Source organism: Rhodococcus sp. NPDC055024, from assembly GCF_053608585.1.
The window spans coordinates 669,310-726,980 of the sequence record NZ_JBSGVT010000001.1; the positions used below are offsets into that span (position 1 = coordinate 669,310).

50 protein-coding genes (2 of these 50 only partly in view) are annotated in these 57,671 nt (G+C 62.9%); 24 read left to right on the top strand and 26 right to left on the bottom strand.

Annotated features, from left to right (window positions below; genetic code table 11):
- The 4 genes from ACWF6P_RS03070 to upp form a co-directional block, all read right to left on the bottom strand.
- Window positions 1-1,473, bottom strand: partial view of a carboxyl transferase domain-containing protein gene (locus tag ACWF6P_RS03070; RefSeq protein WP_452619929.1) — the 5' portion only. Its footprint begins 39 nt before the window's first position; only the first 1,473 of its 1,512 coding nucleotides appear in the window; the start codon lies at window positions 1,471-1,473; the stop codon falls past the left edge of the window.
- On the bottom strand, window positions 1,470-2,696 hold the full coding sequence (locus tag ACWF6P_RS03075; protein ID WP_452619930.1) for a CaiB/BaiF CoA transferase family protein: 1,227 nt from the start codon (window positions 2,694-2,696) through the stop codon (window positions 1,470-1,472). Before ACWF6P_RS03075 ends, ACWF6P_RS03070 begins: the two co-directional genes overlap by 4 nt.
- Before the next feature lie 289 nt (window positions 2,697-2,985).
- Entirely contained in the window at window positions 2,986-4,683 is a 1,698-nt protein-coding gene (locus ACWF6P_RS03080; RefSeq protein WP_452619931.1) for a PucR family transcriptional regulator, read from the bottom strand.
- Window positions 4,684-4,774: 91 nt separating this feature from the next.
- Entirely contained in the window at window positions 4,775-5,398 is a 624-nt protein-coding gene (gene upp, locus ACWF6P_RS03085) for a uracil phosphoribosyltransferase (protein ID WP_452619932.1), read from the bottom strand.
- Between the two features lie 223 nt (window positions 5,399-5,621).
- On the opposite strand from upp, the gene ACWF6P_RS03090 reads away from it, so the two are divergent.
- The 11 genes from ACWF6P_RS03090 (at window position 5,622) to ACWF6P_RS03140 (ending at window position 21,336) form a co-directional block, all read left to right on the top strand.
- The gene (locus ACWF6P_RS03090; protein WP_007735206.1) at window positions 5,622-6,731 is read left to right on the top strand and encodes a barbiturase; all 1,110 of its coding nucleotides are present in this window, start codon (window positions 5,622-5,624) and stop codon (window positions 6,729-6,731) included.
- A 136-nt stretch (window positions 6,732-6,867) separates the two neighbouring features.
- Complete coding sequence (locus ACWF6P_RS03095; RefSeq protein WP_452619933.1) at window positions 6,868-8,346, top strand: amidase; 1,479 nt, start codon at window positions 6,868-6,870, stop codon at window positions 8,344-8,346.
- Window positions 8,347-8,386: 40 nt separating this feature from the next.
- Window positions 8,387-9,610: an aminotransferase family protein gene (locus tag ACWF6P_RS03100; RefSeq protein ID WP_452620435.1), complete on the top strand. Its 1,224-nt coding sequence runs from the start codon at window positions 8,387-8,389 to the stop codon at window positions 9,608-9,610.
- 292 nt (window positions 9,611-9,902) lie between these two features.
- The gene (locus ACWF6P_RS03105; protein ID WP_452619934.1) at window positions 9,903-11,330 is read left to right on the top strand and encodes a uracil-xanthine permease family protein; all 1,428 of its coding nucleotides are present in this window, start codon (window positions 9,903-9,905) and stop codon (window positions 11,328-11,330) included.
- An 89-nt stretch (window positions 11,331-11,419) separates the two neighbouring features.
- Window positions 11,420-12,322, top strand: a complete 903-nt coding sequence (locus ACWF6P_RS03110) for an FAD binding domain-containing protein (protein WP_452619935.1) — start codon at window positions 11,420-11,422, stop codon at window positions 12,320-12,322.
- 2 nt (window positions 12,323-12,324) lie between these two features.
- Entirely contained in the window at window positions 12,325-12,969 is a 645-nt protein-coding gene (locus ACWF6P_RS03115; RefSeq protein WP_029256750.1) for a (2Fe-2S)-binding protein, read from the top strand.
- Window positions 12,966-15,488 carry an aerobic carbon-monoxide dehydrogenase large subunit gene (cutA, locus tag ACWF6P_RS03120; protein ID WP_452619936.1) on the top strand — a complete coding sequence of 841 codons (2,523 nt, stop codon included), beginning with the start codon at window positions 12,966-12,968 and terminating at the stop codon, window positions 15,486-15,488. Before ACWF6P_RS03115 ends, cutA begins: the two co-directional genes overlap by 4 nt.
- On the top strand, window positions 15,485-16,156 hold the full coding sequence (locus ACWF6P_RS03125) for an SRPBCC family protein (protein ID WP_452619937.1): 672 nt from the start codon (window positions 15,485-15,487) through the stop codon (window positions 16,154-16,156). The genes cutA and ACWF6P_RS03125 overlap by 4 nt, the downstream gene beginning before the upstream one ends.
- A gap of 292 nt (window positions 16,157-16,448) precedes the next feature.
- The gene (locus ACWF6P_RS03130) at window positions 16,449-18,548 is read left to right on the top strand and encodes a hydantoinase/oxoprolinase family protein (protein ID WP_452619938.1); all 2,100 of its coding nucleotides are present in this window, start codon (window positions 16,449-16,451) and stop codon (window positions 18,546-18,548) included.
- Window positions 18,548-20,488: a hydantoinase B/oxoprolinase family protein gene (locus ACWF6P_RS03135; protein ID WP_452619939.1), complete on the top strand. Its 1,941-nt coding sequence runs from the start codon at window positions 18,548-18,550 to the stop codon at window positions 20,486-20,488. The genes ACWF6P_RS03130 and ACWF6P_RS03135 overlap by 1 nt, the downstream gene beginning before the upstream one ends.
- A 14-nt stretch (window positions 20,489-20,502) precedes the next feature.
- On the top strand, window positions 20,503-21,336 hold the full coding sequence (locus ACWF6P_RS03140) for an NmrA family NAD(P)-binding protein (RefSeq protein WP_452619940.1): 834 nt from the start codon (window positions 20,503-20,505) through the stop codon (window positions 21,334-21,336).
- A 6-nt stretch (window positions 21,337-21,342) separates the two neighbouring features.
- Here ACWF6P_RS03140 and ACWF6P_RS03145 read toward each other — a convergent pair whose 3' ends face one another.
- The 5 genes from ACWF6P_RS03145 to ACWF6P_RS03165 are packed head-to-tail and all read right to left on the bottom strand — an operon-like array spanning window position 21,343 to window position 25,767.
- Window positions 21,343-22,353, bottom strand: a complete 1,011-nt coding sequence (locus ACWF6P_RS03145; protein ID WP_452619941.1) for a YdcF family protein — start codon at window positions 22,351-22,353, stop codon at window positions 21,343-21,345.
- Between the two features lie 25 nt (window positions 22,354-22,378).
- Complete coding sequence (locus ACWF6P_RS03150) at window positions 22,379-23,185, bottom strand: ABC transporter ATP-binding protein (RefSeq protein WP_452619942.1); 807 nt, start codon at window positions 23,183-23,185, stop codon at window positions 22,379-22,381.
- A complete protein-coding gene (locus tag ACWF6P_RS03155; protein WP_452620436.1) occupies window positions 23,185-23,967 on the bottom strand; it encodes an ABC transporter permease in 783 nt (260 codons plus the stop codon). The genes ACWF6P_RS03150 and ACWF6P_RS03155 overlap by 1 nt, the downstream gene beginning before the upstream one ends.
- 2 nt (window positions 23,968-23,969) lie before the next feature.
- Complete coding sequence (locus ACWF6P_RS03160) at window positions 23,970-24,752, bottom strand: ABC transporter permease (protein ID WP_452619943.1); 783 nt, start codon at window positions 24,750-24,752, stop codon at window positions 23,970-23,972.
- Window positions 24,753-24,762: 10 nt separating this feature from the next.
- Complete coding sequence (locus ACWF6P_RS03165; protein WP_452619944.1) at window positions 24,763-25,767, bottom strand: ABC transporter substrate-binding protein; 1,005 nt, start codon at window positions 25,765-25,767, stop codon at window positions 24,763-24,765.
- A gap of 195 nt (window positions 25,768-25,962) precedes the next feature.
- Between ACWF6P_RS03165 and ACWF6P_RS03170 the strand changes: the two genes are divergently transcribed.
- The 3 genes from ACWF6P_RS03170 to ACWF6P_RS03180 are packed head-to-tail and all read left to right on the top strand — an operon-like array spanning window position 25,963 to window position 27,984.
- A complete protein-coding gene (locus ACWF6P_RS03170) occupies window positions 25,963-26,745 on the top strand; it encodes an IclR family transcriptional regulator (protein WP_019746079.1) in 783 nt (260 codons plus the stop codon).
- Entirely contained in the window at window positions 26,742-27,554 is an 813-nt protein-coding gene (locus tag ACWF6P_RS03175; protein WP_452619945.1) for an alpha/beta fold hydrolase, read from the top strand. Before ACWF6P_RS03170 ends, ACWF6P_RS03175 begins: the two co-directional genes overlap by 4 nt.
- A 43-nt stretch (window positions 27,555-27,597) precedes the next feature.
- Window positions 27,598-27,984, top strand: coding sequence for a RidA family protein (locus ACWF6P_RS03180; protein ID WP_003946047.1), 387 nt, complete (start codon window positions 27,598-27,600; stop codon window positions 27,982-27,984).
- A 13-nt stretch (window positions 27,985-27,997) separates the two neighbouring features.
- On the opposite strand, the gene ACWF6P_RS03185 is transcribed toward ACWF6P_RS03180, so the two are convergent.
- From ACWF6P_RS03185 to ACWF6P_RS03225, 9 genes are all read right to left on the bottom strand, one after another.
- On the bottom strand, window positions 27,998-29,248 hold the full coding sequence (locus tag ACWF6P_RS03185) for a reverse transcriptase family protein (protein WP_452619946.1): 1,251 nt from the start codon (window positions 29,246-29,248) through the stop codon (window positions 27,998-28,000).
- A 227-nt stretch (window positions 29,249-29,475) separates the two neighbouring features.
- A complete protein-coding gene (locus ACWF6P_RS03190) occupies window positions 29,476-30,417 on the bottom strand; it encodes an ABC transporter substrate-binding protein (RefSeq protein WP_452619947.1) in 942 nt (313 codons plus the stop codon).
- Window positions 30,418-30,457: 40 nt separating this feature from the next.
- Window positions 30,458-31,165 carry a class II aldolase/adducin family protein gene (locus ACWF6P_RS03195; protein WP_452619948.1) on the bottom strand — a complete coding sequence of 236 codons (708 nt, stop codon included), beginning with the start codon at window positions 31,163-31,165 and terminating at the stop codon, window positions 30,458-30,460.
- Window positions 31,162-32,316, bottom strand: a complete 1,155-nt coding sequence (locus ACWF6P_RS03200; protein ID WP_378541396.1) for an LLM class flavin-dependent oxidoreductase — start codon at window positions 32,314-32,316, stop codon at window positions 31,162-31,164. The genes ACWF6P_RS03195 and ACWF6P_RS03200 overlap by 4 nt, the downstream gene beginning before the upstream one ends.
- Window positions 32,313-33,404: an LLM class flavin-dependent oxidoreductase gene (locus ACWF6P_RS03205; RefSeq protein ID WP_452619949.1), complete on the bottom strand. Its 1,092-nt coding sequence runs from the start codon at window positions 33,402-33,404 to the stop codon at window positions 32,313-32,315. The genes ACWF6P_RS03200 and ACWF6P_RS03205 overlap by 4 nt, the downstream gene beginning before the upstream one ends.
- Complete coding sequence (locus ACWF6P_RS03210; protein ID WP_452619950.1) at window positions 33,401-34,441, bottom strand: ABC transporter substrate-binding protein; 1,041 nt, start codon at window positions 34,439-34,441, stop codon at window positions 33,401-33,403. Before ACWF6P_RS03210 ends, ACWF6P_RS03205 begins: the two co-directional genes overlap by 4 nt.
- Window positions 34,425-35,267, bottom strand: a complete 843-nt coding sequence (locus ACWF6P_RS03215) for an ABC transporter ATP-binding protein (protein ID WP_452619951.1) — start codon at window positions 35,265-35,267, stop codon at window positions 34,425-34,427. The genes ACWF6P_RS03210 and ACWF6P_RS03215 overlap by 17 nt, the downstream gene beginning before the upstream one ends.
- Entirely contained in the window at window positions 35,264-36,121 is an 858-nt protein-coding gene (locus tag ACWF6P_RS03220; RefSeq protein ID WP_378448484.1) for an ABC transporter permease, read from the bottom strand. Before ACWF6P_RS03220 ends, ACWF6P_RS03215 begins: the two co-directional genes overlap by 4 nt.
- Window positions 36,122-36,125: 4 nt before the next feature.
- On the bottom strand, window positions 36,126-37,178 hold the full coding sequence (locus ACWF6P_RS03225) for an NrtA/SsuA/CpmA family ABC transporter substrate-binding protein (protein ID WP_452619952.1): 1,053 nt from the start codon (window positions 37,176-37,178) through the stop codon (window positions 36,126-36,128).
- A 247-nt stretch (window positions 37,179-37,425) separates the two neighbouring features.
- Between ACWF6P_RS03225 and ACWF6P_RS03230 the strand changes: the two genes are divergently transcribed.
- The 4 genes from ACWF6P_RS03230 to ACWF6P_RS03245 all read left to right on the top strand — a co-directional run bounded on the left by ACWF6P_RS03230 (window position 37,426) and on the right by ACWF6P_RS03245 (window position 40,874).
- Window positions 37,426-38,175, top strand: a complete 750-nt coding sequence (locus ACWF6P_RS03230; protein WP_378448482.1) for an IclR family transcriptional regulator — start codon at window positions 37,426-37,428, stop codon at window positions 38,173-38,175.
- 118 nt (window positions 38,176-38,293) lie between these two features.
- The gene (locus ACWF6P_RS03235) at window positions 38,294-38,764 is read left to right on the top strand and encodes an NfeD family protein (protein ID WP_378639762.1); all 471 of its coding nucleotides are present in this window, start codon (window positions 38,294-38,296) and stop codon (window positions 38,762-38,764) included.
- The gene (locus ACWF6P_RS03240; protein ID WP_378639765.1) at window positions 38,761-39,576 is read left to right on the top strand and encodes a slipin family protein; all 816 of its coding nucleotides are present in this window, start codon (window positions 38,761-38,763) and stop codon (window positions 39,574-39,576) included. The genes ACWF6P_RS03235 and ACWF6P_RS03240 overlap by 4 nt, the downstream gene beginning before the upstream one ends.
- A gap of 59 nt (window positions 39,577-39,635) precedes the next feature.
- A complete protein-coding gene (locus tag ACWF6P_RS03245) occupies window positions 39,636-40,874 on the top strand; it encodes a DUF222 domain-containing protein (protein WP_452619953.1) in 1,239 nt (412 codons plus the stop codon).
- Window positions 40,875-40,956: 82 nt separating this feature from the next.
- Here ACWF6P_RS03245 and ACWF6P_RS03250 read toward each other — a convergent pair whose 3' ends face one another.
- Window positions 40,957-41,652, bottom strand: coding sequence for a pyridoxamine 5'-phosphate oxidase family protein (locus tag ACWF6P_RS03250; RefSeq protein WP_452619954.1), 696 nt, complete (start codon window positions 41,650-41,652; stop codon window positions 40,957-40,959).
- A gap of 82 nt (window positions 41,653-41,734) precedes the next feature.
- Between ACWF6P_RS03250 and pdxR the strand changes: the two genes are divergently transcribed.
- A complete protein-coding gene (gene pdxR / locus ACWF6P_RS03255; protein ID WP_452619955.1) occupies window positions 41,735-43,120 on the top strand; it encodes a MocR-like pyridoxine biosynthesis transcription factor PdxR in 1,386 nt (461 codons plus the stop codon).
- Between the two features lie 59 nt (window positions 43,121-43,179).
- A complete protein-coding gene (locus tag ACWF6P_RS03260) occupies window positions 43,180-45,297 on the top strand; it encodes an oxidoreductase (RefSeq protein ID WP_452619956.1) in 2,118 nt (705 codons plus the stop codon).
- Between the two features lie 7 nt (window positions 45,298-45,304).
- Here the strand turns inward: ACWF6P_RS03260 and ACWF6P_RS03265 are convergent, their stop codons facing one another.
- The 6 genes from ACWF6P_RS03265 to ACWF6P_RS03290 all read right to left on the bottom strand — a co-directional run bounded on the left by ACWF6P_RS03265 (window position 45,305) and on the right by ACWF6P_RS03290 (window position 50,733).
- Window positions 45,305-46,363 (bottom strand): isopenicillin N synthase family dioxygenase, encoded by a 1,059-nt coding sequence (locus tag ACWF6P_RS03265; protein WP_378530119.1) that lies wholly within the window; start codon window positions 46,361-46,363, stop codon window positions 45,305-45,307.
- 143 nt (window positions 46,364-46,506) lie between these two features.
- Window positions 46,507-47,610: an inositol-3-phosphate synthase gene (locus ACWF6P_RS03270; RefSeq protein ID WP_378448474.1), complete on the bottom strand. Its 1,104-nt coding sequence runs from the start codon at window positions 47,608-47,610 to the stop codon at window positions 46,507-46,509.
- Window positions 47,603-48,166, bottom strand: coding sequence for a PadR family transcriptional regulator (locus ACWF6P_RS03275; RefSeq protein WP_003946014.1), 564 nt, complete (start codon window positions 48,164-48,166; stop codon window positions 47,603-47,605). The genes ACWF6P_RS03270 and ACWF6P_RS03275 overlap by 8 nt, the downstream gene beginning before the upstream one ends.
- A 116-nt stretch (window positions 48,167-48,282) precedes the next feature.
- Window positions 48,283-49,053 (bottom strand): DUF1707 SHOCT-like domain-containing protein, encoded by a 771-nt coding sequence (locus tag ACWF6P_RS03280; protein WP_378541416.1) that lies wholly within the window; start codon window positions 49,051-49,053, stop codon window positions 48,283-48,285.
- A 9-nt stretch (window positions 49,054-49,062) separates the two neighbouring features.
- Complete coding sequence (locus ACWF6P_RS03285; protein WP_378650239.1) at window positions 49,063-49,884, bottom strand: DUF1707 SHOCT-like domain-containing protein; 822 nt, start codon at window positions 49,882-49,884, stop codon at window positions 49,063-49,065.
- Between the two features lie 9 nt (window positions 49,885-49,893).
- Entirely contained in the window at window positions 49,894-50,733 is an 840-nt protein-coding gene (locus tag ACWF6P_RS03290; protein WP_452619957.1) for a DUF1707 SHOCT-like domain-containing protein, read from the bottom strand.
- 128 nt (window positions 50,734-50,861) lie between these two features.
- Here ACWF6P_RS03290 and ACWF6P_RS03295 point away from each other — a divergent pair, with 128 nt between their 5' ends.
- The 3 genes from ACWF6P_RS03295 (at window position 50,862) to ACWF6P_RS03305 (ending at window position 55,626) form a co-directional block, all read left to right on the top strand.
- Window positions 50,862-51,281 carry a DUF5318 family protein gene (locus ACWF6P_RS03295; RefSeq protein WP_042448217.1) on the top strand — a complete coding sequence of 140 codons (420 nt, stop codon included), beginning with the start codon at window positions 50,862-50,864 and terminating at the stop codon, window positions 51,279-51,281.
- 577 nt (window positions 51,282-51,858) lie between these two features.
- Window positions 51,859-54,009: a transglycosylase domain-containing protein gene (locus ACWF6P_RS03300; RefSeq protein ID WP_452620437.1), complete on the top strand. Its 2,151-nt coding sequence runs from the start codon at window positions 51,859-51,861 to the stop codon at window positions 54,007-54,009.
- Between the two features lie 39 nt (window positions 54,010-54,048).
- The gene (locus ACWF6P_RS03305) at window positions 54,049-55,626 is read left to right on the top strand and encodes a glycosyltransferase family 87 protein (RefSeq protein WP_378530127.1); all 1,578 of its coding nucleotides are present in this window, start codon (window positions 54,049-54,051) and stop codon (window positions 55,624-55,626) included.
- Between the two features lie 2 nt (window positions 55,627-55,628).
- Here ACWF6P_RS03305 and ACWF6P_RS03310 read toward each other — a convergent pair whose 3' ends face one another.
- Window positions 55,629-55,928 (bottom strand): helix-turn-helix transcriptional regulator, encoded by a 300-nt coding sequence (locus ACWF6P_RS03310; protein WP_378448469.1) that lies wholly within the window; start codon window positions 55,926-55,928, stop codon window positions 55,629-55,631.
- Window positions 55,929-56,115: 187 nt separating this feature from the next.
- Here ACWF6P_RS03310 and ACWF6P_RS03315 point away from each other — a divergent pair, with 187 nt between their 5' ends.
- Window positions 56,116-57,671: the start of an nSTAND1 domain-containing NTPase gene (locus ACWF6P_RS03315; protein ID WP_452619958.1), read on the top strand. It continues 2,287 nt past the right edge of the window; only the first 1,556 of its 3,843 coding nucleotides appear in the window; it begins with the start codon at window positions 56,116-56,118; its stop codon lies beyond the right edge, outside the window.

A 57,671-nucleotide genomic window follows, 5' to 3' on the forward strand; every position in this document is an offset into this window, starting at 1 on the left:
GATGCGTTCGGTGCGGGTGTTGAGCCGTTCGGTCGCATCAGTAGCAGTGAGCACGCTCAGCTCGTAGTGCAGCACCGCTCCGACACGAGTACAGAATGCTGCGGGTTCGTCCGCCGCATCGGGAAATTCGGGGATGACCCGATCGACGATGCCGCCCGCGAGTAGATCGAAGGACCGTATCCCTTGACTGGCAGCCATGTCCGGCGCGTGCGTGATGTCGTGGAACATGATTGCGCTCGCACCTTCGGGAGGTAAGGGCGAGAGCCAACCGTGGCGGGCCGCCAGCACTCGATCGGCCGGAATCAGCGCCAGTGCACCGCCGCCGGTGCCCTGCCCGAGCAGGAGGGAAATGGTGGGGACCTCGAGTGAAATCATGTCGGCTATGCACCGAGCGATCTCGCCGGCCAGGCCGCCTTCTTCGGCTTCCTTCGACAGTGCCGCGCCCGCCGTGTCGATGATCGTCACCAACGGCAGGTCGAGTTCTGCGGCCAGCCGCATTCCTCGCCGAGCTTCCCGCAGAGCGCCGGGGCCGAGTGGGGAGTGAGGAGTCTGCCCGCGACGGTCCTGTCCGAGAAGGACGCAGGGCATGTCGCCGAAGCGGACGAGTGCGAGCATGATGCCGGGATCGTTCTCGCCTTGGCCGGTTCCGTTGAGCGGGAGCATGTCCGAAGCGGAATTGAGCAGCACTTCACGAATCCCAGGTCGGTCTTCGCGCCGGGATGCGACGACGGATTCCCACGCCGACGTATCGGGTGGGCAGTCGTACGAGCACGGGTCACTGGGCAGTGAGTACCCGCGACGCGTCCCGGTGATGATGCGCAATGCGCGTTCGACGATTTCGGCGAGCTGGTCTGGCGGCCTCACTGCATCGATGAGGCCGTGCTCGTGAAGGTTTTCGGCTGTCTGGACACCGGCAGGGAAAGGTGAGTTGTACAAGGCCTCGAACACTCGAGGACCGAGGAATCCGACGAGGGCCCCCGGTTCCGCGATCGTCACGTGACCGAGTGATCCCCAGGACGCGAATACGCCTCCGGTGGTGGGGTTTCGGAGATAGACGATGTAGGGCAGGTGCGCTTCTTTGTGCTTGATGAGCGCCGCGGTGATCTTGACCATCTGCAAAAACGCCGTCGTCCCCTCTTGCATGCGCGTTCCCCCGGACGTGGGAAGCGCAAGAAGGGGCAGACGCTCTTGCGTGGCTCGTCGGATGGCGACGACGAGGCGTTCGCCGGCTGCTACGCCGATCGAACCACCGAGAAAACCGAACTCGCAGACGATGATGGCCACGCGGCGGCCTCTGACGGAGGCGCTGCCCGTCAGGACGGACTCGTCGAGCCCGGTCTTCTCCTGGGCCCGCAGAAGTGCTTCCGCGTAATCGGAGTCGGTCGCGACGGGGATCGGAGGCGTATCCCACGACTCCCAGGTGCCGGCATCGATCACCAGATCGAGCAAGTCGCGAGCCGAGAGGCGGTTCATCGGGTGAATCCTTGTAGCCACGACATGACTTCGTCAGTGTCTTCACCGAGTACCGGCGGTGCCGTGTGGCGGGTCTCCGTCACTTCGGTTCCGTCCGGTTCGAAGAATCGCAGCGGCGGACCGGGCAGAGTGATGTTGCCGAGCGTGCTGTGGTCGACATCGACGAGCAATCCCTGTGATCGGGTCTGCTCCCATTCGTACACCTCGGAGATCGTCCGAACCCGTCCTGCCGGTATTCCGATGCGGTCGAGTTCGGTCAGAAGCTCGTCACGCGAGTACGGTTTGAAGGTACGTTCGATCAATTCGACTACCTGGAAATGATTTTCGACGCGTTCGGCGTTTGTTGCCATACCTTGGGCGTCAGGATCTAGGTCGAACCCTTCGCAGAATCTTCTCCACAGGCTCTCGCTGCCGACCGAGATCTGCACTGCGCCATCGCCGGTACGAAAGAGTCCGTAGGGTGCGATGGAGGGATGGTGGTTGCCTTGCGCTGTGCCTACCTCGCCGGCGACGGTCCACTTCGTTCCTTGAAACGCGTGAACACCGACCACGCTGGCCAAGAGCGACGTTCGGACAACGCGGCCTCTCCCTGTCTGCTCGCGTTCCTTCAAGGCTGCGACGACGCCGAAGGCCCCGTACATCCCGGCGAGAAGATCGGCGATCGGAACTCCGACCCTTTGGACGTCGTCCGGATTCGATCCGGTGAGCGACATGAGTCCGGCTTCCCCCTGGGCGATCTGGTCGTAGCCGGCGCGACCGCCTTCGGGACCGTCGTGGCCGAAACCGCTTATGGACAGGACGATCAGTCGAGGATTCAGCTCGGCCAGCCGCTCGGTGGAGAATCCGAGTCGATCGAGCACCCCGGTGCGGAAGTTCTCCATGAGAACGTCGGCGCGGCAGACGAGATCTTCGAGGGTTGCACGCCCACTGTCGGATTTGAGATCGAGCGTGATCGACTTCTTGTTCCGGTTCGTGGACAGAAAATACGTCGATTCCCGTTGTGTGTTCGGTGGTTCCAACGGGGGGTCGACAAAAGGCGGCCCCCACCCACGGGTGTCGTCGCCGCCATGAGGTGATTCGACCTTGATCACGTCGGCACCCAGATCGCCGAGCATCATTGCCGCGTGAGGACCCGCGAGTGCGCGCGTGAGGTCGACGACTATCACGTCGTGTAACGGACCACTACGAGCACTTGTGTTGTGAGGCTTCGAAGTCGAGTTCATGTCGCACCGCCGTGTTCTGGTGTAATTGGCTGAGCCAGTTGGTGGTTGAGGCCTCCGTAGTTCGGTCGACTCCGGTCCGCTGGACCGAGAAACCGGCCAGGGCCACTGAAGGAGGTATGTGCGGCCCGTCTTTCGAACCGTAAGCGGGCGCCGGTGAACGGCACATGGGTAACCTTGCCGACGACGGGTGTCAGTGGTGGGTAAAAAGTGACGAACGCTCACCGCATGGCGCGATTACGGTTGTGTCGAACCGCAATCGGGGCGCTCTGTCAGCCTATTTGGTGCTTTTTCATGACATTTCGTGCATCTTCATGACCTGCAGGGCGAGTGAGACGTTCAACCGGAGAACGGGGTCGTCGGTGAACGATCCGACGACGCTCTCCAGCTTTCCGATTCTGTATCGCAAAGTGTTGTAATGCATATGCAGTGCCCGGGACGCTTCGGCGACATTACAATTGCAGTCGAGCAGAGTCTGGAGTGTGAGACGCAAGTCCGCGGCTTCGGCGTTGTCCGCCGCCAGCGACTTCAGAACGTCATCGGTGAACGAGCGCAGTTCGCTCTTGTCTGTCTGAAGCGAGAGGAGTCGGTGTACGCCGAGTTCGTCGAAGTGGGCTATCCGCCCCGGCCCGTTGATGCGTCGGCCGACGACTACGGCTGTGCAGGCTTGGTCGTAGGCAGCAGGAAGGTCGGCCAGGGAGTAGATCACCCGGCTCACTCCCGTGCTGAAGGAGCGGCGGCCGCTGGTGCGATCTCCGGCAACCTTGCGAACCAACCCTTCGATGTCCCGAACCGCGCGGTCGGTGCTGGTCGGGAAAAGCGTGACCACCTCGTGTCGGAACCCGACGGACGGTGCCGTCCGCTCGTGGGTACGCACCACTTGTTGCCAGCCGTCACTGAGTCGATCCTGGTCCGTGCGAGTGGAATTCGCGTGCTGGGATTCCGGGTGATCGACGTCGAGTTCTGCAACCACAACGGCAAGTGGACGAGTGACATCCCACCCCAACTGGGTGAAGTGCGCGCTCACTTCCGCAGGCGAGCCGGCTTCGCCTATCAGTGCGTCGCGGAGGAAGTCGCCGCGGAACTTGGATTCCACTGCCGCAACTGCCAGCTGTTTGGTGACGGCCAGCGCGGCAACGGTGGCCGCTCGCTCCAGCGCTTGAACGACAACTGCGCCGAGTTCGTGGGTGCCGGCGTACGCCACCATTCGGCCGTGGTCGGTGCCGCCGGCCACTACTCGGGTGAGCGCCAACTGGCCGGGAAATCCCTTGGGTGCGTTCTGTAAACCGACGGCGACCCGCTCGGTCCGGAACCGACCGGTGCTTTCGAACAACGGAAGCGCGTTCAGCGCGGCTGAATCCCCGGCCTCGGTCAATACCCTTCCGTCCGGCGAGCAGATCAGAACGCTGACGTCGAAGAGCGCGGCGAATTCCGCGGCAATCTGAGGTAGATCGCCACCTTCCAAGACGATCGACGTCAACGAGCGGTGAAGTCGATCGGCAATGTCGAGTGCCGCGGACTGCTTCGCCACCAACTTGGTGAAGACCTCCGAAATCACCTCGTCGAATCCTGCGGTGACGGGAAGAACCAACAGCGGCAGGCCTCGCTGCTCTGCCATGTGCAGCATCGCCTCGGGCAGTTCGTCGAGATAACGGCCCGTTTTCACGGCAAGTGCCGCGACTCCTCGGCGTGCAAGACCGTCGACGAGGTCACTGAGATCTGTGTCGTCGAGAAGCTCTCCGGTCCGCCCGTAGCGCAGCGGGAACCCGGTTGTCACCAACAACTCGTTGGGCTTCACCCAAGCCAGGATGTCCGGAACTTCCATCACGTTCACCGACTGGACGAGGTGCCGCAAACCCCCGTGCCCGGCAAGGACTTCGGCTCCACGCAGACTGGGCAGCTCGAGGACATCCCGAACCGTCAGTCTGTAGTCGCCACCTTCTGGCAAATGTTGAAGCTCTTCGCTCGAATATTTGGCAGATCTATCCATGTCGCGAGACTACGCTCGATCGCACAGTGAACATTGTCAACAGTTGACGAAAATACTCTCTCGGAATGAGTGGTCTCCGTATGTCTGGTGACTATCTTGGTCCGAATTGGCGATCGCCGGCGTCTCCGAGTCCAGGTACCAGGAACGCATTTTCGTTCAGGCCGTCGTCGATGCTCGCGGTGAGGAGCCGGACCGGATGTCCGGAGTTCTTCAGTGCTTCGATCCCCTCCGGAGCCACGACGACACATATTGCAGTCACATCGGTGGCTCCGCGTGCAATGAGCAGATCGATTGTGCGGACGATGGATCCACCGGTCGCCAACATCGGATCGAGGACGTAGACGGGGGTGCTCGACAGATCAGCTGGCAGGGACTCGAGATACGGAACCGGCTGGTGTGTCTTCTCGTCTCGTGCCATTCCCACGAAACCGACGCCTGCCTGCGGAATAAGGGCACTCGCCTGTTCGACCATGCCGAGGCCCGCTCGCAAGACCGGGACCAGGAGCGGTGGATTCGCCAGTCGCACCCCCATCGTCGGAGCAACTGGCGTCTCGATGTCGAACTGTTCCAGTTCTGCGCCGCGCATGGCCTCGTAGACCAACATATGGGTCAGTCTGCGCAAGGCGGACCGGAATGTTGCGTTGTCGCTGCGAGCGTCGCGCATGGTCGTGAGCAGCGATGCCGCCAGCGGATGGTCGACAACAGTGGTGTCCATGGTCGAATCGTAAGTGAGAACCGATGGGGCGGCGCACAACCGGTGAATCGGAGTCGAAATAACCAATCACGGTTTTCGTTTGGGCAAGTATTGACGATGCCGAAGGGTTCGAGTCGTCATAGCGTGGTCGGCATGGCAGTTCCGAACCGCTCGGCTGGACTGGGCGCCGGGAACTGTCAAGGCCCAATTTTGCCTCCACGATTCCCTATACAAGGAGATGCCAATGCCCGAAGCAATCGAGGTCCGTAAGGTTCCGCTACACAGCGTCTCCGACGCCAGTGAGCTCGCCAAGCTGATCGACGACGGTGTCCTCGAGGCCGACCGCGTCATTGCAGTCATCGGCAAAACCGAGGGTAACGGCGGCGTCAACGACTACACGCGCATCATCGCGGACCGAGCGTTCCGAGAGGTTCTCTCCGCCAAGGGTAATCGCAGCCCCGAAGAGGTGGCGGAGGTGCCGATCGTCTGGTCCGGCGGCACGGACGGCGTGATCAGCCCGCACGCGACGATCTTCGCGACCGTGCCGGCAGACAAGGTCACCAAGACCGACGAGCCGCGACTGACCGTGGGTGTCGCCATGAGTGAGCAACTGCTGCCCGAGGACATCGGCCGTACGGCCATGATCACCAAAGTTGCTGCGGCAGTGAAAGACGCGATGGCCAATGCCGGCATCACCGATCCCGCCGACGTGCACTACGTACAGACCAAGACTCCGTTGCTGACCATCCACACCATCCGTGACGCCAAGAGCCGCGGCAAGACTGTGTGGACCGAACAGACTCATGAGTCGATGGACCTGTCCAACGGCGGAACGGCTCTGGGGATCGCGGTTGCGCTCGGCGAAATCGACATGCCGACCGACGAGGATGTCATGCACAGCCGCGAACTCTTCTCCTCAGTTGCATCCTGCTCGTCCGGCGTCGAGTTGGACCGCGCTCAGATCGTTGTCGTCGGCAACGCGCGTGGCGTCGGCGGACGCTACCGCATCGGGCACAGCGTGATGAAGGATCCGCTCGATCAGGACGGCATCTGGGCGGCGATCCGTGACGCCGGCCTCGAGCTACCGGAGCGGCCGCACTCGAGCGACCTGGACGGCCAGCTCGTCAACGTGTTCTTGAAGTGCGAGGCCAGCCAGGACGGAACGGTCCGCGGCCGTCGCAATGCGATGCTCGACGACTCCGACGTGCACTGGCACCGCCAGATCAAGTCGTGTGTCGGCGGAGTCACGGCAGCTGTCACCGGTGATCCGGCAGTGTTCGTGTCGGTGTCGGCAGCACACCAGGGTCCCGAAGGCGGCGGCCCCGTCGCTGCCATCGTCGATCTCGGTCAGTAGCCGGTAAGAACCTCGCTGGAAACTTCGACAGTCGCGCCGCCACCGGCTATTCGTCCTCGAATCATTTGCCGGTGGCGGTGAGTCCGTCCGGTGTGTCTCCCGGCGCACCCCACTTCACTGCTTGAAAGGATTCACGATGGTTCATGCTGCTGACCCTGTCGACGAGAGCGATTCCGGTGTGGCTGAGAGTGGCGATCTCGTCATGGTCGATGCCGTGACGCTCAGTGGTCTGATACGCCGGCGTGAAGTGTCATGTGTCGAGGTGATGGACAGCTTCCTCGACCAGATCGAAGTGCATAACCCGGCCGTGAACGCGATTGTTGCACTGCGGGATCGGGAAGCGTTGACGGCGGAGGCGCGCGAGCGCGATTCTCAGTTGGCGGATGGGCATTATCTTGGTTGGATGCACGGGTTTCCGCATGCAGTGAAGGACCTGTCGGCAGCAAAGGGTCTGCCGTTCACGTCCGGGTCGCCGATGTTCGCGGATCGAATCGCCGAAGAAGATGAACTGTTCGTCAGGCGGATCAAGTCTGCCGGCGCCATCGTGATCGGCAAGACCAATACGCCGGAGTTCGGGCTCGGCTCCCAGACGTACAACCCGGTGTGGGGTACGACGGTGTCGCCGTACGACACTTCGCGCACCGCCGGCGGTAGCAGCGGAGGAGCCGCAGCGTCGTTGGCGCTCCGAATGCTTCCGTTGGCGGACGGAAGCGATTACATGGGCTCGCTCCGAAACCCGTCGGCGTTCAACAACGTTGTGGGATTCCGACCTTCCTGGGGTCGCGTACCGGAGACGGGATTCATTGCGCAGGGCGCTGTTGTGGGCCCGATGGGCCGAACCGTCACCGACGTGGCCCACCTGCTCTCCACGATGGCGGGGCCGGATGCCTATGCACCGTTGGGGATTCGCGAGGATCCCGCTGTATTCACCGAAAGCCTCGCCCGTGATCTGAAGGGCTCTCGGATTGCGTGGGTCGGTGACTGGAACGGCTACCTGGCAACCGAACCTGGAGTCCTCGAGTTGTGCGAATCCTCGTTCGAGGTCTTCGAACAGTTGGGGTGCCACGTCGAGGCAGCACTTCCCGACTTCAAACCCGAGGACATCTGGCAACTGTTCTTGCGATGGCGTTGGTGGGCACAGCTTGGCTTGATCGATCAGTACAACGATCCGAGCATGCGCGAGTTGATGAAGCCCGAACTGTTGTGGGAGCTCGAGCACGCGGTCACACTCTCGGCTCTCGACGTGACCAAGGCCGCGGAGGCTCGCAACGGCTGGCTGTCGGCCATAACCAAGATGTTCGAAACCTACGATTACATTCTCGCTCCCAGTGCCCAGGTGTTTGCTTTCGACAAGAACACTCACTGGCCCGAGGTCGTCGACGGCCGGTCGATGGACACGTATCACCGGTGGATGGAGACGGTTGTTCCCTGGACGATGGCCGGGGTTCCGGTTGCGGGGATGCCGGTCGGCTTCGATGATCGTTCGCTTCCCATGGGTATCCAGATCATCGGTCGGCACGGCGCCGACTTGGACGTTCTCCAACTCGCCTACGCGTTCGAGCAGGCAACCAAGTGGGTCGAGCGGGTACTTCCGCCCGCACTCCGCGTGAACTGACTTATCTATTTCGGACGTATCCAGTTGGGAGAGAACGATGATGGCTTCGGCATTGTGGCACGGGTTCGCGGACATGGGCGCTGTGGAGAAGAACGGCGCGTTTGTCGTCTCTCGCGGTGAGGGCGCGTACATCTGGGATTCCGAGGGCACTCGGTATCTGGATGCGACGGCGGGCCTGTGGTTCACCAATGTCGGGCACGGGCGCACCGAGATTGCGGATGCGGTGGCGGCTCAGTTGTCGAAGATCGCTCATTTCTCCAACTTCGGTGATTTTGTTCCCGAGACCACGCAGCTGTTGGCGGAGCGTTTGGCGGCCATCGCGCCGGTTGCCGGGAGCAAGATCTTTTTCACTTCGGGTGGTTCGGATTCGGTGGACACTGCGGCGAAGCTGGCTCGCCGGTACTGGCACGAGGTGGGGCAGCCGGAGAAGGCGATCATCGTCGGACGTCAGAAGGCGTATCACGGAATGCACGTTGCGGGAACGGCTTTGGCTGGTATTCCGGTGAACCGTGAGGGTTACGGCGAGCTGATGGCGGATGCGGCGACCGTCGGCTGGGACGATGCGAAGAGCCTGCTCGAGTTGATCGAGAAGATCGGTGCGAACAAGATCGCTGCGTTCTTCGCGGAGCCGATCATCGGTGCGGGTGGGGTGTATCTTCCGCCGGAGGGGTATCTGGCCGAGGTGCGTGACATCTGCCGTGAGCACGACATCCTCTTTGTCGTCGACGAGGTCGTGACCGGTTTCGGCCGGATCGGTGGTGAGTGGTTCGCGTCCACTCGTTTCGATTTGCAGCCTGACATGATGACCACGGCAAAGGGTTTGACGTCGGGTTACGTTCCGATGGGTGCGGTGTTCATCGCGCCGCGGGTGGCGGAGCCGTTCTATGCCGGTTCGTGGTGGCGCCATGGGTACACGTACGGCGGGCATGCCGGTGCTGCTGCGGCGGCGATGGCGAACCTCGACATTCTCGAGCGTGAGAATTTGCTCGCGGAGTCGAAGCGTTTGGAGGCGTCGTTGCATACGCATCTGCAGCCGCTGGCCGAGCATCCGCGGGTGGCGGAGGTTCGTAGTGGGCTCGGTGCGGTCGCGGCTGTGCAGTTGGCTGATCCGGCGGAGGCGTTGCCGTTCGTGAAGACGCTTCGCGAGCATGGTATTTCGGGTCGCGCTGCGGGTCAGGGTGCGATGCAGATTTCGCCGACGTTTGTGATGACCGACGATCAGGTCGCCGAGATGGCCGCGGGGATTCTCGCAGCCCTCGGCTAGGACTGTCGTTTTCCGTTGACAGACATCGTGTTACGGAATCATTAAGCCGAAGAAAATGTTTGGGCCCTTCGTGGCGTGGTCCTCATTTCGGTCGAAACTGCCTCCAGCACTGACGATGACCCCTGCCCGCATCATCTGCCACCATTGTTGCCAATCTCGGTGATTGGGTTCTGGCAGATTGTCATCACGTCCAAATCTCGGTCCTGCATTAGCGTTTCACTCCAGACACGGTGTTTGTGAGCTGGGGCACAAAGCATTTCGAACACCTTCCTCCTTTGCGAAAGGTCTCGTCATGCCGATCTGGACGTTGCACGGAGACGGAAAGAACATCGGAGCCGGTGAAGTGGTCGCTCCCGGCGAGCGACTCAGTTGGGCGAGAACCATCGGGTTGGGCGGCCAGCATGTCGTGTCGATGTTCGGCGCGACGTTCGTCTTTCCGATCATCATGGGCCTCAATCCTCAACTTGCCGTGATGATGTCAGGCTTTTGTACCCTCTTCTTCCTGCTGGTGGTCAAAGGACGCGTCCCCAGTTACCTCGGTACGTCGGCGGCGTTCGTCGGTGGTGTCGCAGCCATTCGCGCCCAGGGCGGAACGACGGCGGAAGTGACCGGCGCGATTCTGGTGTCAGGGCTGGTTCTGGGATTTGTCGGCGTCGCCATCCACTTCCTCGGCGGTGGCGTCATCAGTAAAGCGCTACCACCGGTGGTCACCGGCGCAGTGGTGATGTTGATCGGATTCAACCTGGCTCCCGTTGTCGCGGGGTTGTACTGGCCGCAGGACCAGTGGGTGGCACTGATCGTGATGGTTGCGTTGATCGTGATGAGTGTTGCGCTACGCGGCTTCTTGGGACGTATCGCCATTCTCGTCGCGCTGGTTTTCGGCTACATCTTCTCCTGGGTCCTCGACCGGGTCTCCGGCCCGATCACGTCCGCCGGCGGTAGCGGAGCACCTACCGAGCACTTTCGTGTCAACTGGGATTCGGTGCACTCGGCGTCGTGGTTCGGGTTGCCGCCGTTCTCGGACGAAGCCAACGGAATCGTCGGTATTCACGCTCCCTCGTTCAGCCTCACGTTCATCGTTCTGGTCCTTCCGGGTGTCATCGCACTGGTCGCGGAAAACGCCGGACACGTCAAGGCGGTCGCCGAGATCACGGGCGACGATCTGGACCCCTACATCGGACGCGCGATTGCCGGTGACGGTTTTGCCACCGCCATCGCCAGCGCGGTAGGCGGCTCCCCCACGACGACGCACGCCGAGAACATCGGTGTCATGGCAGCCACTCGGGTGTACTCGACCGCCGCGTACGTGATCGCGGGTTTCATCGCGATCCTGCTCGGCTTCTCGCCCAAGTTCGGAGCAGTCATGGCGGCGACTCCCGGGGGCGTTCTCGGCGGAATTCTGGTGGTTCTGTTCGGCATGATCGGTCTGCTCGGCGCCAAGATCTGGAAAGAAAACGGTGTCGACTTCGGGAATCCGCTGAATCTGATGCCGATCGCCGCCGGCCTGATCATCGGTATCGGTGACACGGCTCTGAAATTCAGTGACACGTTCTCGCTCGGAGGTATCGCGCTCGGCACCATCGTCGTGATCGTGATGTACCACCTCTGCCAGTTCGTCGGGTCCCGGAACCCCGAGCTGAACAGGCCGAAGTCCGGGCGGCGACCGGGCGCGAATGCGTCAGATGACGAAAGGGAAGAGCCAGTGGTGCAGCTCACGTGATGCCAAGTTGAATGTATGCCAGGTATGACCCGTGACCGTTGTCACATCTGCACAAAACGTGAAGTGACTCATAGAGGCAGGATTGAGTAATGAAACCGTCGCCGCTGACTTATCACCGACCGTCCTCGGTCGAGGACGCGTGCCGAATCCTCTCCGAGGTCTCTCACGAGGGGAAGGTGCTCGCCGGTGGGCAATCGCTTGTGCCGCTGCTGTCCATGCGCCTCGCCGCCCCCGCCCACATCGTCGACATCGGATCGATCCCTGACCTCGCTTCGGTGACCTCGTCCGAAGACGAAGGAGTGCGGTTCCAGGCCCTGGCCACGCACTCGGTGCTGGCGGCCGACGAAGGTGCTTGCCGAGTTCAGCCTCTGCTGAACCGCGCACTGCAGTTGGTAGCGCACCCCACGATCCGTAACCGCGGGACGAGCGTCGGCTCCATCGTCCATGCCGACCCGTCGGCGGAGATGCCGGCAGTCCTGACACTGCTCGGGGGCAGTGTGAGCGTCCAGTCGGTGCGTGGCACCCGCGAGATCGCGTCGACGGATCTCTTTGTCGGTCCCCTCGAATCGAGCCTGGAATCTGACGAGATCGCGGTGTCGGTGTCGGTGCCCGCCGCCGAGCCCGGCGTGGGAACCGCCATCGACGAGATCGCGCGCCGTCACGGTGACTACGCACTGGTCGGTGTCGTTGCGCGTATTCGCGTTGTCGACGGTCTGGTGGCCGAAGCGCACATGACGTACGTGTCCGCCGGCGAGCTGGGACAGGTCGTGGACTACACGGACGTGCTGGCGGGGGCATCCGCGACGGATCAGCGAGATCCGCGCTGGCGCACCCTCGGGGAATGCGCCCGCGCGCAGATAGATACCGAGGCAGACATTCACGGGACGGCGGCGTACCGATCGCAACTGGTGTCCGCGCTCACGGCGCGGGTCGGGTTTGCAGCGGCAACAGATGCTCTCAGTGAGAACGCAGTACTGGCAGGAAAGTGGTGACCATGTCCAAAAACGATCGCTCCATCGATGATCAACTTGCCGAGCTGGCAGCAGATACCGGTGAACACCATGTGGCCGTGACGTTCACACTCAACGAGGTGACGAGCACCGTCGTTCTCCCCTCCCGCACTCTGGCCTCGGACGCCATTCGTCACCACCTCCGTAAGACGGGAACGCACGTCGGTTGTGAACACGGCGTGTGCGGTGCGTGCACCGTGCTGCTCGACGGAAAGCCGGTGCGATCCTGCCTCGTCCTCGCCGCCAGCCTCGAAGGTCGATCGATCACCACCGTCGAAGGACTCGTCGAGCCGGACGGCACCTTGCATCCGGTTCAGCAGGCGTTCAAGGACTGTCACGGCTTGCAGTGCGGATTCTGCACTCCGGGATTCGTGACGACCATCGCGGCGTTTCTCGAGGAGAACCCCAATCCCACGCGTGAGGAAGCAACGGACGCTATAGCGGGAAACCTCTGCCGTTGTACGGGATACCAGAACATCAGGGCGTCGGTTCTGCGCGCAGCGGAGATCAAGCGTGAACGAGCCGGGCAGTTCCCGCTCGGAATCGACGACGCATCCACTCGGGAGGCGTTGGATCGCAAGGTGCGGGGCACAACGAATCCCGTCGGAGGACGGGCGGGTAAGGCATGAGTACTCCGGTCAAACCAGCAAAGCGCAACGGGGCGAAGCACCCCGCTTCCGATCATTCGACGGCCGATCATTCGGTTGCCGACGACGGCAAGTTCTTCGGCAAACCGATTCCGCGCGAGGAAGATACGCGTCTGCTCAGCGGTCAGGGGCGGTATCTCGACGATCTGGGCCACAACGCGCTGATCGCGGCATTCGTCAGGTCGCCGCATGCACATGCGCGAATCATCGACATCGACATCGATCAGGCACTGGAAGTGCCTGGCGTACATGCCATCTACACCTACGAAGATCTCCTGGCCGACACCCCGGAAATGGCGGAGAACCTGCCACTGCTCATTCCGCATCCGGGAATCATCGCTCCGCGTAACGGGTACCCCCTTGCGAAGGACGAGGTGAACCACGTCGGAGAAGCCATCGCCATGGTGGTCGCCGACAATCGGTACATCGCCGAGGATGCGTGCGCGAAGATCGACGTCACGTACGAGACACTGAAGCCGGTAGTGGGAATCGACGTCGCCCGCACTGCCGACAATGCCGTCCACGCTGACGTTCCGGACAACATCGCCGCTCATCTGCAGCACGGGTTCGGTGATCCGGACGCCGAACTTGCGGCCGCGCCGCACCGACTGACGCTGGATCTCGAAATCGAGCGTTCGGCATCCATGCCGATGGAGGGCAAGGGTGTCTACGCGCGCTGGGACGGCGACGAGAACACCCTCACGTTCTGGACCTCCACCCAGACGTCCACCTCCGCCCGCGCCGCCGTTGCCGCGCGATTGGGTATGGCGCTGAACAAGGTTCACTGCATCGCTCCCGACGTCGGCGGTGGATTCGGTGTCAAGATCGTCCATCCGTGGCCCGAAGAAGTGATGATCACGTGGGCCGCTCGGCGCCTCGGCCAGGCCGGCATCTCCTGTGAGGTGAAATGGGTCGAGGATCGCCGTGAGCACTTCATCTCGAGCGCACACGAGCGCGGACAGATCCAGAAGATCGACATCGGGTTCGACGACGAGGGTCGTCTGTTGGCTTTCGACTTCACGTTCTGGCACGACAACGGCGCTTACCTGCCGTACGGAATCATCGTCATGATCAACACCGCGACGCAGGTTCTCGGGCCGTACAAGCCGAAGTCGTTCCGGGTCAACGCCTATTCGCTGTACACCAACACGGTCATCGTGACCCCGTACCGAGGCGCCGGACGCCCGCAGGCCGTGTTCGCGATGGAGCGATCCATGGACGCCATCGCCAAGTACCTGAACAAGGACAAGATCGCGGTCCGGGAGGCGAACTTCATTCGCCCCGAGGACATGCCGTACGACTTCGGCCTCATGTTCCAGGACGGGCGCCCGTTGATCTACGACACGGGTGACTACCAGGCCGGTATCGACAAGCTCAAGAAGCTCATCGACTGGGACGGATTTCCCGAGTACCAGAAGAAGGCTCGCGCCGAAGGGCGGTCGGTCGGCATCGGCATCGGCGCGTACGTCGAGGGAACCGGTCCCGGACCCTACGAGGGCGCACACGTAGTGGTCGAGACGTCCGGAAAGGTCAAAGCGGCAACAGGCTTGACGACGCAGGGGCAGGGCCACCAGACAGCGTTCGCCCAGATCGTTGCAGACGACCTCGGAGTCAAGGTCTCCGACGTCGAGATCGTCACCGGTGACACTCGCCGGTTCGGTTATGCCGTCGGCACTTTCGCCTCACGTGGCGCGGTCATGTCGGGTTCGGCTTTCCATGTCGCGGCGCAGATGGTCGCGGAGAAAGCGAAGAAGATCGCGTCCGGAATCTTGAATCTGCCGGAAGCCGAACTGGAACTCCAGGGTGGCCACGTGTGCAAACTCGGCACCGAGCCCGGGGTGGAAGGTACTTCTGTACCGCTGAGTGTTGTTGCCGTGCTGTCGAACCCGCTGCGATATGCGTTCGACCGTGAATCGAAGTTGGCTACCGGTTTTGCCAAAACCGACACGGACATGTCGAAGCCGCCGATTCCCGAGGGCGAGCAGCCCGGTCTGGAAGCCACCGGCTACTACTCGCCGCCCAGTTCGACTTTCGCTTCGGGAGTGCACGCGGCGATCGTCGAAACCGATCCCGTGACAGCCGAGATCACGGTCCGTCGTTACGTCGTCATCCACGACTGCGGCAACGTGATCAATCCGCGCATCGTCGAAGGCCAGGTCATGGGCGCCGTTGCGCAAGGTATCGGTGGCGCACTCTACGAGCGGATCGTCTACGACGAGCACGGACAGATGCTCAACGCGTCGTACATGGACTTCTTGATGCCGTTTGTCACCGAGATGCCGGATTCACTCGAGATGGATCACACCGTCACGCCGTCGGGGCTCAACCCACTCGGTATGAAGGGCGCCGGTGAGGCCGGTGTGATCCCGACCAGCGCCGTCATCGCGGCCGCCATCGAGGATGCCGAAGGAATCTCGATCACGTCCATGCCTATTTCACCGTCCGAACTGTTCGAACTTCGACTCGCACATGCGGGTTCGTCATCAGAGGAGAATGCATGAGAATCGCCGGCACCGCGCAGCTGACGGCACCTCGAGAAGAGGTCTACGACAAGCTCCAGGACGGTCGTGTACTGGCCGCGACCATTCCCGGTGTGCAGTCGCTCGAGCAGCTAACGGACAATCACTACAAGCTCTCGATCATGGCGGGAGTCGCGTCGATCAAGGGCGTCTACGACGGTGAAGTTGTTCTTTCGCAACAGAATCGGCCCAATTCGTTTGTCATGACGGCTTCGGGCGCTGGTGCTCCCGGCACCGTGAAGGCGGACGTCACGGTCACGTTGACGGAGAACGAGGGTGGCACGCTGCTGTCGTACGATGCCGACGCGGTAGTCGGCGGGATGGTCGGCGGCGTCGGACAGCGGATGATCACCGGTGTCGCCAAGAAGATGGCCGGGGTGTTCTTCAAGAGCATCGACGGCGTCATCGCCAACGGCATCCCCGAGAAGGTCACGGCCGCCGTGGCGGCGGCAATTCCGGCAGCGTCGGTCGAGGCGGTGCCGGTAGTTTCCGGAGCTGTCGCGGCACCGGCGATTCTTCCGGCCGGTGTACCGACCGCGGGTGGCGCCGATGCTCGCACGGTGATGGTCAGCGCCGTCGTCGGCGCAGTCATTGCTTTGTCAGGTGTTGCTATAGGCGGATTCCTGGCGCGTTCTGGTTGTCGCGAGTAGTTCGGCAGCGTATCGACAGGGCTTCCACAGCTGTTTTACGATGAGGGAAACGCCCCGAACCGACCAGGTTCGGGGCGTTTTTCACGTCCGTGTAACCCGCTGGGGCGCGGGCGAAGATCCGCTCGTGATCGTGCGCCGAACCTTGGTCCCCCGATTCGGCGAATTGTGACAAAGAATCCGCCGTTCCGAACCTGTGGAATAGCACTACACGTCAGGTACGAGCCACTTACCGGCTAGGCCGCAACCGTCGATCGGTACCAGACGAGACGAGCCAAAGATCTCAGGAGGAAGCGTGGAACCCAGGAAGATTCGGGTCGGTATCGATACCGGCGGAACGTTCACCGACATCGTGGCAGTGGACGACGAAACCGGCGCCATCGTCACCACCAAGACCCCGTCCACTCCGGCGGACCCCGCCGAGGGCTTTCTCGCCGGTATCGAGAAGGTACTCGCCAAGCTCGGTGAGAGTGGCGACTCGATCGGTGCGGTCAGCCACGGTACGACCGTAGCGACAAACAAGCTGCTCGAAGGCAAGGTCGAGAACCTCGGCTTCATCACCACCGAAGGCTACGAGCACGTTCTCGAAATCGCTCGTCAGTCGGTGCCGGACGGTTACGGCAACTCGTACTTCTGGGTCAAGCCCGAACGCATCGTTCCTGCCGATCGGGTACGCACCGTCGGCGGACGGCTTTCCTTCGACGGCAGCGAGATTCGACCGCTCGACGAAGAGAGCGTCCGCAGCGCAGCGCAGTTCTTCAAGGACCGTGGTATTCGCACCATCGGTGTCTGCCTCATGCACTCGTACGCCGATCCGACGCACGAGGAGCGCGTACGCGACATCCTCTTCGAAGTTTTCCCCGACGCGACGGTGAGCATCTCGAGCCAGGTGCTTCGTGAGTACCGTGAGTACGAGCGGTCCATCACCACCCTCGTGGACGCCGCGGTCAAGCCGAACATCCGCAACTACGTGAACAACATCGCGAATCGTCTGCGTGAGTTCTCGACCACCGACGGTGAACCCCGCGACATCCCGTTCTACGTCATGAAGTCCAACGGCGGTGTCCTCTCGGCCAAAGAGGTTGTTCACCAGCCTATTACGACAGTACTTTCCGGACCGGCTGCCGGTGCTCTCGGTGCCGCACTGATCGCCGACGCGGCCGGCGTCGAGCAGGTGTTGACCTGCGACGGCGGCGGAACGTCGACGGACGTCACCGTCGTGGTTCGCGGCGAGCCTGCGCTGACAACCGAAGGGCGAGTGGGCAACTACCCGTCGAAGATCCCGATGATCGACGTCGTGACCGTCGGCGCCGGTGGCGGGTCGATCGCGTGGATGACACCGGAACACACCCTCCGGGTCGGTCCTCAGTCGGCGGGCGCCGATCCCGGACCGTTGTGCTACGGCAAGGGCGGCAGCGAACCGACCATCACCGATGCGCATGTCTTGCTCGGGCGCATCCCACCCCATCTGCTTGGTGGCGAGATCCCCCTCGACACCGAACTGGCACGCAAGGGACTCGAAGAGCTTGCAGCGCAGCTGAGTCTGGGTTACGAGGAGTGCGCGGTCGGTGTCCTCGAGGTCTCGGCGTGGAACCAGGCCAACGCGCTGCGCCAGATCACTGTCAAGCGTGGTCTTGACGTTCGCGACTTCACCCTCGTGACGTTCGGCGGTTCCGGCTCCCTTCTCGCCTGCCGTCTCGTCGACATTCTCGGCCTGAAAGATGTTCTTGTCCCACTCAATCCGGGTAACGTCTCCGCGTTCGGCCTACTGACGGTCGACGTGCGCAACGACTACGTTCAGACGCATGTCAGCCGCCACGACCGGTTGAAGGCGGAAGACCTGCAGAGCCAGTTCGACGCGTTGGCCGGCGAGGCCGAGATCGCGCTCGCCGAAGAAGGTTTCGACGAGACGCAGCGCAAGTACTCCCGCACTGCGGACCTTCGCTACCTCGGTCAGGCCTTCGAAGTACGTGTCCCCGTGGCGGAAGGCACCGTCACGGCGCAGATCATGGACGACGCGGCCGAGGCATTCCACCAGGCACACCGTGAACTGTACGGCTACGACTTCCGGGGAGACCCGTCGCAGCACGTGGAATGGGTCAACCTGCGCGTGAGCGGCATCGGCCCGATCAAGCGTCCGACGCTCAAGGAGATCGCTGCCGGAAACGGTGCCGACACCGCCCGAACCGGTTCGCGCCAATCCTATTTCGACAGCTGGGTCGAAACGGCCACCTACGATCGCACACTGCTCGGTGCGGGTGACGTCATCGAAGGACCCGCCGTGATCGAGGAGTTCAGCTCGACTGTTCCGATCCATCCCGGATTCTCGGCACGTATCGACACCTTCGGGAACATTCGTATCTCGAAGTCTTCCGACTCGAACGGAGTGAAGTGATGACCGCCATTCTCGATGCTGCTGCTGCCACCGCGGCCAAGCCGTACCGACTCACCGCTACCGACGGCGCGTCACCTGATCCGATTCTGGTCGAGATCGTCGCCGGTTATCTGGCCAGCGTGGAGATGGAGGTGGAGACCTCCATCTCGCGCACCTCGCGCTCACCGATGATCCGTGACGCTCACGACTTCCGCGCAGGTATTCACGACCGGAACCTCCGCAAGCTCACGGGCCGTTCGTATTCCGCCTTGGTTCATCCGATCGCGCGGGACTTCCCGCTCGAGACGATGAAGCCGGGAGACGTGTACTTCCACAACGACGTCTACCTGTCCGAAGGTGGCATCGGCCATCTCCCCGACCTCTGCGTCACCGTGCCTGTCTTCGCCCGCGTCACTCCCGATGCCGAACCGAAAGTTGTTGCCTTCGTTCAGGCATTCGGCCACCACGACGACATCGGCGGTTGCTGCCCCGGCTCCATGCCGTCCGGTGCCACCACGGTGTACGAAGAGGGACTGATGGTTCCGCCGATCAAACTGTGGGATCAGGGAGTTCCCAACGAGGCGGCGCTGCGCATCATGACGCGCAACTCCCGCATGCCCGACGCTCTCGCAGCCGATCTCGATGCCGAGTGCTCGGCGTGCCTGATGGGTGCGCGTCGACTCACCGAATTGTTCGAGCGCTACGGCGTCGACACCGTCGAGTCGTGCTTCGACGCGATGATGGACGCGACCACCGAGACGTACCGCCGCGAGATCCTCAGCAAGATCCCGGTCGGTGAGTACACCTGGGAGGACTACGCCGAGCACGACGGCGTCGACGAGCCGATGCTCCACATCCAGCGGATCACGCTCACGAAGACGCGGCCGGAAGACGAGGGCGGCGAGCGACTCATTCTGGACTTCAACGGAACCGGGCCGCAGGCAAAGGGCCCGATCAACCACTGCGGCGACTACGCGGACGGAAACTTCCTCATCAAGTGGCTGGCGCCGATTCTGCGTAACCTCGCGGACACCCCGGAGCGCATGGCAGAACTGGATGTCAACGAGGGCGTCGTACCGCTGATCGAGATGAAGTTCCCCGAGAAGGGAACACTGATCACTCCGATCTTCCCCGCTCCCACCAACGCTCGCACGTTTGTCATCCTCCGCTTGCTCGGTGTGCTCGCCGGCGTCGTGGCCAAGGCCGTGGACGGGAACATGCCCGCCGATCAGGAAACCATCAGATACACCGGTGTTTACGGTGAGGACTTCGAGGGTCACTCGTACCTCATGCGTGAGGTACTCGGCGGTGGTTCGGGCGGACGCTACTACGCCGACGGTGAGGACACGATTCACGTCGTTCCCGACTCGCGGAACCTGCCTACCGAGTTCACCGAGAGCCGCTTCCCGTTCATCGTCGAGAAGCTCGGTCTGGCCATGGATTCCGGCGGAGCTGGACGCTACCGGGGCGGCTTGGGATACGAGAAGCACATCCGCATGCTCAAGGATGCGCATTTCATGTCCATCGCGGACCGTTCGATTCTGGCTTGCTGGGGTGTCAAGGGCGGCAAGGCCGGCCGGCCGTTCTCCGTCGTACTGAATCCGGGTGGACCGAACGAGCGTGAGTTCGACGCACTGACCGATGCCGAGCCGATCAAGGCCGGCGAGATTGTACGAATTCGTACCACCGGTGGCGGCGGTTGGGGAGATCCACTGGAGCGTCCCACCGAGGAAGTCTTGCGAGATATTCAGTGGCGCAAGGTTTCCGTCGAAGGCGCACGCGACGACTACGGAGTTGTCGTGATCGACGGTGACGAGCCGTCTGTCGACGAGGCTGCCACCACGGAGCTACGGGATCAGTTGCGTTCGGAGCGCGGTGAGAACGAACCCTTCTTCGATCGGGGTCCGGGCTACGCACAGCTCTCCGGTGGCGCCACCTCAGCGGTCTACGACTACGTCTAGGACGGAAAACTCTCATGAACAACGGAATTGCTCGCGGCGCCGACATCGCGGTGATCGGCGCCGCGGGTAAGACCGGCGAGGCAGTTGTCACCGCACTTCCGTCGAGCGTGACAGCTCGGCGACTGGTGCGAAAAGCCCGCATCGAAGGCGATTTCGAGGTCGAACTCGAGACGGGAAACGGACTGCGCAAGGCGCTCGCCGGGTGCCGAGGCGTGTACTTCATCGCCCCCAACGTCCATCCCGACGAGCCGGCACTTCTTCGCAATGCCCTGACGGCAGCGGCTTCGGCGGGAGTGGAGCACTTTGTCTATCACTCCGTCGCGTGGCCGTTCAGCCCGTCCATGCCGCATCACCTGGACAAAGCCAGGTGTGAGGACGAACTGCATCGCTCCCCGCTGAAGTGGACTGTGTTGCAGCCGTGTGCGTATGCCGAGAACTTCGAGGCGGTACTCACTGGTCGATCCGAGACCATCGTCTTGCCGTACAGCGCGGACACGAAATTCTCGTTCGTGAGTTTGGCGGACGTGGCGGCCGTTGCCGCTGTGGTTCTGAGCGAGGGCCCGGGTGAGCATCACGGAGCGACGTACGAAGTGGGCGGCCCTGAAGCTCTGAGCGTTATGGAGGTGGCACAGATAGTGGAGAAGCAGACGTCACGGACCGTCGCGATAGATCAGATCAGCGTGGATCACTGGCGCGAACGGATCGGCAACGACCTCGACGTCAACGCCAGCTCGCGTCTGGCCGCGATGTTCGACTTCTACAACCACCATGACTTCCTCGCCGGCAGTGCGGCCGTCGAACTGCTGTTGGGTCGCCGACCGACGGGAATCGAGAGCCTGATTCGGTGAACCTTGCTACGAAATGCCTCCTGCCGCCCAGACCACCAGCGGAGGTAGGGCGGCCAGGATCAGGCAGACCGTTCCGTTGAGCCACTTGTGCTCCACCGTGACGGCGGCGAACTCGCGCAGAATGGCGCTCGGTAGGTAGTAACGGGCGGTGTGGGAACCGATGACTTCCGCATCCAGATCGAGGCTTCGGGCAAACGTCGCGGTTCGTAGTATGTGGAAGTTGCTGGTGACCAGAACCATTCGAGGCTTCGTGGTGTTGGCACGGAGAAGGTCCCTGGTGTACTCGAGGTTCTCGAGCGTGGTGGTCGAGCGGTCCTCGAGCATCACGTTCTCGCGCGGGATTCCGTGATCGACGAGGTAGACGCACATTGCCTCCGCCTCGCTGACGACCTCGTCCGAACCCTTCCCGCCGCTGACGACCAACAGCGGTGACCGTCCTTCGCGGACCTCGGCACGAAACACGTCCGCAGCCTTGTCCAGACGGCTGGCCAGCAGGGGCGTCACGTCGGCGCCCGAAAGCCCGGCGCCGTGAACCACTATCGCGTCCATCCCGGGCTGGTACTTCTGGCGTCCGTAGACGTAGGAGTAGAGCAGAAAACTCGTGAACAAGAACCCCAGGTACGACGCGACCAGACTGAATGATCCGAGAACGACTGCGAGCCAATACCTCTGCGTCAGCAACGCGGATGCGAGCAGCACATAGGGAACGAGCAGTCCGAGGCCGGCGACGAGGGAGAGCAGATTTGCGACGCTGAATCCCTCGCGCCGCAGCATCGTGACCCCGTTGACGATCAGGAACCCGGCGAGCAGGAGCACCAGCAACGGCGAGAGCAGAGCGATCGTCGCGATCACGAACGACGGGACCTCGGTTCCCGGCGCACCCGACTGCAACATCCAGAGGCCGGTGAAGATCAGTCCCAGAAGTAGATAGACACCGTTGCTCAGCCTCCGCCTGTCCTGTCTGAACCGGTAGCCGCAGAAGCCGAGCAGCGCGAGGCCGATGAGGAGAAGGATCACGGAGCCAGCCTAGGCGAGGCGCCTACTACACGGGCGCCACCACCTTCGACTGCTGGATCGACGTCAGCACTCTCGTGCGGGCCTCGATGAACAGTGGGTCCGCTTTGGTGGTCAGTTGATCTCGCGCACCGGTCAACGGAACGTCGACGATGTCCTGCATCAACGCCGGGGTTCCGCCGAGGACGACCACCCGGTCCGACAGGTACACCGATTCGTCGACGTCGTGGGTGACCAGGAGGACGGTGATGCCAAGATCACGTTGAAGGGTGAGCAGCAGGTCCTCGAGTTCCGCGCGGGTCTGCGCATCGACCGACGCAAAGGGTTCGTCCATGAGAAGTACCTGCGGTCGATAGGCGAGAGCGCGAGCTATCGCCACTCTCTGCTGCATTCCGCCGGACAACTGCCAAGGGTACGAACGCGCAGCACCTTCCAGACCGACGACGGTGAGTGCCTCGGTTACCCTCTCGTTCTGAACCTTGCGTGCCAGGCCGTTGCCTCGCAGCGGCAGGCGAACGTTCTCGCCCACTCGAAGCCAGGGCATCAGTGTGCGTCCGTAATCTTGCGACACGAGCGCAAGAGTGGCGGGCGGAGCGTCGATTGCGATCCCGGCGATGCGGATCTCACCCGTAGTCGGCTTCTGCAGACCGGCGATGCAACGAATCAACGTGCTCTTGCCGATTCCGGAATGTCCGACGATGCAGACGATTTCTCCCGGTGCAACCGAAAGATCGATCCCGCGAAGCACTTCGCGGCCGGCAGGTCCGCCGTAGGTCACTCCGAGGCCGTTCAGTTCGACTGCGGGGGTGGATGCCGCAGATTCTGTGGATGACATCAGTTTCCTTTCACTGCGAGTGCGCCGTGGGTCCGAGGCTGCCATCTGAGCAACCATCGTTCGATCACGCCGTAGCCGACGTTGAGTACGTACCCGATGATTCCGAGCAGGAGGATTCCGGACCACATGTCTGCGATGGCAAAGGTCTGTTGCGCGACGATCACGAAGTGGCCGATTCCCGCAGTGGAGACATACATTTCGCTGCCGACCATGATGACGACACCGATCGCGAGACTGGTACGGATACCGACGGTTATCTGAGGCATCGCTCCGGGGAGGAGTACCTGCGTGACCAGCAGGAGTGTTCGGATGCGATAGCTGCGCGCCACCAATCGAATACTCGGGTCGATGGAGCGAATGCCGTCGAGGGTGTTGAGGAGTATCGGCCAGACCGCGCCGAAAGCGATGGCGGCGACGTTGCCCGAAGAACCTGTGCCGAAGACGATGAACAGGGCCGGCAGTACGGCCAGTGCGGGTATGGCACGGAAGAATTGGAGAAACGGATCGGCGATGTCTGCAGCCAGTGGAAACAGTGCAAGAAGAAGACCGGCCCCGATGCCGAGCACCAGTGCTACGGCGAGACCGAACCCGAGATTGGTCAGGCTGGGCACTACATCGCGTGCAAATCCTGCCCCGAACCAGTTGTCCACAAACGCTTTCCAGATCCGTGACAGCGGCGGAAAGTACGGAGACTTACTCGACGCGGATCCGAAGTACCACACGACGACGATCAAGATCGGCAACCACAGCTCCCACGCGAGGAGTCGAATCCCGGACATCATTCTCACGTCGTCATCCTCCTCGGGATGTAATGCCAAGCAAGTAAACGATTCTCGATTGCCATCACAGTGAAGGCGAGCAGCATGCCGAGTACTCCGGCGACGATGATCAGTGCGAACATTCGATCGGGAACGGATTGGCTCAGCAGGATTTCCTTGCCGAGTCCGGGAACGCCGGCGATCAGTTCGGCGCCGATGGTCAGTAGCAAACTCAGTGTTGCCGAGATGCGAATTCCCGTGAAGATGTACGGCATCGACGCGGGTGCAACTACGAGAGCGAGTCTGCGCCACAGGGGAAGCCGGAAGGATCGTGCGGTGGCAAGTAGTTCCGGATCGACGTTGCGGACGCCGTGGATGGTCTGGAGCAGGATCGGCCACACGCTCACCGCCACGATCAGCGCCACCGCCATACGTTGTGTCGGGCCCATGATCAACAGAAAGAGCGGGATGATCGCGAGCGGAGGCACGGTCCGGCAGAAGTCGATGACGAAGCGGGAAGAGACTGTCAGAAACGGGTGCGCGGCAAGCAGCAGTCCTGCCGGGATACCGATCACCAGGCACAGAGCCAATCCGATGGCGGTTGTGGTCAAGGTCTGTCCCAATGACGTCCACAGCGAAGAGGTGCCGAGCTCGTCCACGAACGCCACTGCCACGTCACTGAACTTCGGAACACCCTTGACGTTCTCGTCGCCCAGCATTCCGAAGACCTGCCAGGCGGCTGCCAACGCGAAGAGCGACAGCAGCCGTCCGAGCAGTACCTGCCTGCGGCGTGTTTTCGGGGTTCTCAAGGCAGGCAACTCAGTTGGCCGGAGTCAGCAAGGAATCGCTGTCAACCGACTCCGTCAGAACCCCGTACTTGACCAGCAGTTCGATCTCCGTGCCGAGTGCGCCCGGTTCCACTACTGCGACGAACTGAGGATTCTTGCTGTTGGCCAGCATTTCGAGCGGAATCTTGGCTTGTGTCGAGAGTGCAGCCTTGACCGCGCCCGGATTCTGATTGGCGTAGTCAACTGATTTGGCAAGCGCTGTACGGAATTTCGCGAGTGAGTCCGGGTTCGCATTGACAAACGATTCCGAAGCGACCAGCGAGGTCCCCGGTACACCGGGTGCGGCCAAGGGGAAGGGGTGGCCGAGGATCTTCAGCCCCGAGTCGGTTGCTTTGCTCAGGAACGGATCGATGAGGAATGCCGCGTCGGCCCCGCCGGTGGAAACCAGGTCGCCGAGGTTGGGCATGGGCGCCTGAATGAACGAGACCTTGGCCGCTGCTCCGCCGGATTTCTCCACCGCGGCAGAGATGACCGCTTCGCTGACGGACTTCAAACCGCTGATCGCGACGGTCTTGCCTTCGAGGTCACGGAAGCCGCTGACGGAACTGTCCTTGGCGACCACGAGACCGGACTGGTCGACGCTGTCATTCGCGGCAAAATTCGTGAGCCCGCCGACAATGGTGACGGGCATGTTCTGGCTGCGTGCCTGAATTGCGGCAGCGGCAGTCGTGGCCGCCATATCTGCATTTCCGCTGAGCAGCAACGGAATTTGAGCCGACGAGCTGGCCCCGCCCTCGACCAGTTGAATGTCGAGCCCCTCAGCGGTGAAGAATCCCTGCTCCATACCCAGCCAGATCGGTGCGAAGTCCGCGATCGGCTGGGGTGCGATACGAATCGTGGTGGTCTGGGTGCCCCCGTCGTCGGAGGCCGTGGCGTCGCTCGAACAGCCTGTCAGTGCCAAAGCGGCTGTCGCAACCGCGGCCAGGGCAACAACTCTGAACCGTGGTGTCGACCGAAGGGTATGTCCAACCGTCATGTCCGAAAGCCTCTCGCTGGGAAAGATAGGACTTCCTTGCCGGGAGTCCGGTGGGAAGGTGAAGACGCTCAAAGAATTCCGTACGCCGGAACGATTGTTGTGACTATAGTAATTTCCTAGGCGAATGCCAAGGGTTTTCCAAGAACACGAGATTTCGGATCGCCGGGTACTCACACGGCACCGGGAGGGGATCGGATGACGAAGGGTTCTGCGTCCGCCGTCGACAAAGCGCTGGATCTGCTCGAGGCCATCGCGCGCTCGACCACGCCGATGAAGCTCAGCGAACTGGCAGAAGAAGTCGGGATGCTCCGTCCGACTGCGCACCGAGTGCTCGGAGAACTCGCGAACCGTGGTTGGGTCTTCCGCTACGACGGTCGCTATCTCCCCGGCCCGGCTGCACTGCAGGTTTCCCACGAAGCGGCAGCGCATTCGTTGGCGGCCTTGTGCGATCCGACCATGCGGGTGCTGTCCGAGAGCACGGACATGATGGTGAATCTGCAGGTTCTCGAGAGCGGCGGCACGCGGATCATCGCGGCGCTGCGTCCCGAGCGACTCAAGATGATCACTCGGATGCTCGGGGATCTGCTTCCGCCGCACCGGTTCGCGGGTCCGCTCGCATTGGTGGCGGCACTCGAGGACAACACCCGGGCGCCCTACCTGGCGATGGTGGAGAAGAGTGGCTATCCACTGGAAGGCCCCACCGGCTTTCTCGCCGACATCGCCGAGACGCAGAAAACCGGATTCGCCGTTGTCCACAAACGATCTCAGGACATCATCGGTTCGGTCTCGCGTGCAGTGTCTTCCCGCAAGGGGTCTCCGCTCTGTGCGTTGACGGTGATCGGTTTCGATACCGACTTCGATGCGAAAACGACGCGAATGGTCGAAGAACACCTGCTGCGGGCCACCGATGAAGTGCAGCAACTCCTCACTGACCACACTTCGGGCAAGCGCCCGTCCGACACAGGAGAAGAAGGATGATTCCACGGACCGAGGGCTTCATCACCGTCGCAGACGGCGAACGGGTCTGGTACGAGACTGCCGGCGAGGGCCCGGATCTGATCCTCACGCACGGTCTCGGCGGAAATGCGGCCGTCTGGTACCAGCAGGTGCCCTACTTCGCTCAGCATTATCGGGTGATCAGCTGGGATCAGCGAGGATTCGGCCGCTCTACCAACGAGAACGGCAACCACGGCCCGGTAGCGGCCGTCTCTGATCTGATCGAAATCATGGACCTGTTGGACGTCGATCGAGCCCATGTGGTGGGCCAGTCGATGGGTGGTTGGGCCGCACTGGGAACCGCGATCGCTGTTCAGGACCGGGTGGAGTCGGTAGTACTGGCCTGCACGACCGGCGGCATTCCCGTCGGCTTCGGTCCGGACAGCGCACCGCCCCTCACCGCAGCGCCCGTCACCGCGCGGCCTCTGGGGGAACATCCCGCTGTGGGCGGACGGCTGCCGAGCTTGGACATGGCCAGGGCATATCTGTACCAAGCTCTCGGCACGTTCGGCCATCGCCCACCTGACACCGAGTTCTTCCGAATTCTCAAGACCCACAACTATTCGCCGGCCGAACTTGCGGGGGTGGCTGCACCGGTTCTCCTGATCGCAGGTGAGCTGGACGATTTGATGACACCCGAGCGGATTCGCAGCGCAGCCGAGTTCCTGCCTCACGCAGAAGTGGTCGAGCTTGCCGACCGCGGCCACTCCCCTTATTTTGAGGACCCACACGCGTGGAACGAGTTGGTGGCGCACTTCCTGGCCGATGTTCGTGCCCGTCCAGTGCGCTGAAATCGGCTACTCGCCAAACATATTCCACTTCCGAGGAGACCTAATGGATTCATCTCAGACCGTCGAGTTCATCCCACCCGCTTTCGACACACCGTTCTCCACCGGAGTGCGCGTCGGAGACGTTCTGTATCTGTCGGGTCAGATCGGCATGCTTCCCGACGGGACCTTGGCCGACGGCTTCGAAGCGCAAGCCCGCCAGACCATGGAGAACATCGTCGCTTCGTTGATCGCCTACGGATCCGGTGTCGAAGCGATCTTCAAATGCACTGTCATGCTTGACGACATGTCTCGCTGGCAGGAGTTCAACAAGGTCTATCTCGAGTACTTCCCGGCATCGAGACTGCCGGCACGTAGCGCGTTCGGAACAGACGGACTGGCACTGGGTGCGCACATGGAAGTCGAATGCATGGCGTACACCCCGCGGGTCTGACTGCTCGCGCGCACTAGTCGTCCCAATCCACACGTTCAGCCAGGCGCAGCAATGTGCGTCGGCGTGTAGTGCTGGTTTCGCCGATGTGCGCGATCCGGCCGTAGACGTGAGCCCGAAAGTTCTCGATACCGTCCCGATTCTGTTCCTGCGCAGACGTATTGGCGGCATTGTGAAGCAGGGCGCGCAGACGATCGTAATCGTCACGCGGATACGACGGTTGGTCGTTGATCACCAGTCCGGTGAGGTGTTGGCGTCGATGAGGGCGCATCACCTTGGTCTTTCGCGGATGGACGGCAAACCCTTCGTCCCTGGCGATCTGCTTAACCGTCCACAGGAGGGTGCCGACGTCTGCCACTTCGATTCCGGAGAAGGCGAGGTCGTCGGCATATCGGGTGTAGGTGAGCCAGTTCGCTTGTGCGAGCCCGCTCAACCGGATGTCGAGTTTGCGCGCGACGAGATTCGCCAGTGCAGGCGAAGTGGGCGCACCCTGTGGCAGATGCGCGGATCGTAGCTGCGACGCCTGCGCGTACGGCAGACCGCGCAGGGTATCGGCAGGTGTTGTGACGGTGCACAATCCGGTGAGAGCTCCTGCCACTGCGGGTGGATACCCGAGGGCGGCGAAGGTCGCGTGGACTCGCTCACCGGTGATCGACGGGAAGAACTGTGCGAGGTCTACACCGATCACGATATCCGACTGTGCGTGCGGCGCTGCAAAAGTCAGCGGACTTCGACCACGGACAAACCCGTGGGCCGCGTCGTGTGCGGGCACCTGGTCGAGTATGCGGCGCAATATCTTCCGTTGGATTTCGCGCAACCGGGGTTTCGGTATCTCGAGGAGGCGAGCGCCGGCCTTCTTGCTGATCTGCATTGGCCGGTAGTGGCGTAGCGGTAGGGGTTTCGTACGCAGCCACTCCCCGCGGTCGGCAAACCACTCGAGTTCGGAGATCGTCAGATCCAGTGAACGCGCCAGATCTGCACTGGTGTTGTAGTGGGGGACGTCGAACCGCCACACCGAGGATTCGTTGGTGTCGAGTGAGACCGGGACTGGTCGAAGCCGCGGCAGTTCGCGTAGCAATCGGTACAGGGTCTGTGGTTCGAACGGTGGGGCCGGCATGAGGTCGAGCACTCGGACGGCGAGTGATGTCGCTGAGACACCGTGGACCTTTCCGAATGCCTCTTCGAGCCCACCGAGAGTCCATGGAGCATCAGCGGCTGCAACTGCCAGGAGTCGCGCCAACTCGGGATCGAGCTCGAAGTCACGCATGATTCGAGCCCGGGATGCGGCGGCGTGGGGTGACCAAATCCTTTGTCCGGAGCGGCGGCAAGCACGCGGAGCGTGCCGAGCGCCGGTGGACGCAGTATCCAATTCTTCTGGCCGACCCAGGGGTTACCCCTGAGACTGGTCGCGTGGACCAACTCTCACCCACACGCCGCCGCATTCCTTCACAATGGCAGACCGTTCGGTATCTGTCACCTGCCAGGTGCAGACTCTCAGACCGACGAACGATCCGAACCGACGAACTCGCTGATCCACGGCACTACTGCTTCGCGAACGGTGACCGCTTGCGGCAGTAGTCCGTTGTTCAGCAGGAGATCGGCCGCGCGCTGCTGCTCGTCGAGGAATTCTTCGGTGACGGCGTTTACACCGAAAGGACGTCCGCGCAGTGCGGCTTCCCAGGCGTCGAGGCTTGCGGACCCGCCACGCTTCTCGACGTCGTCGACGAAGATTTGTGCGGCCTCGCGGGGGTTGGCTTCGATCCAGGCGTCGGATTCCTGCAGAGCCTCGATGACCGCCTGAAGCGCCTCCGGGTTGGTGTCGGCGAAGTCGCGCCGGGTGAACCACAGTGACGGGTGGCTGAAGAGTCCGTCGGTGGCGATCAGCGTGCGCAGTTCGTGGTTCGCTTCGATGTCCGTCAACCCCGGGTATGCACCCACCCAGGCGTCGATGGTGCCGTCGACGAGGTCCGCTCCACCGCCACGGACGTCGGTGTCGACGGGGACGATGTCGGACCACGTCAGTCCCGCCTGATCCAGGGCGAACAACAAAAGTGTGGTCTGCCACGATCCGTGCGCGATGCCGACGCGCTTGCCGCGCAGGTCCTCTACCGACTTGATCTCGGAATCGGCCCTGACCACCAGGCGCCCGTTCTCCACTCGGGGACCGGAGATTCCGATGTAGACGAGGTCGCGGCCCTGGGCCAGCCCGGTGACGGGCGGCGTGAAGCCGGTTCCGATGACGTCGTATCCGCCCTCCTCGAACAGCCAGTCCGAGTGCAGGGTCGGCAACGCGTTCTCCGGGTTCACCGCGGGCTTGGCGGGAAGCTCACGCAGGTCCACCCACTCGACGTCGGGGAGACGGCGTTCGAGGATTCCGGTGTGGCGCAGAACGAACAGCGAATTGTTGTGTGGGAAGTATCCGACGCGAACGGTCATGAGATCTACGGTTTCCTGTTCTGAATCTGTGATGGGGTGGTTAGATGAGGCCGCGTCGACGCGCCTCGTCGGCGAGTCCGCTACGCCCCCACTGGACGGTGAGGTTGGACGGATCGAATTCGACCGAGCCGCCGAGGGATTCGGCGATCGCCTGGAACTGTGCGCCTTCCTCGAGGAGGACGACGAACTTCGCGAGGTCGAGCAACCCGCTGCGGCCGATGACGTTGACCCCGCCGTTGGCTTCGAAGATCGCGACGAGATCGGGGTCGTGCTCGAGGCGCTCGAGGATGAACTCGCCGGCAGATCGTGACCGATCGATGTGCGGCGGAATCTCTCGGGAGAGAGTCAACCTCTGCGAAGCCGCGTAGCGGATCGGCAGTTTCCGGTGTGTCTGGGCCCAACCGCCGAGCCACGGGGTGTGGATGTGGACGACGCTGGTGATCTCCGGATGCTGACGGAACACGGACGCATACCCGGTGACAAAACCGGCCGATCCCGTACCGGACAGCACCTCACCGTCGAAGGTGGCGACCACTGGTGACACCGATGTGTCATCCGCCCACGGTCCCGGATCGTTCAGGGCGACTGCAATTTCGGTGTCCGGCACGCGTTCGACGAAGTTGACGGTCCCGTTGGCCGCAACCGTTCCGGTCTTGCGGAAGACGTCGAAAGCCTTGTCGGCTGCTCTACGTGCTTCCTCGACAAATGCTGCGGTGTCGGCATCGAGACGGGTTTCGGTGGTGGTCATCGGGTCTCCAGTCCTGAAGGTGTGATCGGGGTGCGCTGCAGAAGAGGTAGAACTTCTTCGCCGACGCGGTAGGCCTCTTCGAGGTGCGGGTTACCGGCGAGAATGAAGGCGTCGACGCCCAGTTCGCGCAACTCGTCAAGTCTTTCGGCGACCTGCTCGTAGCTACCGACCAGACCGAACGCCGGTCCGCCGCGGATCAGGCTGAAACCGCACCACACGTTGGGCTGCACTTCCAGATCCCGGTAGCCGGTGATGTGTTCGGGCACCCAGCCTTTGATGCGGGCAGCGCCAACCGAATCACCCTGCGCTGCACGATCGGCAGCGCCCTTGTCGACGAAGGCCCAACCCTTCTCGATCTCGGCCCACGCGGCTTCTTCGGTGTGCCGGGCGACGACGTCGATGCGCACGGCGAACTTCGGGGTGCGTCCGAGTTTGGCCGAGTTCTCCCGCACACCGTCGATCTTGGATCTCAAGTCGGCGTACGGCTCCAGCCAGGAAAGGTAGTAGTCGGAGTGCAGTCCGGCGGCGGCGACGGCTGCAGCCGACGATCCGGAGAAGTACACCTCGGGAAACGGCTGGCCGGCAAGTCCGGGTGGCAGTGCGGCGCCCTGGGTTTGGAAGAAGCGACCGTCGAAGTCGAAAGGTTCGCCGTCCCAAACACCTTTGAGGACATCGAGGAACTCGGACGTCCTGGTGTAGCGGTCGTCGTGGTCGACCTTGTCGCCCCACCACAGCTGAGGCGCTCCGCCTCCGCCACTGATGATGTTGTACACCAGACGTCCGCCGGTTGCGCGCTGCAGACTGGCCGACATCCGCGCGGCCTGCACCGGGTGAAGGAACCCCGGTTGGAACGCGACCATGAAGCGGTACGTGGTGGTCTCGGCGGCCAACGCTGCTGCGGTCGCCCACGGATCCTCGGTCATCGGGAAGGACGGCAGCAGTCCACCGAGAAAGCCAGCGGACTCGGAAGCCTTTGCCACTGCGGCCATGTGGTCGATGTAGCTGTAGCCGTCCAATTCGCCGCCGCGGATCGCGGGAGCGATGTTGCCCGGCCCGTAGCCACCGGCGTCGCCGCGGTTGTAGCGGCGCGGGGTGCGCAGCGACGCATGGTCGCCCTCCATCCCGATCCGCCAATAGAAATCGATACTCATGCGGTGGCCTTCTCTTCTTTGCGGATCCGACCCTCGGGATCGACCAGGTGCAGGAGATGCTCGCCCGCCCGGTGCAGCTCTTCGATGTGTGGCCGACCGGACAGGACGAAACCGTCCACGCCGAGATCGCGATACGACGACAATCGCTGCGCCACTTCCTCGTAGCTTCCCACGAGGCCGATACTGTGCTCGTAGCCGATGCGGTCGAATCCGGACCACAGGATGCCGCCACGATCGATCTCGAGTGCCGCGGAATCGGATTCTCTCAGTTGTCGTTCGACGCGAGCCCAGGCTTCGTCGGCTGTCTCCCGCGCGATGATCGGGATGCGCAGGACCTTCTCGACTGTCCTGCCGAGTTCGGACGCTCGGTCGTCGAGGGCGGTGATCCGCGTCGACAACTCGTCGCCGGCGATGGTGAACTGATGGACGTCGCCATGGTGGGCGGACAGTTCCAGAGCTTCCGGAGAGTCGCCGGTCAGATGCACTCGGGGAAAAGGGAGTCCGGACAAGATGCCTCGGAACCCGCCGCCGAGTACGTCGTAGTACTCGCCGTCGAAGTCGTAGCCGGTACCGCCGAATCCACCTGGCAGAATCTGTTCCTCGTTCCACACACCGCGTGCGACGGTCAGAAACTCCGCGGCGCGAGCGTAGCGGTCGGCTCCTCGAACCACGTCACCGCGAGCGGTGGCATCGTCGGCGTCTGTGTCGACCTTCACTCGCCACTCGAGACGACCTGCCGACAGACGCTGAAGTGTCGCAGACATTTTGGCGGCATAGACTGGAGTGCCGAAAGTAGGGTGAAACTCGACGACCACTCGCGAATGACGCGTCTGACGTAGTGCTGCGGCAGCAACGATCCAGGATTCTTCTCCGCCCGGATCGTACGGTGCGACTACCCCGTCGACGCCCGACAGTTCGGCTGCCAGAACGATCTGCGCCAGTTCGTCGAAGGGCCCGAAGTTTCCGGGGCGAACATCGGTCGCGATGGTGGCGGGGCGTTGCGCGCCGAAGCCGCCGCGACTGTTGAGCGCGGCCACCGCCCGGCGTCCGTCACCGCGCGAGGGTAGCTCCCAGTAGACGTCCGTCATTCTTCTGCGCCCTTCTGAGCAACAAGCCTGCGTGCCTGTTCCAGGGGTTCATGCGCCACCCACGACTGCAGGTCGAAGTCGGCGGCGAGGAAACCGTGCGCGTACAGGAATTGCTTCTGCACCCCGAGCAGGTCCACACGCTCGTCCGACAGGCTCAAGTGCAGTCCGGTGTGGAAGTTCTCGCCGTACGCTGCCACCACACCTTCGGGCCCCGACTGTGTTTCGGTCTGCAGCACAGCCCGGACCTCGTCGAGGTTGGCTGCCGCCCAGTCCGCCGCCCTCAGGCTCTCGGCGAGGAAACCGACAACGATGTCCGGACGCTGTTCGAGTAGATCGGCGTGAACCGTGATCGGGCGTGGAGTGCCGTTGTTGACGCGATCACGCAGGGATGCAGTGGAATCGAGATCGACGGCCACCGCGAGGCCGTGTTCGCGTGCAACTTCCTGGGCGCGGGCTCCCTTGACGTAGATGGCGTCGACGTCGCCGCGTAGCAGGGATTCGACGCCCCACGTCGTGTTGCGACTGGAGGAGGCAGTGCGGACCTCGGGGGCTGCCGTCGTTGCTACCTCGACGAGCGTGACGTCGGCAAAACTCAACCCGCCCAGCCGAAGTGCCGAGGCGAAGCCGTGCAGAGCCATGGCGCGAGGAAAGCTCCTGGCCTGGTCCGCCGCCCAGGCCGGGATTCCGATCCGAGCGCCGGCCAGCAGGCCTGCTTCTCGGATGTCGGAGTCACCGCGCACCAAGATCGCCTGGGCCTCGTCGATCCAGGTGAGTCCGATCAGCCTTGTCGGTGAACCACCGGCACGCGCGGCCAGCGCGGGGACGTTGCCGCCTTCGCGAATGAGTCCGGAGAGTTGGTGGTCGAAATGGCGCACTGCCAACTCCGGTCCCGCATCTTGCAGAACGCCGAAACGCACTCCGGATTCGTTTGCCGTCCGGTCGAGCCAACCGAGGCTGTTGGCGAGTCCGCTCGCGGTGGGGACGGGGCAGCGGGTGTACCAGAGTGTGTCGATTGCGGAATCAGCGATCAATGTCATGACTGTCCTGTCCGTCGGGGAAGGTGCGGCCGACGCCGAGCTCCTTCAGGAAACTCGCTCGGTAGCGCAAAGATTCGGGATCGTTCCGATCGCGGGGGCGTGGCAGGTCGATGTCGACGTCCACGGCAAACCCACCCTTGTCGAGAATGAGCACGCGGTCGGCGAGTCGTACGGCTTCGTCGACGTCGTGAGTGACGAGCAATACCGCGGGACGGTGACGCGCGACCAGATCGCCTACCAGGTCTTGCATTTGGAGCCGCGTCAGAGCGTCGAGAGCGGCAAAGGGTTCGTCGAGTAGCAGCAGTTCAGGTTCGCGGACGAGGGCACGAGCCAATGCGACGCGTTGGGCCTCACCGCCGGAGAGGGTGGCAGGCCAGGCTCGGTGCTTGTCCGCGAGGTTGACCTCGGAGAGAGCGTTGCGGGCGTTGTCGACCACCTGGCGCGATCGCTTTTGTCCCACTGTGACATTGGCCAGAACTCGCTTCGACGGTATCAATCGCGGTTCTTGGTAGACGACCGTGCGGTCGCGCGGGACCAGCACCTCACCGCTGTCCGGTGCTTCCAATCCGGAGAGCACTCGCAGCAGTGTCGTCTTGCCGGTACCGCTGGGACCGAGGAGGACGACGAACTCACCGCGCGTGATCTCGAGGTCGATACCACCCAGAATAGTCTTGTCGCCGAACGACTTACGCACTCCGGTGAGCGAGACCGCTACCGGTGATCCGGCCCGTCGCTCGGCCGCGGTGGTGCCGGTCCGCTCACGGGTTGCCAACGGCGGCAGAGGTGCTTCGGCGGATGGAAGCGAGCCGATGGTTGTATTCGTCATCGTGCCACCGACAATCGCCGCCACGGCATCGAGTACCGCTCGATCAGTCTGACGATTGCATCGAATATCAGACCCAGTGCCGCGTACATGACGATGCACAGAACCATGTAGTCGGTGCGGTTGTATTCCTGCGCCAGGGTGACCAGATATCCGATACCCTCGCGCGTGCCGACCTGCTCGGCTGCGATCAATCCGGTGATGCTGAGCGACAGGCAGATTCGAAGCCCCATCAGAACACCGGGGAGGGCGGTCGGAAGAATTGCCCCGAAGACCAGTCGCCAACCGGTCAGGCCGAAACCCTGTGCCGCTTCCACCATCTTTCGGTCGACTCCGCGAACTCCGAGGTAGGTGTACGCGTACATCGGGGCGACGGTCGCGACGGCGATCAGTACCACCTTGAAAGTTTCGTCGATACCGAACCAGGCGATGAACAACGGAACGAGCGCGAGGAACGGCACCGCGCGGTTGATCTGCATGGTGGAGTCGATCAGCTCTTCACCGAGCGAGGAGAGACCGGACAGAACCCCGAGCACCAATCCCACGATCACACCGACCGAAACACCGAGCGCAGCACGTTGAAGCGACGCGAGACCGAAGTCGACCAACTGGCCCGACTCGTACAGCTCGGCGAAAGCCGTCCACACCGCCGGAGGTCCGGCCAGGATCTCTTCGCGGATCAGCCCGGTAGCCGACCCGATCCACCATCCGGCAACCAGCAGCGCGGGCACGAGGAAGCGGAGGGGGATCGAGACCCACTTGGGCCTGCTGCGATTGCGCCGGTAACGCGGTGTCTCGAGTTGCGGATGCTCCACTGACGGCGACGCAGTTCGTGCGGGCCGGGTCAGCGTCACCATCGGGTCACTTCCCCTCGGCGGTGGGCGCTGCCGCTGCCGAACCTGCCACAGCACCCTGGAGGTCGAAGATCACGTCACTGCCCTTGATCGGCTGCTGGATCACCTTGTTCTCGGCGAACAGCGTGGAGATGGATTCGAGGTCGGTGGCATCCGCTGCGGTCGGGTAGCGGAAGTTGGTGATCTGGCCGCCCAGGGTGATCGCGTCGTCGAGTCGCTGTCCGGAGAGAGCACGCGGACCGGTCTGTTCGAAGACGTTCTCGAATGCTGCCGGGTCGGCCTGCTGCTTCGCGGTGAGTTCCTGCGTGACCTCGAGGAACTTCTGGACCACCTCGGGATGTTCTTCGAGAATCGCGGTGCGGCCGGCGATGATGGTGCTGTCCACGGAGTCGATGCTCGCTTCGGTTGCGATCTCGACCGCGCCCTTGGCCTTGGCCTCCTGGTAAGGAATCAGGAACGAGGCCCAGGCGTCGACCTGCCCGGTGGAGAATGCCGACGCGGCGTCTGCCTGTTGCAGCGGAACACGTTCGACGGAATCGATCGGCACTCCGGCCTGTGTCAGAGCCTTGAGCGTGATGTACTCGCCCTTGCCTGCCGGGTTGACGGCAATGCGCTTGCCGGCCAGATCGGCCACGGTCTTGATGCCGGATTCCGGAGTGGCGATGATGCCGGCCTGGTCCTTGTTGTACGGGTCCGACGTCGCAAAGATGCGGACACCCACGTCCTTGGACAGTGCGCCGACGACGGGACTGTATGCGCCGGTTTGGATGTCGAGTTCGCCGCTGTTGAAAAGTTTGAGGTTGGAGCTGAATCCCGGTGTGGTCTTGACCCATTCGATCTTTGCGCCCAGCGGTGCAAGCGCCTCGTCGTAGGTTCCGTCGCGCTTGCCGACGGCGATGGCACCGGAGTTTCCGGGATCGAAGACCTTGAGTGTGAAGGCTGCGCTGGAATTGCCTGCGGCGCTGTCGGAATCGGAAGACCCACACGCCACCGCCAACCCGGCCAGCGGGATCATGGCGAGCGCAGCGGCAGCTCGTGGCAGTCGGCGGAAGCGGGACATGTATGTGGCTCCTTCAGGCGTTGAATCGTCAGAACTGACGACGATGACGCTATTGGGTGCCAGTCCGTTTTACCCCCGTTTGTTTTCTGGAGATTGGAAATCTTGACAACATCGGAAGTCTGTTCATCTGGGCTTTTGCAGGTCTCCATCTGCTTCCTTTCCATCTGATGGAAAGGATGGCCGGACTGCTGGGTCCGTGTTAGCGTCCGATTCTCAGGTCGATCAGGCCACAGCGAAAGGATCGTTCGTGACGGACGCACGCGGCGCGGGAGTTCAGACGGTAACCCGTGCCCTGACCATGCTCACATGTTTTCGCAGTGGCGAAGAACTGGGAGTCTCGGAAGTTGCGCGGCGACAAGAGCTTGCGGTCAGCACCACGCATCGATTACTGCAGTCGCTCGTCGACGCAGGGTTCCTCGAGAAGGACGACGCAACCAGTCGGTATCGCATCGGCGCGGCGCTGGCGGCCTACGGGCAGGTCTCCTACCGGCAGCATCGAATCTATCTGTCCGAGCCTTACTTGGAGCAATTGGCCGCGACGACAGGAGCATCAGCCTCGCTGGCAGTGCGAAGCGGAAGTGAGGTGGTGTTACTCGGTTTCAGCCGGTGGCGTGAGGCCGACGGACACGTGCTGCAGGGTGTTCGCCTTCCCTTGCATGCGAGCGCACTGGGGAAAGCCTTTCTGGCCTGGTCCGATGTCGACGACTCGGAACTCGCTGCCCTGCCACGTGAAGCGACCACCCAGCGTGCGATCACCGATGTTGCCGGTATCCGTCGGGAGTTGGAATTGACCCGCGAGCGCGGTTACGGATTCAACGACGAGGAGTTGACCCCGGATTTCCGGACGATCGGAATTCCGATCGTCGATGGATCAGGCACTGTGCGTTACGCTCTCGGGCTCCGTGGCCCTGTGGAGTTGATGATCGACGAACGGATTCCGTTCCTCGCGGATCTTGCCAAGGTGACTGCACGACAGATCGGTGAGGTCCTTCTCTGAATTGATGTGAAAGCGCTTGTGGCAGATCCGGCCGAACGTGATTACCGTTGAAGTCGAGGGCGCGATCGCACAATGGCTACGCGACGTGACCGCGTCCTCGCGAGCGTGGAGACGAGTGATGACGACGATCGGTGTCGTTGCCCTGCTGGTGGGTGTCCTGTTGATCGTGGTCGAGGCGCATGCCCCAACCGCGGGGGTGCTCGGTGCGCTGGGGGCTCTTCTGATCGGTGCGGGCGTCTGGATGCTCTTCACGTCCGACGGTATCGGCCAATTGATCGCGATTCCGGTGACGGCGGGGGTTGCGGTGGTCGGCCTGGGCGTAGTGGCGGTAGCGAGCCGAAAAGTGCTTACCGCGCGCCGCGCGCCCGTGCGTACCGGGACCGAGTCGCTTGTCGGCTCCGATGCGACGGTCCGCAGTTGGACCGGTGTGCAGGGTCAGGTCGAGCTGGACGGCGGATTATGGAGTGCTCGAATGGAATTCGGGTTCGACGATTCTGCACCTGCCGTGGGCGAATCCGTCGTCGTGGAGCAGGTTCGAGGCCTGACTCTGAAAGTGCGTCGTCGTGAACCGTGGGAGCTGCCGCTATGACCACCGTCCTTGTTGTGTTGTCCGTGTTTGTTGTGCTGATTGCAGTCCTTGTGGGTATGTCGGTGAGAGTTCTGCGCGAGTACGAGCGCGCAGTCGTGTTCCGCCTCGGTCGACTGATCACCTTGAAAGGCCCAGGCCTGGTGATTCTGGTTCCGGCCATCGATCGCATGGAGCGGGTCAGTCTGAGAACCGTGACGCTGAAGATTCCGGTCCAAGAGGTGATCACCCGCGACAACGTTCCGGTGAAGGTCACCGCCGTCACGTACTTCCGGGTTGTCGACGCGGACCGTTCGATAGTCGAGGTCGAGGATTTTCTGGCTGCCACCTCGCAGATCGCCCAGACCACACTGCGCTCGATTCTCGGCAAGGCAGAGTTGGACTCGCTGCTCTCCGAACGTGAACGTCTCAACGAGGACTTGCAGAAGGTCATCGACCAGCAAACCGAACCATGGGGAGTCAAAGTCACCACCGTGGAGATCAAGGACGTCGAGATTCCAGCCAACATGCAGCGCGCCATCGCCCGGCAAGCTGAGGCTGAACGAGAGCGGCGAGCCAAGATCATCAACGCCGACGCGGAGTTTCAGGCTTCGGCCAAGCTGGCCGAAGCGGCAGAAGTGATCAGTCGCAATCCGACCACCCTGCAACTGCGTTACCTGCAGACGCTTCACGAGATCGGTAGTGAGAACAACTCCACCGTTGTCTTCCCCTTGCCCTTGGATCTTGTCCGGCCCTTCATGGGCGGCCGAGTCGAGGCTACTCCCGCGACCCAAGAACCTGCCCGTTTCGCCTGGAATGCGAAAGTTGTTGATTAGCAGCTAGTTTCGTTTCTCCACCTCTTGTATTCGAAACTGTGTTCGAATACGATTGCTGCATGGACAGCCGGGAAGCATGGCAGCTGGATGGTGAGGACCTCAAGGGTGAGGTTCTGGATCTGGTGCGTGTCCGGCACGAGTTGCAGTCGCGGATGGTGTTGTTGATCGTGGAGATGTTTTCCCGGGAGACTGTGGTCGGGAAGGGTTTTCGGGCGATCGCGCAGTGGTTGCATGGTTCGACGAATGTGGAGATCGGTGAGTGCAGCCTGCTGGTCAGTCTGGCGCGGCTGTTGTTGCTCGAACCTGTTGTGGCGGATGCTTTTCACCGGGGTGACGTTGATGCGTTGAAGGCCCGTCAGGTGGCGTCGTTTTGTCAGCATCCGCCGAAGAACATGACCCCGGCGGATGTCGACAAGGCCCGCGGGATTTTGCTTGACCTGGCGTCGAAGAACATTGCCGATTGTGATGCGGTGCGGGCGGCGATTCGGCGGATCGAGAAGCAGTTCGGAAAACGCGAGGACGGCGTCCCGGTCGGGGAGGATTCGGAGCGCAACGAGTTCTATGCGTCGAAGGGCTTGTACGGGCGCGTGTCTGTGAAGGGTGATCTGGATGCCGTGAACGGGGCCCGTCTGATCACGTTGCTGTCGAGCCTTTCGGCGCCGACGCCGGAGAAAGACGGCGTGAAAGACACTCGCACTCCGGCGCTGCGGCGGGCGGACGGGTTCTGCGAACTGTTGCGACGGTACGAGCGGGCGGGGTTGGGTCCGATCGAGGGCGGGGTGAAACCGCACATCACGCTGACTGCGTCGGCGAAAGACATGACCGACCTCAAAGCCTTGAAGGATCTCCTGCCGTCGACTCAGGAACTGGGGTTCGCGTGGACGGATTGGGTGGGCCCGATCAGTATCGACACCGCACGGATGTTGGCGTGTGATTGCACGGTCACCCGGATTTTGTTGGATGAGAACGGGGTTCCGCTCGACTGCGGCAAGGAAGCAAGGACCGCGACGGTTCCGCAGCGGCGGGCGTTGGCGGTGCGTGATGGTGGGTGCGCGTTTCCAGGGTGCGGGACACCGTCGGGATGGTGCGATGCCCATCATATTGTTCACTGGAATGATGGTGGCCCAACAGATCTCGACAACCTGGTCTTGTTGTGTGGCCATCATCATCGGACACTGCACCACACGCAGTGGCGAGTCGAGATCGGCCCCGATCGAAAAACGGTGTTCTATCCGCCGATGTCCGTTGATCCGTATCAGCAGCCGATCGGCGGGAACAGTCCACCCACAGCCGCCTGAACGGGCACAAACTGCAGACGCGAGCACCGGGGCATCACCATGCCCCGGTGCTCGACGTGTGTTGTCGGACTCGCGAGTGGGATCAGACCATCGTCGAGATATGTTCCGGTAGCTCGACGTTGGAGTCGAGATCGTCAGACGGAATTGGTTCACCGAAGAGCGTGGATGCAGGAACTACTCCAGCCCAAACGGTTTCGACACCGATGTCGGCGGCATCGTCACCGGGCCCGCCGGCGCGGGCCTTGACGGAAGCCTCGTACAACGGCAGTGCAAGAACCACGGTAGCCGCCATTTCCTTGCGCGTGTGATCCCGAAGATGCTGGGAACGACCGGGAACCACCTGGTCGACGATCAGATTCAGCGCCTTCACTCGCTCGTCGCCGTCGGTCACGACTCGAGGTGATCCGACGATGATTCCGCTGCGGTAGTTCATCGAATGATGAAAGCCCGACCGAGCCAACACGAGTCCGTCGAGGATCGTGATGGTGATGCAGATTTCGCTGTCGGGAGCCAAGCTCCGTGAAGCCACTGAACCGTGAACATAGATAGACCCACCGCGGTCGGGGCCGTCGAGGTCGAACCCGTAGGCGGTGGGAAACACCATGGGAACTCCGCCGACGGTCACGCCCATATGGCACAGCTTCGCGGACTGCAATACGTCGACGAGGGCTGCTCGTTCCGCGACACCGTGGTGGCGGGCCCGCTTGTGCGTCGTACGTGCTGTCGGGGACAGCGGTGCAATAACTGCTGGGACGGTGAGGACAACGGAATCTGTCATGCAGACAATGCTGCTGGCAAAGTGGCTTCAAGTCATGATCCAATCAGTGGAGACTTCGATAGGCCACTTTGGAAAGGTTCTGATGTTTCTTCCTTCGGCGGTAGCCGTAGTCCTCGACCGGACGGATCGGCGGGCGCTTCCGGTCCAGGTCGCCGACCATCTCAGAGCTGACATCCGCAGTGGTCAGGCGGCGGTCGGTCTGCGGTTACCCAGCTCCCGGAAGCTGGCGTCAGAGCTCGCGGTGGCGCGGGGCGTCGTGGAACGGGCGTATGAGCAGTTGATCGCAGAGGGATGGCTGGTCGCTGTGCACGGTTCGGGCACCTTCGTTGCCGAGGCGCCCTCCCCCGTGGTCACTCCCACGACTACGACCGCGAAGCCCGCCGAGAAGGTGTTGCCCAGGGTGCGGCTTCGGCCCGGTGTGCCGTGGACGCCGCCGCGCGCGTCGGCAGCGTGGCGTCGAGCGTGGCGAGACGTCGGGGCCAAGCCACCACCATTCGAGGATCCCGATCCCGCGGGTGACTACGAATTACGCTCGGCACTATCGCAATTGCTGGCGAGGGCCCGAGGTATGTCGGTCGAACCCGAGCGAATCCTGATCACCTCGGGTGCCACCCACGGCCTCGGCCTGGCCCTGTCGGCGTTACGCACCAGTGGTGCAGTCCTGGCGATGGAAGATCCTGGATATCGTTACGCATCCTCGGCCGCAACGGCATGCGGATGGTCGTTACTGGACGTGCCGGTTGATGCGCACGGTCTCTGTGTGGACCAACTCGAATCGGCACCGGAGGACGTTCGTGGCGTGTATGTGACACCGTCCCACCAGTATCCGACCGGAGGGCTGCTTCCCGTCCGTCGTCGTAATCAGTTGATCGACTTCGCTCGAGCCCGCGATGTTGTCCTGTTCGAAGACGACTACGACTCCGAATTCCGCTACGACGTAGCACCTTTGCCTGCGCTTGCGCAGTTGGCTCCGGACCGGGTGGTGTATCTCGGCACGGTTGCCAAGACGCTCGGCGCGGGAATTCGACTGGGCTGGTTGGTAGCTCCTCTCGAATTGGTCGACCGCATAGCAGTACACCGCAAGCGAATCGGCGACTTCCCCTCGGCTCCGCTGCAGCAAGCACTCCTGTCCCTACTCCGTGACGGCGAATGGGATCGGGCGGTGCGCACGGCACGTCGTCGGTACCGCGAACGAGATCGTGCAGTGGAGGAGGCGCTGTCACCGTTCGGCGAACTGCGCGGACTCGGCGCCGGCATGCATACGACGCTCATACTCGACGCAGATTTGGCAGAGGTCGTTGCCCGCGAGGCACTCGAACACGGCGTCGAAGTGCCCACCCTGGTCGAGTCCACCCGAACGCACGGAGACCCCGGCGGATTGGTCATCGGCTACGGGCGGGTGGAATCCGCAGACCTCGAATATGCGCTCGCGGTGATAGCCGAGTGCCTCTCACGTCACAGCGCGTGAAGTCTCGATCATCGGGAGTGCGGCAACGGACGGGCGTCGTCGAGTTCTAGCGTCCACTCGTGACGATCCGAAGCCAGACCTTTCCGCACCTGCTCGCACCAGGCGCTATCGGCCCGATGACGGTGCCCAATCGCGTCGTTCTCCCTGCCATGGACATGAATCTGTGTGAAGACGGGGAAATCGAAAAGGGCGACATCGACCACTTCGTGGCGCGCGCGGCCGGTGGAACGGGTCTGATCATCACCGGTTGCTGCGCTGTTGCGTATCCGCTGGGCTGCACCAGCCGCAAGGAACCGGGGCTCTCGGAAGACCGGTTCATCCCCGGACTCAAAGCATTGGCCGACGCGGTGCACGACGCGGGCAGCAAGCTCTGTGTGCAGATGACACACCACGGCAAGGTGGCGCGCATCGATACCCTCGACGGCCGACCGCAGTTGGTCCCGTCCACGCCGAAGCTGCCGGGTGACATGAGTGCGATGGCCGATTGCACACCCGAGGAACTGGGCAAGATGGCTGCCATCAACGAGGGCAAGAGGGCGACCTACCACGAGGCCACCAAGGAAGATCTTGATTGGCTGGTCCGCATGTTCGCCGAGGCTGCCGGACGGGTGAAGGCGGCGGGCGGCGACGCCGTCGAGATTCACTGTGCCCATAACTACGTCCTTGGAGCGTTCCTGAGTCGGTACACGAATCAGCGCAGCGACGAGTACGGAGGTTCGATGGAGAACCGTGCTCGCCTGGCTTGCGAGGTTATTCGGGCGGTCAAGGAGGAGGTCGGCGGTTCGCTGGCCGTCATCGTGCGTCTGGCCGGTCAAGAGTATGGGGAAACCGACGGGCTGACGGTCGACGAGGCTGCTGCGGCCGCGAAGATGTTCGAACAGGCCGGCGCCGACGCCATCCATGTCACCGGTACCGCACTGAATGCTTTTGCCAACTTCACCGACGGCCCCCTGCCCGACAAGGTCGGCTACTACACCGACAATGCAACTCGAATCAAGCAGGCGATCTCGATTCCCGTGATCACCGTCGGACGTATGCTCCCCGAGGTCGGCGAGAAGATGATCGCGGAAGGCCGCACGGACTTCGCCGCAATGGGCCGTCAGCTGCTGGCAGACCCACAGTTGGTGAACAAGCTCAAAGACGGTGCACCCGAGCGTGTTCGGCCATGCATCAATTGCTACGTCTGCGTGCAGGAGAACTTCTGGGACGAGACCCCGCTGTGCGCTGTCAACCCTGCACTCGGCAACGAGGCGCTGCTCCCCTTCGTTCGCACCAGCACTGCGAAGCACGTTGTTGTGGTCGGCGCGGGCCCCGGCGGTCTCGAGACGGCCCGCGTGGCAGCTGAACGTGGGCACCGAGTCACGGTGTTGGACAAGTCCGATCGCCTCGGCGGCACCCTGTGGTTCTCGAGCCTCACTACCCCGGACAACGGGCGTCTGCTCAGCTGGTTGAAAGTGGAAATCGAGCGTCTCGGTGTCGATGTTCGACTGAAGACCGAAGCCTCGGTCGCCTCGATCCGGGCACTGAACCCCGACGCCGTCGTCGTGGCTACGGGTGCAGTTCGTGAGCGGCCGAGTGTTCCGGGCGGCGATCTCGCGCACGTACATACCGGTGACTCGTTGCGCGCCTTGATGACCGGCGCCGGCGATGTCTCCCAGGTACCGCCGTTCCTGCGGACGATGGCCAAGTTGGGCAAGCTGTCCGGTATCACCAAGAGTCCCGCGGCGATCCGAGCTGTGACTCGCAAATTCCTGCCCATGGGCAAGGACGTCGTGGTGATCGGTGGTTCGCTTGTCGGACTCGAGCTTGCGGAGTTCCTGGCCGAGCGCGGTCGCAATGTGACGCTGATCGAAGAAGGCCAGCAGTTGGGCATTCCGATGGCGATGCCGCGCCGCTGGACGGCTGTGCGTCACGCCAAGCATGTCGGTGTGAACATTCACCGCAATTCAACGGTGCAGCGAATCACCAAGGAGCACGTCGAATTCCGTTCCGGTGACAAGACACTGACAGCTTCGGCCGACATGGTTGTCGTCGCTTCGGGTGTGTCGGCGCAGGCGCCACTGGCCGACGCTCTGATCGGCGTCGTCTCCGACGTGCATGTCGTTGGTGACGCGGTGAACGTCGACTACATCGAAGGTGCGATGCACACGGCGTGGAAAGTTGCGATGGACCTGTAGTTCAGCTTCAGGTAGCGCTTTGTGCCGCAACGATATCCGGCCACCATCGGGCCGCGACATCTGGATGCGCGCGTAGTCGACTCTTGAGGGCGTTCGCCCCGTAGGAATCGTGGATCGGGTTGTTCGCGTCCACGGTGACGCCGGTGGCGCGCGCCGCGAGTTCGGGCGGTAGGTCGAACTCCGGGATCTGTGCCGCATAGTTCGGGTTGAAGAAGAACGGCACCGAGATACGTTCACCGTCACCTTCGGGTGAAACTACGCGGTGCACAGTCGCTTTCAGGTAGCCGCCGGTTGCCACTTCGAGCAGTTCGCCGATGTTGACCACCAGCGCCCCGTCGATCGGCGGTGCGTCGATCCAGTCGCCGTCGTGCTCGACCTGCAGACCACCCTTGCCTGGTTCGACATAGAGCAGAGTCAGCACGCCCGCGTCCTTGTGCCCGCCGACGCCCTGGGAGCCGGCACCTTCCGGGCGTCCGGGGTAACGAACCACTTTGATGAGTATCGACGGATCGTGAGCGAACGCGTCGTCGAAGATGTTTGCGTCCTGCCCCAGCGCTACCGCCCATTCGCGCAAGAGGCTCAATGCGATCGAGGTGAGCGTGTCGTTCCACTCGGTGATGACGTCGCGGAGTTCGGGAAGGGCGTCGGGCCACTGGTTCGGACCCTGCAGGATCTCCCAGGCCGGTGAGGTGTCGGTGCGCTCGGCCGCGGGCTGTTCGGCGCCGATGTCGATCTGCTCGCGCCAGTCCTGCTTGCCTTCGGTCAGTTCACCGCCGAGCCGGGTGTACCCACGGAAGTGCGGGCTGCGGACGTTCTCGATCGCGAGCTTCTCGGCAGTCGGAAGCGCGAAGAACTCGCGGGCGACGTCGAGGAGGCGTCGCTGCAGGTCGTCGGGAATTCCGTGGCCGACGAGATAGAAGAATCCGACCTCGTGGGTGGCCTCGCGGAGCTGAGTGCGGAACTGCTCGGCTGTGTCGGGGTTCTGCGCCAGAGACAGATCGAGCACTGGCAGCGACGTAATCGACATGGGGTCCTCGATCCGTGTGATGGTTCTGATGTCCATCATTCCACGCTGATCGGCACACGGACCCGCGCGGCGATTCAGCAGCCGCAGACGTGATTACCCGCGCGGATGCGGAAACACCCTGCGGATAACAGAATCGGGGCCTTGCGCCGTTGGCGCAAGACCCCGAATCAGTTTGAGTCGAATTACGCCTCATCGGCTCCGATGATGAAGGCCTCGAGCTCGGTGCGAGCCTTGTCGTCAGCCATCTGGACCGGCGGGGACTTCATCAGGTAGGCGGAAGCCGGGTAAACCGGTCCACCGATGCCGCGGTCCTTGGCGATCTTGGCTGCGCGGACGGCGTCGATGATGATGCCGGCAGAGTTGGGCGAATCCCAGACCTCGAGCTTGTACTCCAGGTTCAAGGGAGCGTCACCGAAGGCACGGCCTTCGAGGCGGACGTATGCCCACTTGCGGTCGTCGAGCCACTCCACGTAATCCGAGGGACCGATGTGGACGTTGCGGTCGTGAACCTTGCCGGCAAGTGCACCGGTCAGGTTGGACGTCACAGCCTGCGTCTTGGAAACCTTCTTGGACTCCAGGCGATCACGCTCGAGCATGTTCTTGAAGTCCATGTTTCCACCGACGTTGAGCTGGTAGGTGCGGTCCAGCACGACGCCGCGGTCTTCGAACAGCTTCGCCATCACGCGGTGGGTGATGGTGGCGCCGACCTGGCTCTTGATGTCGTCACCGACGATCGGGACGCCGGCGTCCTTGAACTTCGCAGCCCACTCCGGGTCGGAAGCGATGAAGACGGGCAGGGCGTTGACAAATGCAACGCCTGCGTCGATCGCGCACTGTGCGTAGAACTTGTCAGCGTCGTCGGAACCGACGGGCAGGTAGGAAACGAGGACGTCGACCTTGGCGTCCTTGAGTGCCTTGACGACGTCGACGGGCTCGGCGTCGGACAGCTCGATGGTCTCGGCGTAGTACTTGCCGATGCCGTCGAGGGTCGGGCCACGCAGCACGGGAACGTCCAGCGGCGGGACGTCGGCGATCTTGATGGTGTTGTTCTCGCTCGCGAGGATCGCCTCGGAGAGGTCGAAGCCGACCTTCTTGGCGTCGACGTCGAATGCAGCGACGAACTGCACGTCGCGGACGTGGTACTTACCGAACTTGACGTGCATGAGGCCGGGGACCGTCTGGGTCTCGTCGGCATCCTTGTAGTAGTGGACGCCCTGAACCAGGGACGAGGCGCAGTTACCCACGCCCACAATGGCTACGCGCACCGCGGTGCTGTTCTCACCCATGGTCGGGTTCTCCTTCTTTCCGGGATGTTCCTGTTGTCGATTGCTCGGCTGCGATCAATTCGTTGAGCCAACGCACTTCGCGCTCACTCGATTCGAGTCCGAGCTGATGGAGCTGACGGGTATAGCGGTCCAGCGATCCGCTGGCCCGACCGACGGCCTCGCGGAGCCCCTCGCGGCGCTCCTCGACTTGACGTCGCCTGCCTTCGAGGATTCGCATCCGCGCTTCTGCGGGGGTGCGACTGAAGAAGGCGAGATGAACGCCGAAACCGTCGTCGGTGTAGTTCTGCGGCCCGGTGTCGGCGACCAGTTCGGTGAACCGTTGCCGACCTTCCGGAGTGAGCTGGTAGACGCGACGCGCCCGACGCTTGAGAGTGCCGGTCGCAGTGTCGACGTCTTCCGAGATCAATCCGTCGGCTTGCATGCGCCGCAGTGCCGGGTACAGCGATCCGTACGAGAACGCGCGGAATGCGCCGAGCAGACCAGTGAGCCGCTTACGCAGCTCGTATCCGTGCATCGGTGACTCGAGGAGCAGCCCGAGGATTGCGAGTTCGAGCAACTGACAAACCTCCCGAGTCGTTGAACCTAACCGCTTGATGCGATAACCAACTATATCGCGCCGATATATAAAACCACACTGCGGCCTGATACGTGTACCAAGGTGTCACGGCTAGATCAGGGCTTGAACGGGTAAATCGACATGATTTCGCCGTCGAGGGCAGCGGTCAGGTACCCGCTCTCGTCGAGGTCGTTGCCGACGTGAATCTGGATGGTCGGAACATTTTCGGTGCTGTCGACCGAGACGTATCGAGTGGTCGGATTTTGCACCGACGTCGTTGTTCCGGCGCCGTCGAGCAGGGCGATCACGATGCGAGGATCGAGCTGTGTGACGTCGATCTGTGCCACGTCGGGTTCGCGCGATCCTCCTGAAGTCGTGTCCTCGAGATCGCCTCGGTAGTAGCTGTCCAGGCTCTTGCGCGGCGCGGCAGGATCGGCGCGCGTTACGCGTGCGTAAGTGGGATAGATGGTCATCTCGTCGACCAGTCCGCTGCCGTACTCCGTTTCGATGGCACGGAACATCGCACCGAGGCCGTCGACGGTGTGCAACTGTGGCTCGGGGCTGGAGAAGATCGTGACGTCGGACGCGGCGTATTTGATTCCGAAACCGATAGCCGAGACCAGTGACAGAGCGATGATCACAACGGCGATCCAACGCGTGTCCAGCGAAGGTTCTTTCCGAAGAACGGGTAGGGACGCCTCGGTCTGCAGATCGAACGTCAATTCTTCGAGATCGCCGAGAGTGACTGCAACCGCGGCGAGTTCGGTCAATTCGTCGTGCTCGGCCGCGGTGAGTTGCCCGTCGGCGAAGGCGGAGTCCAGCACTGCGCAGGTGGCCTCGCGGTCGGCGTCGCGAGCACGGGTGGTCCGGGTCAGATCGTTCGGCATGTCCGAGGCCTATCGAGGAGTGAAGGGAGACAAGCGGATCGGGCGGCCATCCGGGGTCAGCTCCATCGAGCCGCTCGCGCCGAGTTCGTTGTCCACGTAGATGGAAATACGTGGATCTTGGCCCGACGAACTCATGCTGATGTGTGAGACCTTGGCGTCGGGGACGTTGAGATTGGCGGACGCTCCGGCCAGGTATCCGGCGAGTTTGTCGATGTCGACCGAGGCGAGGTCGAAGGTAGTCGTGCTGGCCGCCCGGGTCGACGTGCTGTCGCCTGGTGTGAAGCCTCCACGAAAGTCGATGTCCTCCTCCAGATTCGGCGAGACAGCGGCGGCGCGAGTGACGCTTGCATGGCCGTCGTAGAAGTTGGCGGAATCGATCATCGTCGTGCCGTACTTGGCGCTGTATCTGGTGATGAATTCCCCGATCCCGCTTGCAGTGACCGTGTTCAGCGTCGAACTCACAATGGGGGCAAGCGGTCCGACCGGTTCGGCTGCAGCCGGTGGAGGCGGTGGGGGTGAATCGTCGGCGGACAAGGTGAGGAACCCGATCATGCCCGCGAAGACAACCGAAGCGGCCGCGAGGTACCAGATCTTGTCGATACGACGAACTTTGGCGACGGCGTTACGCAGCGTCGCTTTCTGCAGATCGCGGACCAGTAGATCGAGCTGGCCGAGAGTGGTCGCGGTCATGGCCGATGCCGTTCGGTTCGCATGCTCGTCCGCCGTGATCTGTCCGTCGGACAGGGCGGAGTCGAGAACGGCACAGGTGTCGGAACGGTCGACGTCGCGCGCGCGGGTGCGCGTGGAGGTAGTAGTCGGGGACCCACTCACCGGCTCACCCTAGCTTCCGTACGGGTAGGAACGAGAGATCTCGCCCCACGGCGTGACTTCGATGCGTCCTTGGTGGCCGAGTCCGTTCTCCGCATAGATCGCGATCTCCGGGACGCCGTAGTTCGCATCCATGATCAAGTGCGTGATCGCGGCGTCCGAAACGTTGACATAGCCGCCGATGTTCGCCATGTACGGCGCGAGTTTGTCGATCTGGATGGAACCGAGGTCGAAGGTCGGCTGGCCAGTTCGTCGTGGAGTGGATGTCACATCCCGCTCGAAGCCGTCGCGAAAACTGATGGACTCGGTGAGAGCGGGAGCGTCGGGGACCGCCCGGCTCACCGAGGAGTAGTCGCCGTGGAAGCTCGCGCCGTCGACGAACATGTCGCCGAAATCTTCTCGATACCTCTCGATGAATGCTCCGATTCCTTCCGGCGTCAACGTGTCGATGTGTGCGATCAGGATCGGTTCGACGGTGGGCTCCGGCACCGGGGTGGTGGTCGGCAAGGGCGGAGCCAGGGAAGTAGTGCTGGCATAACTGGCTGTGATGTCTTCCGAGGGCGTCAACGGTGACCGACTCCACGCCACCGCGGCGATCGCGCCGACGACGATCAGAGCAGCAGCACCGAGGTACCCGGCCTTTCGTGTCGTCGACGTCCGAGGCGCCGTTCTGGTCTCGATCTTCGGCACCTGCAGATCGTTGACCAGGCGTGCGAGCGCGAGCAGGGTCTTCGCGGACTTCGCCTTCTCGGTCCGTTCGAAGTAGTCCTCCGCGCTCAACTGCCCTTCGGCGTATGCAGCTTCCAACACATTGCACGTTTCGACGCGATCGAGATCACGAGCACGCGTCATCGGAGAACGGGAAGACTTCACAGGAAGTGATCGTAATGGCTGGTCGCCGTACCCCCAGCCCCCGAAATGTGTTCATCGTGACCCTCCCGAACCGTCCGTCGCGGCGCGGACGCACGTACGCTGGTCAGGTGCGGATACAGCGGCAAGTTGTGGACTACGCGCTCGCGCGTCGGTCTGTGCTGGCCGAAGTGTCTGCGGGTAGGACCGACGTCAAGCAAGTGTGTGACGCCGATCCGTACCTACTCAGAGCCGCGAAGTTCCACGGCCGGGGCAGCGACGTCGTCTGCCCCATTTGCCGCAAGGAACAGTTGACGCTCGTGTCCTGGGTGTTCGGCGACAAGCTCGGTCAGGTTTCGGGATCGGCCCGAACCTCGGACGAGCTCGCTCGGCTTGCGGAAACAGCAGAGGAGTTCACGGTGCACGTTGTAGAGGTGTGCCGTACCTGCAGTTGGAACCACTTGGTGCAGTCCTATGTGCTCGGCGCAGTACCTGCGCCGCCGCGACCGCGGCGAGCACGCCCACCAAGCCGGCGCACCGCCAGCGAGTAACGCCACACCCGAAGAAGGGCCCGATCGAAGTCTGCACGTGATCGGTCCGTGACCACTGGAGATTTGATTCGTGAGTTCCCCCAGCAACAACAACCCGGGAGGCAACAACCCGGGTGGCCGTCCCGTCGGTCCCAACCGTCCCGCCGGACCTCCTCAGGGTCGTCCGCCGCAGGGACGTCCCATGGGTCCGCCGCCCCAGGGTCGGCCTCCGATGGGCCCACCCCCTCAGGGGCGTCCGCCGCAAGGTCGCCCGATGGGACCCCCGCCGCAGGGTCGTCCGCCGCAAGGTCGACCTTCCGGCCCGCCTCCTCAGGGCCGCCCCGCCGGACCCCCGCCGCAGGGTCGTCCGCCGCAGGGACGACCTGCCGGCCCGCCGCCACAGGATCGCGCGGGACGGGATCGCGCCGCCGGCGCTCAGGCAAACGAACCGACCCAGCGCGTCGCAGCAGCAGCAGCGACCACTCGAACCAACGTGGGCACCCGCCCGCCGGTCGGACCTCCGCCGACGAAGCCGCCGACTGGTGGCTCCGGTGGGGGTGGCAATGACGGACAACCCCCGAAGGGAAAAAAGAGCACCGTGAAGAAGAAGTCCAAGTGGCGCACAGCTCGCCGCTCGGCCTACGTCTTGGTGGCGCTCGGTCTTGTTCTGCCCGTTCTTGCCTTCATGGCCGCGTACATCGTGCAGGACGTCCCCAAGCCCGGTGACCAAAAGACCAATCAGGTGGCGACGGTCTTTGCCTCGGACGGCACCACGGTGATCAGCACCGTGGTCCCGCCGGACGAAGGTAACCGCGTCGAGGTCTCGCTCGATCAGGTGCCGATGCACGTTCGTAACGCCGTTCTGGCCGCGGAGGACCGCGATTTCTACTCGAACCCTGGATTCTCGATCTCCGGTTTCGCACGCGCGGCCCGTGACAACGTCCTCGGTCGCGACAGCGCCGGTGGTGGCTCGACCATCACGCAGCAGTACGTGAAGACGGCGCTCGTCGGCTCGGAGCGTTCGCTGACGCGAAAGATGAAGGAACTCGTTCTCTCCTCGAAGATGGCCAACGAGTGGTCCAAGGACGACATTCTCGCCGCATACCTGAACACCATCTACTTCGGTCGTGGTGCGTACGGAATCGAAGCCGCCTCCAAGGCCTACTTCGGTAAGCCCGTCGACCAGCTGTCCATCGAGGAAGGCGCCGTCCTGGCGTCGTCGATTCAGCTTCCGTCGCTCCTCGATCCCGAAACCAACCCGACCGGTGCCAAGTCTCGTTGGAACTACGTGCTCGACGGCATGGTGTCCGCCGGCACGCTGGATCAGGCTGCGCGCACGCCGATGCAGTACCCCGGTTACATCCCGCTCGCCCAGGTCGACAACAGCAGCCAGGGCTCGACCGGACCCGAGGGCCTGATCAAGCGTCAGGTGCTCAAGGAGATCGGCGACGCCGGAATCAGCGAGCAGTTGCTCAACACCGAGGGTCTGCAGATCACCACGACCATCGACCCGCAGGCGCAAGCCGCAGCGGTCGAGGCAGCGCGTTCCAACATGAAGGGTGAGCCGGAGAATCTGCGCACCGCAGTGGTCTCGGTCGACCCGAAGACCGGAGCGGTCAAGGCGTACTACGGCGGTGAGGACGGCGCGGGATACGACTTCGCGAATGCCGGACTTCAGACCGGTTCCTCGTTCAAGGTGTTCGGTCTCGCAGCCGCCCTGGATCAGGGAATTCCGCTCTCGCAGATGTACGACAGCTCGCCGCTGACCGTCAACGGCATCTCCATCGGCAACGTCGAAGGTGAAAGCTGCGGCACCTGCACCATCGCCGAAGCACTCAAGCGTTCGCTGAACACCAGCTTCTACCGTCAGATGCTCAGCCTCGACGGCAACGGCCCGCAGGCAATCGCGGACATCGCTCACAAGGCAGGTATCCCGAAGGACATCCCGGGCGTCGGCCCGTCGCTCACCGAGGGTGACGGTTCCGGTCCCAACAACGGCATCGTGCTCGGCCAGTACCAGGCCCGCGTGCTCGACATGGCGTCGTCGTACGCGACGCTCGCCGCGTCCGGTACTTATCACGCACCGCACTTCGTACAGAAGGTCGTCGCGGCCGACGGCACCGTGCTGCTGGACCGCGGCGCACCCGCGGGTGAGGACCGCATCGACGCTGCCGTGGCGGACAACGTGACGGCTGCGATGCAGCCGATCGCGGCGTACTCACGCGGTCACAACCTGGCCGGCGGACGTCTGTCGGCGTCGAAGACAGGTACCGCGCAGCTCGGTGACACCGGAGCCAACAAGGACGCGTGGATGGTCGGCTACACGCCGTCACTCTCGACCGCGGTCTGGGTCGGAACGCCCGACGGTGAAGCGATCACCAATTCCGGTGGCGCGATGATCTACGGCTCGGGTCTGCCTTCGGACATCTGGAAGGACACGATGGACGGCGCCCTCGACGGCACCGACAACGAGAAGTTCCCGACGCCGGGCAAGATCAACGGCCAAGCCGGTGGTGTTCCGGAGTACACGGCACCCGCACCGCCCAAGACGTCGGCGCCGCCGACCACCACACCGACGACGACGGAAACCACTCCGCCGCCTGTGGTGACGACGACGCAGGTCGAGGTTCTGCCGGGCATCACCATCCCGATTCCTGGCATCTCCCGGCCGACGACAACCACGCCGCAGGTACCGGGGGCAGGCGAGACCACCGAGGAAGAACCGGCAGGTGTGAGCCCCGGCCAGTAGTTGGAGGGTGGTCGGTTCGAAAGACGGTAACCTCGCGGAGTGGCCGCGAATGCTGATGATGCCGAACCGACCTCCCCCGCTCCGCTGGCCGAAGATCTTCGTTCGGCGGATTGGCGGGACGTTCCCAGTCGCAACGATGCGTTGGTGTCTGCGCTGTCGGGAACCGTCGGAGGTCCGGTAGGTCGTCACGCACTGATCGGACGCACCCGCTTCTTCACACCGATGCGAGTGATCCTCCTGCTCGCCGTGGTGTTCTTGGCTTTCGGCTGGTTCGCGAAGGCCGGTTGTATTCAGCAGTCGCCGGTCGGCGAGAGCGGGCAGGTCGGCCTCGACTGGAGCGGCAGCCGTCAGTACGTGGCGATGTGTTACTCCGACACCGTTCCGCTGTACGGAGCCGAACGCCTCGATCAAGGCGCCTTCCCGTACAAGACGTCGTGGGAAGAAGTGCGCGGCGACGGTTCGATCCAGATGCGGTACATGGAGTATCCGGTCATCTCGGGGCTCTATCAGTACGGCGCGATGAAGGTCGCCAAGGCGTGGGATTCGATCACCTGGCTGCCGGGCGCGATTCAGGTGGCGCTCTATTTCAACGTTGTCGCATTCGGGTTGGCATTGGCGTGGCTGGTCACCGTGTGGGCGAGCACCCTGCTGGCCGGACGACGAGTGTGGGACGGCGCGCTGATCGCCTGTTCCCCGTTGGTGATCGTGCACGTGTTCACGAACTTCGATCCGTTGGCGACGGCGTTCGCGGCCGGCGGGTTGTTGGCGTGGGCACGTAAGCGTCCGGTACTCGCGGGAATTCTGCTCGGCCTCGGCGGCGCCGCGAAGCTGTACCCGCTGCTCCTACTCGGACCGCTTTTCGTCTTGTGTCTGCGTGCGGGCAAGACGCGGGACTGGCTGGTGACCGCTCTCAGCGCCGTCGCGGCCTGGCTTGCGGTGAACCTGCCGATCGCCGCGCTGTACCCCCACGGTTGGTACGAGTTCTTCCGTCTCAACTCCGAGCGCGGGGCTGATCCGGATTCCCTCTACAACGTGATCGCGTCGTTCACGTCGTGGAAGGGCCTCGACGGTCCCCTCGCGCAAGGTGAGTCGCCGTCGAATCTCAACGCCGTCTCCCTGCTGCTGTTTGTCGCCGTCTGCATCGGTGTCGGCTACGTCGCCCTGACGGCGCAGCGTCGTCCGCGCGTAGCGCAATTGTGCTTCCTGCTCGTCGCGGGCTTCCTGATCACCAACAAGGTGTGGAGCCCGCAGTATTCGCTGTGGCTGGTGCCGCTGGCCGTGTTGGCGTTGCCGCACCGCAGGCTGTTGCTTGCGTGGATGACCATCGACGCCCTGGTCTGGGTTCCACGAATGATGTATTACCTCGGGGTGTCCAACAAGGGTCTGCCGGAGCAGTGGTTCACCGGAACCGTCGTGATCCGGGACATCGCGGTGCTTGTTCTGTGCGCGCTGGTGCTGCGGCAGATCTACCGCCCGTCGGAAGATCTTGTGCGATACGGGTTCATCGACGATCCGGCGGGCGGTGTTCTCGATCAGGCGCCGGACAAACAGCCTGCCTGGCTACCCGGTTGGCTGAAGCCGTCCAAGGCAAAGGAACCGGAACCCGTCACGGTCTGAGTTCACCACTCGTCGAGGGTGGTGTACCCGTCCTGAACCGCGCGGGCGAACAACGCTGCCTTCGTGGGTGCGGGCCGGCCGACGTCGCTGTACTTCGTGCGGATCCGAGTGATGTGTGTGTTTACGGTGCTGACGCGTAGGCCGAGTGTCTCGGCGACCTCGGACTTGGAATCCGAACGAAGCCAGGCGAGAAGGACTTCGATCTCGCGGACGCTCAGCTTCGGCTTGTGCTTGCCGTGCTTGGGGTTGCCGACTCGGGACACGTTTGCCTCGATCTTCGAAGAAATGCCGATTGCAGACATGCGAGTAGCGCCTTTCGACGGAGGGAATGGGCGTCGACTGCCGTATTTGCAGAAGGGCTGCTGACTTCGGGCGCGACTGAGATCGAGTATTTCGATGGCGGCGTCTCAGTGGAACGGGCGCAACTCTCTCGATACAGAGTCCATACAACGGACAAATCCCCTACCTGCTCCGATAGAGTGCCTCGCTATGAACTCGAAGGCGGAAGCCGGTACGCACAATCAGGTCGATCCCGCCCAAATCGAGTCGCGTGGGCAGTTTGCTGAGGCGCTCACCGCGCTGCGGAATGCAGCCGGAATGACGGTTCGCGAAGCCGTCGAGCGGTCGGGAGGTTTGCACGGAACTGTCAGCGGATGGTTTGCCGGCCAACACCTGCCGACGCCGGCGAGTACCCCGATGTTTTTTGCGCTCCTCGATGCCTGCGGCGTCGATTCCGAGGATGAGCGGCAGCGCTGGATCAGTGCGGTGCAACGAGTGAGACAGTTGACGGCTAGACGACGCGGCGACGCCACCGTTCCGTATCGAGGTCTCGAGTCGTTCCGGCAGGAGGACGCCGAGTGGTTCTTCGGTCGAGACGAACTCACTGCCAACTTGGCGGAACGGGTGGCGGCGGCGATACAGGGTGACGGCCGCCGTCAGTTCATGGTGATCGGTGCTTCCGGCTCGGGTAAGTCGTCGTTGCTGCGGGCCGGGCTCGCCCCCAAGATCGCTGGAGACGATCCACGGTTCGACGGCTGGCGGGTGGAAATCAGGCAGCCGGGTACGGGAGGAATCCCGTCGTCGATTTCAGACGAACCAACGGTCTTGATCCTCGATCAGTTCGAGGAACTGTGGACGCAGTGCGACGGTGATCGTCGCGAGGAAATACTGCAGACTCTCGCGGAACTCGGTGAGAACACCATTGTCGTCATCGGCATGCGTGCCGACTTCTACGGGCTCGCGGCGAAGGAACCGCTTTTGGTGCCACTGCTCGACGACTCGCCGATGGTGGTCGGGCCGCTGACCGAAGAGCAGTTGCGCGAAGTGATCGTCGAGCCGGCGGTCAAGGCCGGGATGACCGTGCAGAGCGAGTTGGTTCAGGTTCTGGTCTCCGAGCTGACACCACGCGGCTCGCGCACGGCCAGCGACCCCGGCGCTTTGCCATTGTTGTCGCACGCACTGCTGGGGACCTGGCAACGGTCGACGCGTAAGACGCTGACCGTCTCGGACTATTACGCCACCGACGGGATCGCCGGAGCTGTCCAGCAGAGCGCCGAGGAAGTGTACGGCGAACTGACGGAGCGGCAGCAACAGTTGGCGCGCAGGATCTTCCTGCGCTTGGTCAACGTCGACGAAGTGACGCAGACGCGTCGGCGCGCACCGCGCACCGAACTCTTCCTCGGTGACGACGTCGACGACGTGAACACCGTCATCGACCGGTTCGCCTTACGCCGCCTTCTCACCGTCGACGAGGAGACCGTCGAGGTTTCGCACGAGGTGTTGCTGTCCGCGTGGAGTCGGCTCCGCGATTGGATCGACTCGGACCGTGCCGGTCTGGCGGTGCATCGTCGGTTCACGTACGCGGCGCAGGTGTGGGAGGACAGTGGACGCGACCCCGGCGCACTGCTCGGACCCGCCCGTCTTCACCTGACGGAAGAATGGCTGCGTTCGGGCGAACTCGGGCTCCCGCTGGAACCGAGCCAGACCCGCTCCGCCGACCTCAACGCCACCGAGCGCGAGTACCTCGCCGCGAGCATCGAGCATCG

Excerpts from the sequence above, each read along its gene's own strand:
- cutA (WP_452619936.1), top strand. The coding sequence starts at position 12,966 with ATGAGTACTCCGGTCAAACCAGCAAAGCGCAACGGGGCGAAGCACCCC.
- ACWF6P_RS03075 (WP_452619930.1), bottom strand. The coding sequence starts at position 2,696 with ATGAACTCGACTTCGAAGCCTCACAACACAAGTGCTCGTAGTGGTCCG.
- ACWF6P_RS03290 (WP_452619957.1), bottom strand. The coding sequence starts at position 50,733 with ATGACGCGTGCTCGTGATCTCGATCGCGTCGAAACGTGCAATGTGTTG.
- ACWF6P_RS03200 (WP_378541396.1), bottom strand. The coding sequence starts at position 32,316 with ATGAGTATCGATTTCTATTGGCGGATCGGGATGGAGGGCGACCATGCG.
- ACWF6P_RS03280 (WP_378541416.1), bottom strand. The coding sequence starts at position 49,053 with ATGCCGAACGATCTGACCCGGACCACCCGTGCTCGCGACGCCGACCGC.
- ACWF6P_RS03215 (WP_452619951.1), bottom strand. The coding sequence starts at position 35,267 with ATGACGAATACAACCATCGGCTCGCTTCCATCCGCCGAAGCACCTCTG.
- ACWF6P_RS03205 (WP_452619949.1), bottom strand. The coding sequence starts at position 33,404 with ATGACGGACGTCTACTGGGAGCTACCCTCGCGCGGTGACGGACGCCGG.
- ACWF6P_RS03195 (WP_452619948.1), bottom strand. The coding sequence starts at position 31,165 with ATGACCACCACCGAAACCCGTCTCGATGCCGACACCGCAGCATTTGTC.
- ACWF6P_RS03115 (WP_029256750.1), top strand. The coding sequence starts at position 12,325 with ATGTCCAAAAACGATCGCTCCATCGATGATCAACTTGCCGAGCTGGCA.
- ACWF6P_RS03250 (WP_452619954.1), bottom strand. The coding sequence starts at position 41,652 with ATGACAGATTCCGTTGTCCTCACCGTCCCAGCAGTTATTGCACCGCTG.
- ACWF6P_RS03190 (WP_452619947.1), bottom strand. The coding sequence starts at position 30,417 with ATGACCGTTCGCGTCGGATACTTCCCACACAACAATTCGCTGTTCGTT.
- ACWF6P_RS03140 (WP_452619940.1), top strand. The coding sequence starts at position 20,503 with ATGAACAACGGAATTGCTCGCGGCGCCGACATCGCGGTGATCGGCGCC.
- ACWF6P_RS03150 (WP_452619942.1), bottom strand. The coding sequence starts at position 23,185 with ATGTCATCCACAGAATCTGCGGCATCCACCCCCGCAGTCGAACTGAAC.
- ACWF6P_RS03225 (WP_452619952.1), bottom strand. The coding sequence starts at position 37,178 with ATGTCCCGCTTCCGCCGACTGCCACGAGCTGCCGCTGCGCTCGCCATG.
- ACWF6P_RS03265 (WP_378530119.1), bottom strand. The coding sequence starts at position 46,363 with ATGATGGACATCAGAACCATCACACGGATCGAGGACCCCATGTCGATT.
- ACWF6P_RS03135 (WP_452619939.1), top strand. The coding sequence starts at position 18,548 with ATGACCGCCATTCTCGATGCTGCTGCTGCCACCGCGGCCAAGCCGTAC.
- ACWF6P_RS03100 (WP_452620435.1), top strand. The coding sequence starts at position 8,387 with ATGGCTTCGGCATTGTGGCACGGGTTCGCGGACATGGGCGCTGTGGAG.
- ACWF6P_RS03110 (WP_452619935.1), top strand. The coding sequence starts at position 11,420 with ATGAAACCGTCGCCGCTGACTTATCACCGACCGTCCTCGGTCGAGGAC.
- ACWF6P_RS03235 (WP_378639762.1), top strand. The coding sequence starts at position 38,294 with ATGACGACGATCGGTGTCGTTGCCCTGCTGGTGGGTGTCCTGTTGATC.
- upp (WP_452619932.1), bottom strand. The coding sequence starts at position 5,398 with ATGGACACCACTGTTGTCGACCATCCGCTGGCGGCATCGCTGCTCACG.
- ACWF6P_RS03125 (WP_452619937.1), top strand. The coding sequence starts at position 15,485 with ATGAGAATCGCCGGCACCGCGCAGCTGACGGCACCTCGAGAAGAGGTC.
- ACWF6P_RS03245 (WP_452619953.1), top strand. The coding sequence starts at position 39,636 with ATGGACAGCCGGGAAGCATGGCAGCTGGATGGTGAGGACCTCAAGGGT.
- ACWF6P_RS03310 (WP_378448469.1), bottom strand. The coding sequence starts at position 55,928 with ATGTCTGCAATCGGCATTTCTTCGAAGATCGAGGCAAACGTGTCCCGA.
- ACWF6P_RS03175 (WP_452619945.1), top strand. The coding sequence starts at position 26,742 with ATGATTCCACGGACCGAGGGCTTCATCACCGTCGCAGACGGCGAACGG.
- ACWF6P_RS03155 (WP_452620436.1), bottom strand. The coding sequence starts at position 23,967 with ATGATGTCCGGGATTCGACTCCTCGCGTGGGAGCTGTGGTTGCCGATC.
- ACWF6P_RS03185 (WP_452619946.1), bottom strand. The coding sequence starts at position 29,248 with ATGCGTGACTTCGAGCTCGATCCCGAGTTGGCGCGACTCCTGGCAGTT.
- ACWF6P_RS03095 (WP_452619933.1), top strand. The coding sequence starts at position 6,868 with ATGGTTCATGCTGCTGACCCTGTCGACGAGAGCGATTCCGGTGTGGCT.
- ACWF6P_RS03240 (WP_378639765.1), top strand. The coding sequence starts at position 38,761 with ATGACCACCGTCCTTGTTGTGTTGTCCGTGTTTGTTGTGCTGATTGCA.
- ACWF6P_RS03090 (WP_007735206.1), top strand. The coding sequence starts at position 5,622 with ATGCCCGAAGCAATCGAGGTCCGTAAGGTTCCGCTACACAGCGTCTCC.
- ACWF6P_RS03170 (WP_019746079.1), top strand. The coding sequence starts at position 25,963 with ATGACGAAGGGTTCTGCGTCCGCCGTCGACAAAGCGCTGGATCTGCTC.
- ACWF6P_RS03180 (WP_003946047.1), top strand. The coding sequence starts at position 27,598 with ATGGATTCATCTCAGACCGTCGAGTTCATCCCACCCGCTTTCGACACA.
- ACWF6P_RS03220 (WP_378448484.1), bottom strand. The coding sequence starts at position 36,121 with ATGGTGACGCTGACCCGGCCCGCACGAACTGCGTCGCCGTCAGTGGAG.
- ACWF6P_RS03080 (WP_452619931.1), bottom strand. The coding sequence starts at position 4,683 with ATGGATAGATCTGCCAAATATTCGAGCGAAGAGCTTCAACATTTGCCA.
- ACWF6P_RS03105 (WP_452619934.1), top strand. The coding sequence starts at position 9,903 with ATGCCGATCTGGACGTTGCACGGAGACGGAAAGAACATCGGAGCCGGT.
- ACWF6P_RS03165 (WP_452619944.1), bottom strand. The coding sequence starts at position 25,767 with ATGACGGTTGGACATACCCTTCGGTCGACACCACGGTTCAGAGTTGTT.
- pdxR (WP_452619955.1), top strand. The coding sequence starts at position 41,735 with ATGTTTCTTCCTTCGGCGGTAGCCGTAGTCCTCGACCGGACGGATCGG.
- ACWF6P_RS03270 (WP_378448474.1), bottom strand. The coding sequence starts at position 47,610 with ATGGGTGAGAACAGCACCGCGGTGCGCGTAGCCATTGTGGGCGTGGGT.
- ACWF6P_RS03210 (WP_452619950.1), bottom strand. The coding sequence starts at position 34,441 with ATGACATTGATCGCTGATTCCGCAATCGACACACTCTGGTACACCCGC.